The 57,671-nt window shown below is 59.4% G+C and carries 49 protein-coding genes, 5 tRNA genes and 3 rRNA genes (2 of these 57 only partly in view); 20 read left to right on the top strand and 37 right to left on the bottom strand.

Translation table 11 applies throughout. The features are described from left to right. Positions 1–664, bottom strand: the start of a protein-coding gene (pgm, locus tag I6J72_RS00830; RefSeq protein ID WP_204099582.1) for a phosphoglucomutase (alpha-D-glucose-1,6-bisphosphate-dependent). Its footprint begins 953 nt before the window's first position; the window shows 664 of its 1,617 coding nt (coding positions 1–664); its start codon is at positions 662–664; its stop codon lies beyond the left edge, outside the window. A 79-nt stretch (positions 665–743) separates the two neighbouring features. Here pgm and I6J72_RS00825 point away from each other — a divergent pair, with 79 nt between their 5' ends. Together I6J72_RS00825 and I6J72_RS00820 are read left to right on the top strand one after the other, a co-directional pair. Further along, entirely contained in the window at positions 744–1,055 is a 312-nt protein-coding gene (locus I6J72_RS00825) for a fluoride efflux transporter family protein (RefSeq protein WP_204099581.1), read from the top strand. Next, a complete protein-coding gene (locus I6J72_RS00820; protein WP_204099580.1) occupies positions 1,052–1,414 on the top strand; it encodes a CrcB family protein in 363 nt (120 codons plus the stop codon). Before I6J72_RS00825 ends, I6J72_RS00820 begins: the two co-directional genes overlap by 4 nt. Positions 1,415–1,434: 20 nt before the next feature. Here the strand turns inward: I6J72_RS00820 and I6J72_RS00815 are convergent, their stop codons facing one another. Both I6J72_RS00815 and I6J72_RS00810 read right to left on the bottom strand, forming a co-directional pair. Further along, positions 1,435–3,981, bottom strand: a complete 2,547-nt coding sequence (locus I6J72_RS00815) for an ABC transporter permease (protein ID WP_204099579.1) — start codon at positions 3,979–3,981, stop codon at positions 1,435–1,437. Between the two features lie 3 nt (positions 3,982–3,984). After that, positions 3,985–4,725 (bottom strand): ABC transporter ATP-binding protein, encoded by a 741-nt coding sequence (locus I6J72_RS00810; RefSeq protein WP_115023419.1) that lies wholly within the window; start codon positions 4,723–4,725, stop codon positions 3,985–3,987. A 93-nt stretch (positions 4,726–4,818) separates the two neighbouring features. Between I6J72_RS00810 and I6J72_RS00805 the strand changes: the two genes are divergently transcribed. The 3 genes from I6J72_RS00805 to mgtE all read left to right on the top strand — a co-directional run bounded on the left by I6J72_RS00805 (position 4,819) and on the right by mgtE (position 8,647). Beyond that, the gene (locus tag I6J72_RS00805; RefSeq protein WP_115023422.1) at positions 4,819–5,676 is read left to right on the top strand and encodes a phytoene/squalene synthase family protein; all 858 of its coding nucleotides are present in this window, start codon (positions 4,819–4,821) and stop codon (positions 5,674–5,676) included. A 4-nt stretch (positions 5,677–5,680) separates the two neighbouring features. Continuing rightward, positions 5,681–7,201: a phytoene desaturase family protein gene (crtI, locus tag I6J72_RS00800; RefSeq protein WP_204099578.1), complete on the top strand. Its 1,521-nt coding sequence runs from the start codon at positions 5,681–5,683 to the stop codon at positions 7,199–7,201. An 81-nt stretch (positions 7,202–7,282) separates the two neighbouring features. Beyond that, positions 7,283–8,647: a magnesium transporter gene (gene mgtE / locus I6J72_RS00795; RefSeq protein WP_070672979.1), complete on the top strand. Its 1,365-nt coding sequence runs from the start codon at positions 7,283–7,285 to the stop codon at positions 8,645–8,647. Between the two features lie 44 nt (positions 8,648–8,691). Here the strand turns inward: mgtE and I6J72_RS00790 are convergent, their stop codons facing one another. The 6 genes from I6J72_RS00790 to I6J72_RS00765 all read right to left on the bottom strand — a co-directional run bounded on the left by I6J72_RS00790 (position 8,692) and on the right by I6J72_RS00765 (position 12,630). After that, positions 8,692–9,519 carry a DUF6544 family protein gene (locus tag I6J72_RS00790; protein WP_370552161.1) on the bottom strand — a complete coding sequence of 276 codons (828 nt, stop codon included), beginning with the start codon at positions 9,517–9,519 and terminating at the stop codon, positions 8,692–8,694. 627 nt (positions 9,520–10,146) lie between these two features. Beyond that, positions 10,147–10,581 carry a multidrug efflux SMR transporter gene (locus tag I6J72_RS00785; protein ID WP_070672977.1) on the bottom strand — a complete coding sequence of 145 codons (435 nt, stop codon included), beginning with the start codon at positions 10,579–10,581 and terminating at the stop codon, positions 10,147–10,149. A 39-nt stretch (positions 10,582–10,620) separates the two neighbouring features. Continuing rightward, positions 10,621–10,941 (bottom strand): multidrug efflux SMR transporter, encoded by a 321-nt coding sequence (locus I6J72_RS00780; RefSeq protein WP_070672975.1) that lies wholly within the window; start codon positions 10,939–10,941, stop codon positions 10,621–10,623. A gap of 36 nt (positions 10,942–10,977) precedes the next feature. Next, positions 10,978–11,460, bottom strand: coding sequence for a nucleoside deaminase (locus tag I6J72_RS00775; RefSeq protein ID WP_070672973.1), 483 nt, complete (start codon positions 11,458–11,460; stop codon positions 10,978–10,980). Then, the gene (locus I6J72_RS00770) at positions 11,457–12,077 is read right to left on the bottom strand and encodes a DsbA family protein (protein ID WP_070672971.1); all 621 of its coding nucleotides are present in this window, start codon (positions 12,075–12,077) and stop codon (positions 11,457–11,459) included. Before I6J72_RS00770 ends, I6J72_RS00775 begins: the two co-directional genes overlap by 4 nt. 79 nt (positions 12,078–12,156) lie before the next feature. Further along, the gene (locus tag I6J72_RS00765) at positions 12,157–12,630 is read right to left on the bottom strand and encodes a MarR family winged helix-turn-helix transcriptional regulator (RefSeq protein WP_070672969.1); all 474 of its coding nucleotides are present in this window, start codon (positions 12,628–12,630) and stop codon (positions 12,157–12,159) included. 248 nt (positions 12,631–12,878) lie between these two features. Between I6J72_RS00765 and I6J72_RS00760 the strand changes: the two genes are divergently transcribed. Continuing rightward, positions 12,879–14,071, top strand: a protein-coding gene (locus tag I6J72_RS00760; protein ID WP_370552149.1) for an IS3 family transposase whose coding sequence is annotated in 2 segments (ribosomal slippage) — positions 12,879–13,161 and positions 13,161–14,071 — 1,194 coding nt in all. Because the reading frame shifts where the segments join, the coding sequence is not laid out codon by codon here. A 153-nt stretch (positions 14,072–14,224) separates the two neighbouring features. On the opposite strand, the gene rrf is transcribed toward I6J72_RS00760, so the two are convergent. The 5 genes from rrf to ramA form a co-directional block, all read right to left on the bottom strand. Then, positions 14,225–14,342, bottom strand: a 5S ribosomal RNA gene (gene rrf / locus I6J72_RS00755). A 133-nt stretch (positions 14,343–14,475) separates the two neighbouring features. Further along, a 23S ribosomal RNA gene (locus I6J72_RS00750) occupies positions 14,476–17,543 on the bottom strand. A gap of 444 nt (positions 17,544–17,987) precedes the next feature. Continuing rightward, a 16S ribosomal RNA gene (locus I6J72_RS00745) occupies positions 17,988–19,503 on the bottom strand. Together the 16S, 23S and 5S rRNA genes form the textbook arrangement of a ribosomal RNA operon. Positions 19,504–20,080: 577 nt before the next feature. After that, complete coding sequence (gene murA, locus I6J72_RS00740; protein WP_115024463.1) at positions 20,081–21,349, bottom strand: UDP-N-acetylglucosamine 1-carboxyvinyltransferase; 1,269 nt, start codon at positions 21,347–21,349, stop codon at positions 20,081–20,083. A 21-nt stretch (positions 21,350–21,370) separates the two neighbouring features. Then, positions 21,371–22,210 (bottom strand): acetate metabolism transcriptional regulator RamA, encoded by an 840-nt coding sequence (gene ramA, locus I6J72_RS00735; protein WP_204099576.1) that lies wholly within the window; start codon positions 22,208–22,210, stop codon positions 21,371–21,373. A gap of 252 nt (positions 22,211–22,462) precedes the next feature. Here ramA and cysK point away from each other — a divergent pair, with 252 nt between their 5' ends. Together cysK and epsC are read left to right on the top strand one after the other, a co-directional pair. Next, entirely contained in the window at positions 22,463–23,401 is a 939-nt protein-coding gene (gene cysK / locus I6J72_RS00730) for a cysteine synthase A (RefSeq protein ID WP_181815468.1), read from the top strand. 113 nt (positions 23,402–23,514) lie between these two features. Next, the gene (gene epsC, locus I6J72_RS00725; RefSeq protein ID WP_141754608.1) at positions 23,515–24,078 is read left to right on the top strand and encodes a serine O-acetyltransferase EpsC; all 564 of its coding nucleotides are present in this window, start codon (positions 23,515–23,517) and stop codon (positions 24,076–24,078) included. Here epsC and I6J72_RS00720 read toward each other — a convergent pair. The 5 genes from I6J72_RS00720 to I6J72_RS00700 all read right to left on the bottom strand — a co-directional run bounded on the left by I6J72_RS00720 (position 24,075) and on the right by I6J72_RS00700 (position 25,076). Continuing rightward, positions 24,075–24,377 carry a GNAT family N-acetyltransferase gene (locus I6J72_RS00720; protein ID WP_115023441.1) on the bottom strand — a complete coding sequence of 101 codons (303 nt, stop codon included), beginning with the start codon at positions 24,375–24,377 and terminating at the stop codon, positions 24,075–24,077. The two genes, epsC and I6J72_RS00720, sit on opposite strands and share 4 nt — an antisense overlap. Positions 24,378–24,448: 71 nt before the next feature. Next, positions 24,449–24,521, bottom strand: a tRNA-Phe gene (locus tag I6J72_RS00715). A 21-nt stretch (positions 24,522–24,542) separates the two neighbouring features. After that, a tRNA-Asp gene (locus I6J72_RS00710) sits at positions 24,543–24,616 on the bottom strand. Positions 24,617–24,889: 273 nt separating this feature from the next. After that, positions 24,890–24,966: transfer RNA gene (locus I6J72_RS00705), tRNA-Asp, on the bottom strand. A 34-nt stretch (positions 24,967–25,000) separates the two neighbouring features. Next, positions 25,001–25,076: transfer RNA gene (locus tag I6J72_RS00700), tRNA-Glu, on the bottom strand. Between the two features lie 84 nt (positions 25,077–25,160). On the opposite strand from I6J72_RS00700, the gene I6J72_RS00695 reads away from it, so the two are divergent. Further along, a complete protein-coding gene (locus I6J72_RS00695; protein WP_115023443.1) occupies positions 25,161–25,493 on the top strand; it encodes a metal-sensitive transcriptional regulator in 333 nt (110 codons plus the stop codon). A 92-nt stretch (positions 25,494–25,585) separates the two neighbouring features. On the opposite strand, the gene I6J72_RS00690 is transcribed toward I6J72_RS00695, so the two are convergent. Together I6J72_RS00690 and I6J72_RS00685 are read right to left on the bottom strand one after the other, a co-directional pair. Further along, positions 25,586–25,658: transfer RNA gene (locus tag I6J72_RS00690), tRNA-Lys, on the bottom strand. 116 nt (positions 25,659–25,774) lie between these two features. After that, on the bottom strand, positions 25,775–27,277 hold the full coding sequence (locus I6J72_RS00685) for an acetyl-CoA hydrolase/transferase family protein (RefSeq protein WP_204099575.1): 1,503 nt from the start codon (positions 27,275–27,277) through the stop codon (positions 25,775–25,777). A 214-nt stretch (positions 27,278–27,491) separates the two neighbouring features. Here I6J72_RS00685 and dusB point away from each other — a divergent pair, with 214 nt between their 5' ends. Next, positions 27,492–28,637: a tRNA dihydrouridine synthase DusB gene (dusB, locus tag I6J72_RS00680; protein WP_204099574.1), complete on the top strand. Its 1,146-nt coding sequence runs from the start codon at positions 27,492–27,494 to the stop codon at positions 28,635–28,637. A 93-nt stretch (positions 28,638–28,730) separates the two neighbouring features. Further along, positions 28,731–29,459: a phosphate signaling complex protein PhoU gene (gene phoU, locus I6J72_RS00675; RefSeq protein WP_070672346.1), complete on the top strand. Its 729-nt coding sequence runs from the start codon at positions 28,731–28,733 to the stop codon at positions 29,457–29,459. Positions 29,460–29,584: 125 nt separating this feature from the next. Here the strand turns inward: phoU and pstB are convergent, their stop codons facing one another. The 5 genes from pstB to mshD all read right to left on the bottom strand — a co-directional run bounded on the left by pstB (position 29,585) and on the right by mshD (position 34,725). Further along, positions 29,585–30,358, bottom strand: coding sequence for a phosphate ABC transporter ATP-binding protein PstB (gene pstB, locus I6J72_RS00670; protein WP_204099573.1), 774 nt, complete (start codon positions 30,356–30,358; stop codon positions 29,585–29,587). Positions 30,359–30,410: 52 nt separating this feature from the next. Beyond that, entirely contained in the window at positions 30,411–31,322 is a 912-nt protein-coding gene (pstA, locus tag I6J72_RS00665; protein ID WP_070672353.1) for a phosphate ABC transporter permease PstA, read from the bottom strand. A 13-nt stretch (positions 31,323–31,335) separates the two neighbouring features. After that, positions 31,336–32,382 carry a phosphate ABC transporter permease subunit PstC gene (gene pstC, locus I6J72_RS00660; RefSeq protein WP_070672356.1) on the bottom strand — a complete coding sequence of 349 codons (1,047 nt, stop codon included), beginning with the start codon at positions 32,380–32,382 and terminating at the stop codon, positions 31,336–31,338. Positions 32,383–32,505: 123 nt separating this feature from the next. Beyond that, complete coding sequence (gene pstS / locus I6J72_RS00655) at positions 32,506–33,615, bottom strand: phosphate ABC transporter substrate-binding protein PstS (protein WP_070672359.1); 1,110 nt, start codon at positions 33,613–33,615, stop codon at positions 32,506–32,508. A gap of 174 nt (positions 33,616–33,789) precedes the next feature. After that, complete coding sequence (mshD, locus tag I6J72_RS00650) at positions 33,790–34,725, bottom strand: mycothiol synthase (RefSeq protein ID WP_204099572.1); 936 nt, start codon at positions 34,723–34,725, stop codon at positions 33,790–33,792. Between the two features lie 33 nt (positions 34,726–34,758). Here mshD and I6J72_RS00645 point away from each other — a divergent pair, with 33 nt between their 5' ends. Next, the gene (locus I6J72_RS00645) at positions 34,759–35,595 is read left to right on the top strand and encodes a DUF2993 domain-containing protein (RefSeq protein ID WP_204099571.1); all 837 of its coding nucleotides are present in this window, start codon (positions 34,759–34,761) and stop codon (positions 35,593–35,595) included. Between the two features lie 39 nt (positions 35,596–35,634). Here the strand turns inward: I6J72_RS00645 and I6J72_RS00640 are convergent, their stop codons facing one another. After that, positions 35,635–36,675 carry a diacylglycerol kinase family protein gene (locus I6J72_RS00640; protein WP_115023462.1) on the bottom strand — a complete coding sequence of 347 codons (1,041 nt, stop codon included), beginning with the start codon at positions 36,673–36,675 and terminating at the stop codon, positions 35,635–35,637. Positions 36,676–36,738: 63 nt separating this feature from the next. On the opposite strand from I6J72_RS00640, the gene I6J72_RS00635 reads away from it, so the two are divergent. Beyond that, positions 36,739–37,422: an FABP family protein gene (locus I6J72_RS00635; RefSeq protein ID WP_204099570.1), complete on the top strand. Its 684-nt coding sequence runs from the start codon at positions 36,739–36,741 to the stop codon at positions 37,420–37,422. Positions 37,423–37,463: 41 nt separating this feature from the next. On the opposite strand, the gene I6J72_RS00630 is transcribed toward I6J72_RS00635, so the two are convergent. Next, positions 37,464–38,342 (bottom strand): aminodeoxychorismate lyase, encoded by an 879-nt coding sequence (locus I6J72_RS00630; protein ID WP_204099569.1) that lies wholly within the window; start codon positions 38,340–38,342, stop codon positions 37,464–37,466. Positions 38,343–38,372: 30 nt separating this feature from the next. Between I6J72_RS00630 and I6J72_RS00625 the strand changes: the two genes are divergently transcribed. After that, positions 38,373–39,434: a folate-binding protein YgfZ gene (locus I6J72_RS00625; protein WP_204099568.1), complete on the top strand. Its 1,062-nt coding sequence runs from the start codon at positions 38,373–38,375 to the stop codon at positions 39,432–39,434. 187 nt (positions 39,435–39,621) lie between these two features. Then, entirely contained in the window at positions 39,622–39,834 is a 213-nt protein-coding gene (locus tag I6J72_RS00620) for a DUF3073 domain-containing protein (protein ID WP_115024466.1), read from the top strand. A gap of 147 nt (positions 39,835–39,981) precedes the next feature. Here the strand turns inward: I6J72_RS00620 and purM are convergent, their stop codons facing one another. From purM to I6J72_RS00605, 3 genes are read right to left on the bottom strand one after another with little or no spacing between them, the layout of a single operon-like run. Then, complete coding sequence (gene purM / locus I6J72_RS00615) at positions 39,982–41,034, bottom strand: phosphoribosylformylglycinamidine cyclo-ligase (RefSeq protein WP_204099567.1); 1,053 nt, start codon at positions 41,032–41,034, stop codon at positions 39,982–39,984. A gap of 14 nt (positions 41,035–41,048) precedes the next feature. Further along, the gene (gene purF, locus I6J72_RS00610; RefSeq protein WP_204099566.1) at positions 41,049–42,566 is read right to left on the bottom strand and encodes an amidophosphoribosyltransferase; all 1,518 of its coding nucleotides are present in this window, start codon (positions 42,564–42,566) and stop codon (positions 41,049–41,051) included. A 10-nt stretch (positions 42,567–42,576) separates the two neighbouring features. Next, the gene (locus I6J72_RS00605; protein WP_204099565.1) at positions 42,577–42,981 is read right to left on the bottom strand and encodes a sterol carrier family protein; all 405 of its coding nucleotides are present in this window, start codon (positions 42,979–42,981) and stop codon (positions 42,577–42,579) included. A gap of 33 nt (positions 42,982–43,014) precedes the next feature. On the opposite strand from I6J72_RS00605, the gene I6J72_RS00600 reads away from it, so the two are divergent. Beyond that, positions 43,015–44,037 carry an acyl-CoA thioesterase gene (locus I6J72_RS00600; protein ID WP_039676516.1) on the top strand — a complete coding sequence of 341 codons (1,023 nt, stop codon included), beginning with the start codon at positions 43,015–43,017 and terminating at the stop codon, positions 44,035–44,037. A gap of 33 nt (positions 44,038–44,070) precedes the next feature. On the opposite strand, the gene I6J72_RS00595 is transcribed toward I6J72_RS00600, so the two are convergent. Beyond that, positions 44,071–45,003, bottom strand: a complete 933-nt coding sequence (locus I6J72_RS00595; RefSeq protein WP_204099564.1) for a MaoC/PaaZ C-terminal domain-containing protein — start codon at positions 45,001–45,003, stop codon at positions 44,071–44,073. Beyond that, on the bottom strand, positions 45,004–46,332 hold the full coding sequence (locus I6J72_RS00590; RefSeq protein ID WP_204099563.1) for a 3-oxoacyl-ACP reductase: 1,329 nt from the start codon (positions 46,330–46,332) through the stop codon (positions 45,004–45,006). Positions 46,333–46,516: 184 nt separating this feature from the next. Between I6J72_RS00590 and I6J72_RS00585 the strand changes: the two genes are divergently transcribed. The 3 genes from I6J72_RS00585 (at position 46,517) to I6J72_RS00575 (ending at position 50,644) form a co-directional block, all read left to right on the top strand. Beyond that, the gene (locus tag I6J72_RS00585; protein ID WP_070672400.1) at positions 46,517–47,815 is read left to right on the top strand and encodes an acetyl-CoA C-acetyltransferase; all 1,299 of its coding nucleotides are present in this window, start codon (positions 46,517–46,519) and stop codon (positions 47,813–47,815) included. A gap of 28 nt (positions 47,816–47,843) precedes the next feature. Then, positions 47,844–49,922 carry an acyl-CoA dehydrogenase family protein gene (locus tag I6J72_RS00580; RefSeq protein ID WP_204099562.1) on the top strand — a complete coding sequence of 693 codons (2,079 nt, stop codon included), beginning with the start codon at positions 47,844–47,846 and terminating at the stop codon, positions 49,920–49,922. 92 nt (positions 49,923–50,014) lie between these two features. Continuing rightward, positions 50,015–50,644, top strand: coding sequence for a hypothetical protein (locus tag I6J72_RS00575; protein WP_204099561.1), 630 nt, complete (start codon positions 50,015–50,017; stop codon positions 50,642–50,644). A gap of 30 nt (positions 50,645–50,674) precedes the next feature. On the opposite strand, the gene I6J72_RS00570 is transcribed toward I6J72_RS00575, so the two are convergent. The 4 genes from I6J72_RS00570 to purS all read right to left on the bottom strand — a co-directional run bounded on the left by I6J72_RS00570 (position 50,675) and on the right by purS (position 54,943). Next, positions 50,675–51,388 (bottom strand): hemolysin III family protein, encoded by a 714-nt coding sequence (locus tag I6J72_RS00570; RefSeq protein WP_204099560.1) that lies wholly within the window; start codon positions 51,386–51,388, stop codon positions 50,675–50,677. A 336-nt stretch (positions 51,389–51,724) separates the two neighbouring features. Next, complete coding sequence (purL, locus tag I6J72_RS00565) at positions 51,725–54,022, bottom strand: phosphoribosylformylglycinamidine synthase subunit PurL (RefSeq protein WP_204099559.1); 2,298 nt, start codon at positions 54,020–54,022, stop codon at positions 51,725–51,727. 28 nt (positions 54,023–54,050) lie between these two features. Then, a complete protein-coding gene (purQ, locus tag I6J72_RS00560) occupies positions 54,051–54,713 on the bottom strand; it encodes a phosphoribosylformylglycinamidine synthase subunit PurQ (RefSeq protein ID WP_115023531.1) in 663 nt (220 codons plus the stop codon). Next, positions 54,713–54,943, bottom strand: coding sequence for a phosphoribosylformylglycinamidine synthase subunit PurS (gene purS / locus I6J72_RS00555; RefSeq protein ID WP_039676532.1), 231 nt, complete (start codon positions 54,941–54,943; stop codon positions 54,713–54,715). The genes purQ and purS overlap by 1 nt, the downstream gene beginning before the upstream one ends. A gap of 219 nt (positions 54,944–55,162) precedes the next feature. Here purS and I6J72_RS00550 point away from each other — a divergent pair, with 219 nt between their 5' ends. After that, on the top strand, positions 55,163–57,671 hold the 5' portion of the coding sequence (locus I6J72_RS00550) for an ExeM/NucH family extracellular endonuclease (protein ID WP_239107402.1). It continues 788 nt past the right edge of the window; the window shows 2,509 of its 3,297 coding nt (coding positions 1–2,509); the start codon lies at positions 55,163–55,165; its stop codon lies beyond the right edge, outside the window.

Here is a 57,671-nt window from a genome sequence, read left to right as displayed (position 1 = left end):
CGCCGGCATCCTTAATCGCCTGCATATCCACCACGTTGGCCAGGTCCGCGACATAGGTGTCCACATAATTGTGTTTCACACAGCGCTCATCTAGAACACCGTCGACCGGCACGCGCTTCACGCCCTCAAGCCCGGCGCGCAGGTAGTCATTAGCCTTCGCCGCAATCCAATCGGTGGCCTCCGTATCCGCTGGGCCGCCGGTGGGCGGGTTGTACTTGAAACCACCATCGCGCGGCGGGTTGTGAGACGGGGTAATAACAATGCCATCGGTGCCTGGGTTGGTCAGGATGGCGTGGGAGACAGCTGGCGTTGGGGTGTAGCGACCCCGATCATCCACGCGAACCTCCAGCTCATTCGCAAGGAGGACCTCGAGGGCAGAGACCATGGCGGGCTCGGACAAAGCGTGAGTATCGCGGCCGATAAAGATGGCACCGCTCGTGCCCTGCGTGGCGCGGTAGTCCACGATGGCCTGGGTGATAGCCAGGATGTGGGCCTCGTTAAACGCGGTATCCAAAGCGGAACCGCGGTGACCGGACGTGCCAAAGGCAACCTGCTGGTCAGGATTGTCAGCATCGGGGGTTCGGGTGTAGTAGGCGGTGACCAGTTCCGCGATGTCGATGAGATCGGAAGGCTGGGCTGGGTGGCCAGCGCGCTCGTGTGCCATGAGGTCCTCCTTGAGACGTGGATGTACCTTTAGCTTGCCTGCTTCGCGGAGGTTTCGCATCCCAATTAGGATGGGTGCCATGCCACAGACCATTCTTGTGGGCTGCGGGGCGGCGCTCGGGGCGCTTACCCGTTTCGTCCTCTCCACTCTCCTTGGCGGCGGCGCGCTGCCGCTACTCCTCATCAACATCGTGGGCAGCGCTGTCATGGGGTATGCCAAGCCACCGGCCTTCTGGGGTACGGGCTTTCTCGGTGGCTTCACCAGTTTCGCCACGTTTGCTTATCTCACCTCCAGCTTCGGCCCAGCACAGGCAGGCGCCTACGTTCTGGCCACCGTGGTGGGGTGTACAGGGGCGTATGTGCTTGGCGACGTCTCCCGGAGGCCCGCATGATCATCATCTCCGCCCTCGCCGTGCTTGTTGGCGGGTTTGTGGGAGGCTGCGCACGTTTCACATTTACCCGCATTTTGCCTTCCCCCACCTGCACATTCGCGGCAAATATCACCGGAGCGGCGCTCGCCGGCGTGGCCTATGGTTATGCCGCTCATACGCACGCCCCGGAGTACTTTCTCCCACTTCTTGCTGCAGGTTTAGCGGGTGGCTTATCAACGTGGTCCACGATGGCTAAGGAACTCGGAGAAATGATAAAGGCCAAGCGCTGGTGGCGCTTGGCGCGTTATCTCTTCTGGACTATAGGCATCGGCATCGTGGTGGCCTGGCGCGGAGCTTGGGTAGGCTCCCTGCTTGCCTAAGTCTCTCCTAGGCCAACAGGTTAGTCGGCGATGGCGTCCAGCGGAGGCGTCTTCGCTGCGCGCTGTGCCGGCCAGATGGCGGCGAGTACGCCCACAATGCCGGAGCCAACCAGCATGATGATGAGCATCAGCCACGGCACGGTGAGGGAGTCGAGGCCGTCGTCGGCAAGCACGGAGATGAACGCCCAGCCCAAGCCGAGGCCGAGGATCATGCCCATGATGGCGCCGAACAAGGCAATCTGGACCGATTCCACCGTGATCATCGTGCGAATCTGGCGGCGCTGAGTACCCACGGCGCGCAACATGCCGATCTCCTGGCGGCGCTCAATGACGCCCAACGTCAATGTGTTCACGATACCCAGGATGGCGATAATGACCGCCAGCGCCAACAGCGCGTAGAGGATGGTGAGCATCTGGTCGATCATGCCGGCTGCCTCGCCGGCGAATTCGGCGCCGGTGCGCACCTGCACCACGACGAGGTCCTTGACGGATTCCTCCAGGTTGGTTCGCAGCTCCTCCGTGTCGACGCCTTCTGCCGCGTTGACGGCGACCATCATGATGTCAAGGCTCGAGGGGTCTACGACTTCGGTCGCCGCAGACTCAGAGAGTGCCAGCCGCGGCAGCATCTGGAAAGGCTCATAGGTACCAATGAGGGTGACCTCGGAGGTATGGGTTGGATCTGGGCCGGCGAGCTCGTAGGACTGGCCGACCTGCCAGCCTTGTTCCTCCGCCAGCGACGTATCCGCGATGAAGCCCTTCTCATCGCCCAGCTTGAGGGAACCTTCCGCGACGGTGAGGTTGAGGATGTCGTCGGCGTTGCCACCGATAACCTGGCTGATGGCCATCTGCGGGCCATAGTTCATCGAGGCCTGGCCATCCACCATGATAGGTGCGGAACTCAATGCCACGACCTGGCCCGCGCCTTCAGCATTCCGGGCGAGATCAGCGGTCTCATTCGGCGTGGGGAAATTGCCCGTCGTTGGCCCGGCAAGCAAGAAATCAGCGCGAACATCCTCGTCGATGGCATCAGATACCGAAGCCTTCATCGTCGCGCCCAGCATGCCGATGGCGGTCACCAAAGCAACGCCGAGCATCAAGGCAAAGGCAGTGGCGGCGGTGCGACGCGGGTTGCGCGCGGAGTTCGTGGCGGCCAGCTTGCCCACCGCGCCGAAGGGCGCGCCCACCACGCGACCAATCGAGGGCACGATCGGCAGCGAGATCGCAGGTCCAGCGAGGAAGAAACCAACGATGAGGTTCAGAGCACCGAGGCCGACGAGAGAGGCGCGGATGCCTGTGGAGACGTCGAGAAGCACGCCCAAGACCGCAAAGATAATGCCAGCGATGAGTAGCAACGCGCCCAGAACCGTACGCACGAGGAGGGAGGAACCAGCGGCGGACTCGGTCGTGCGCATAGCTTCAACGGGTTTAACGGCACCCGCACGGCGCGCCGGCGCCCACGCCGAAATAACGGTGACGACCGTTCCCAGGATGATCGGCACGACAACGGCGCTCACGCTCAGACCCAGACCGCCACCCATTGGCATGTCCTGCGCGGAGAAGACCGCCTTGATGGCCGCGACGAGGCCCACGCCGGCCACCACGCCCACTGCGGAGCCCACGAGGCCCACGATGATGGCTTCAGTCACGACAGAACGCGTGATCTGGCCGCGGGAAGCACCCAGAGCGCGAAGCAGCGCAAACTCTTTGGTCCGCTGAGCGACGATCATGGAGAACGTATTCGCGATGATGAACGTACCCACGAGCAGCGCAATGAGGCCGAAGGCGATGAGGAAGTAGTTGACAAACTTCAGCGCAGAGGAAATCTGGTCGGAAATTTCCTTGGCCAGTTCTTCGCCGGCCTCAGCATCGACGTCGAAAGTCTCGTTGAGGTGATCCACGAGCTCCTCAGCGCTGACCCCGTCAGCTGCGGCGACCTTGAGCTGGGATGAGTCGCCGTAGCGTTCGGTGAATCCCGCGTGGTCCATCAGCAGGGTCAGGCTCGCGCCTTGGTCCACGGCAGGCTTGACGACGCCCACCACTTTCACCTCATCACGCTGGTCCGGGTGGACCACGACGAGAGTATCGCCCACGTGAATGCCGAACTTCTCGGCGGCGGAGTCATTGATGAGAACTTCAGCGGTGCCGTGGGGTTCGGAGCCGTCGACAAGCTCAGCGGGCTCGCCGACCGACTGATCAGCCGGATAGTAGGGCTCAACGCTGGCGGTGCCGCCGCCGGTCTGGAAGGCCTCGGACTTCTCGTTAGCCGCTACGACGGTCTGGCTGCTTTGAATGTTGACCGCGCGCACGTCGGGATCATTGGCGATGTCCTCCCGCATCTTCTGATCGAGTGCGGGGCCGTCTTCCTTCTGGCTTACCGCTGCGTCCACGCCAGTGAAGGCAGTGTCAACGGCAGAGTCGAAGGTATTCGACAGCGCGTTGGTGAACATGAAGGAGCCGGAAATAAACGCGGTACCCAGCACCACGGCTAGGAGCGTGAGGGCAAGGCGCAGTTTGTGCGCGAGAATATTGCGCACGGATACCCTGCGCATGGTGTTCTTCGTGGCCATGCTTTAGCCCTCGATTTCTGCCATCACAGCGTGGATGGACTCCATAGTCGGGTTGTGCAGCTCGTTGACGAGGCGGCCATCGGCAAGAAAGACCACTCGGTCGGCGTAGGACGCCGCCTTAGCGTCGTGGGTGACGATGACAACGGTCTGCTCATCCTGGTCCACAGCGGTGCGCAAAATATCGAGCACCTCGGCAGAGGAATTGGAGTCCAGGTTGCCGGTGGGCTCATCACCGAAGATGATTTCCGGGCGCGAGACAAGCGCGCGGGCGCAGGCCACGCGCTGCTGCTGGCCGCCGGAGAGCTCTGCTGGGCGGTGGCTCAAGCGCTGGGCAAGGCCCAGGCGTGTGGTGATTTCATCGAACCATGCCTGATCCACCTTCTTGCCCGCGATATCAGTGGGCAGGGTGATGTTCTCCGCCGCGGTGAGCGTCGGCACGAGGTTGAAGGACTGGAAGATGAAACCCAGACGGTCACGGCGCAAGGCGGTGACGTCCTTATCGCTGAGTTGGGACATGTCAGTATCACCGATAAAGGCAGAGCCGGAAGTAGCGGAGTCTAGGCCCGCCATGGTGTGCATGAGCGTGGACTTGCCAGAACCAGAAGGGCCCATGATGGCGGTGAAGGCGTTGCGCGCAAACTCAACGTTGACGTGGTCCAACGCGGTGACTGCGGTATCTCCCTGGCCGTATTGCTTGAACAGGTCGACGGCGCGGGCCGCAGCAGTCATCGTTGGGGTGGTCATGGACGTGTTCTCCTTATAGATGGGGAAAGTAACGTCACTACCCTATCTTACCGTGGGTTAAATGTGTGACGCGTGTGGTCTAAAATATGGGATATGTGCGGATCTCTTTTGGCTTTGGAACGCTATGACCGCAGCGCCGAAGCTGCCGCGGCGCAGGTGATGAGGCACTATTCCACCAGCTTCTCCCTCGCTACTAGGTTGCTTAATCCGCAGGTGAGAGTAGACATCCGCAATCTTTATGCCATGGTGCGCACTGCAGATGAAATCGTCGATGCGGGGCTCGACCCCCAGGTTGCCGCCCCGCTTCTCGACGCCTACGAGGCCACCGTCCGCGCCGCACCTTCCCAGCGTTTTCACACCGACCCGGTAGTACACGCTTATGCGCTCTCGGCACGCCGCTGCGGCTTTAGGGATGAACACGTGGCACAGTTCTTTTCCTCGATGCGCTCCGACCTGACACGCACTGTCCACACCGCAGAGTCTTTTAAGACTTACGTTCGAGGCTCTGCCGAAGTCATTGGGCTGCTGTGTCTGGATGCTTTTTATGCAGGTGCGCCCCGGCCCGACGGCGTCGAGGAAGGCGCTGTGCGCCTGGGTGCGGCATTTCAGAAGATTAATTTTTTGCGGGATTTGCACGAGGATTCCAGCGAGCTGGGCCGTGCTTACTTTCCCACGCTGCGGGAACCGGACAAGCTCGATGAGGAGACGAAGGCCGCAATCGTTGCGGACATCCGCGAGGACCTAGCTCATGCGCGCACCGCCACGGGACTGCTTCCCCTGAGCTCGCGAGTAGGGGTAGCCGCAGCGACGGCCCTCTTTACGGAGCTCACGGATCTCCTCGAGTCCACTCCTGCGCACGACATCATGTCTACTCGCGTCAGCGTTCCAGCAGCGCGGAAAGCTGTCCTTGTTAGCCGCGCCGCAGCACTCGCGGTAAGGAATAAAGGTTAAAAACATGACCAAACATGTCGTTGTGATCGGCGCTGGTATTGCAGGTCTAGCCACCGCGGCCTTGCTATTGAAGGAAGGTATGCGTGTCACGGTCGTCGACAAGCAGCGCGGCGTCGGTGGACGTGCGGGAAGCCTGAACGTGGATGGTTTCCGCTTCGATACCGGCCCTTCGTGGTACCTCATGCCGGAGGCCTTCGATGAGTTTTTCCGCGCCTGCGGCACCAGTACTGAGCGCGAACTGGACCTAGTTGACCTCTCCCCGGCGTACCGCGTCTACAACGAGGACGGCGAGTTTCTTGACGTGGAAACAGGCGTAGACGAGGTAGCCCGTCTCTTTGACTCCCTTGAGCCGGGCGCTGGCGCCAAGGTGCGCGCGTATCTCGCGCGAGCTTCCGAAGTGTATACCGTTGCCTTGCGCAACTTTCTCTACACCACGTTCTCCCGCCCCACGCAGCTTCTCAGCAAAGATGTGATCACGCGGCTGGGCACGCTCGCGCTGCTGCTGACGCGCTCGCTCGATGCCCTGGTGGCCGCCCAGTTTAAGGACTACCGGCTGCGACAGATTCTGACCTACCCGGCGGTGTTCCTGTCCACGGAGCCGAAGGCGGCACCGGCGCTGTACTCTTTGATGAGCCATACGGATTTAGTGGAAGGTGTGCGCTATCCGCAGGGTGGGTTCGCTGCCGTTGTCGACGCCATCGCGCGGCAGGCAGCCGACGCCACCTTCGAGCTAGGCACAGCGGTGGTAGCGATCAACCATGCGCACGGGCGCGCGACAGGCGTCACGCTGGACGACGGCCGCACAATCCCCGCCGACGCCGTTGTCTCCGCCGCGGACCTACGCCACACGGAAACTGCTCTGCTTCCGAAGGAACTGCAGACCTATCCGGAACGCTACTTTGCCCGCCGCGACCCTGGTCTGGGCACGGTCTTAGTCTTTCTTGGCGTGAAAGGTTCTCTCCCGCAGCTAGCGCACCATACGCTTCTGTTCAGCAGCGACTGGACGCCCGACTTCAAAGCCGTCTACCACGGCCCCGCGACAACGCGACCGCTGGGAGCCTCGGAGTCGATCTATGTGTCGAAGACCTCCGCCACCGATTCCTCGGTGGCTCCGGACGGCTATGAGAACCTCTTTATCCTCGTTCCCGTCCCGGCGGACGAATCCTATGGCCATGGCGATGCCTATGGTGCTGAAGAATCTTCCCGCGTAAATGCCATTGCTAACGCTGCCGTGGCGCAACTGGGGTCCTGGTTGGGGATTAAGGATCTTGAGGGGAGAGTCGTCGTCAAGCGCACGCTCGGCCCCGGCGACTTTGCCGAGCAGTACAATTCCTGGTCCGGTGGCGCCGTGGGACCTGCCCATACGCTGCGCCAGTCCGCGTTTTTCCGCGGCCAGAACCAGTCGCGCACGCTGAGCAATCTCTATTACGTCGGCGGCACCACTGTCCCAGGCGTGGGCGTGCCGATGTGCCTCATTTCGGCACACAATGTTCTCACTCGCATGAAGGAACAAGCTTTTTATTAGCCACCGCCCTAGAGGTGAGCTCTCGCGTAGTCTTAAATGGCTGGAGACCATTGATAAAGCAAGAAGGGCAGGGATGGAGCCATGGCGGAGACTACTGAGCAGGCTAGCGATATCGTCGAGGCATGGCTTAAGCAAGAGGATGCCATCGATCCTCAGAAGGCCCCACAACTGCAGGAACTCCTAGCCAAGGTTCCGCGCAAGGAGCTCATTTCCATAGTGGAGCGCCAGAATGCGCTGCGCGCGGCACTGGCTCTTCGCTTACTTCCGCGCGAAAAATCCATCGCTGTCTTCGATGCACTGGATGCCAAACACCAGGCGGACATTATTGATGAGCTGGGCAACGCCGATGTCTACGAGTTCTTCGATGAACTTGAACCGGAAGACCGCGTGGCACTCTTGGATGAGCTCCCGGCAGAGATTGCCGACCGTCTCCTGCGTTCGCTGACCCAAACCCAACGCGATGTCACTGGGGTGATTCTGGGCTATCCCAAGCGCTCTGTGGGCCGCCGCATGTCCCCTGAGGTTCCCGATATTCACCCCGATATGAGCGTCGACGAGGCGTTGGACACGCTGCGAGCGCAGTCGGATGAACTAGAGACCATTTACACGGTGCCGGTAACACGCCCCGACCGCCGGTTGGTGGGAGTAGTGAGCCTGCGGGAAATTTTCACGGCGGAATCCGGGGTGCAGATCGCTTCCATCATGCAGGAACCTCTCTTTGCTTATGCCAGCGCCGATGCCGAGGAAACCGTCCGATGGTTCCTACCGTTGGATATGCTGGCGCTTCCCATTGTGGATGATTCGCACCGTCTGGTGGGTCTGCTGACCTTCGATGACGCCACTGACATCGTCGAGGAAGCCGACAGCGAGGACTCAGCACGTGCTGGTGGTACGGAAGCGCTGCAGCAGCCCTACTTGTCCACTCCCCTTCTCAAGCTCGTGCGTTCCCGCATTGTCTGGCTGCTTGTTTTGGCAGTGTCCGCACTGCTCACGGTCCAAGTACTCGATTCCTTTGAGGACACGCTCTCTAAGGCAGTTGTCCTGTCCTTGTTTATCCCGCTGCTGACCGGAACCGGTGGAAACACTGGCAATCAAGCAGCGACCACGGTCACCCGTGCCTTAGCCCTCGGTGATGTCCGCACGCGGGACATTCTTTCTGTGCTGTGGAGTGAGCTACGCGTCGGAATGCTCTTGGGTGCGGTGCTTGGGCTGGCGGGGCTCGGTCTTGCCACGGTGGTGTACGGCGCTGATATCGGCATTGTTATCGGATCAACGCTGTTTTTAATTTGCTCCATCTCTGCGACTGTTGGTGGACTCATGCCCATCGTGGCCAAGACTATTGGGGCCGATCCGGCGGTATTTTCCAATCCGTTTATTTCGACCTTCTGCGACGCCACGGGCCTGATTATCTATTTCCTCATCGCTAAGACCGTATTGGGAATCTAAGCCTGCCTTATGCTTGGTCGTGATGTCTACTGCGCCATGCCGACTTAGCCGAATGTCGCCCTGCTAATAGAACCATCAAAGTAGACGAGATCCTGCTCAGGGTAGTTCCACACTGCTTGGAACGTGCGCGGCAAACGAATGCCGTGGGCATCGGGTAGGTAGTCGGCACACCTCGCTGTCCAATCCACTTGGGTCATCGTGCCGTCTTCACCAGCGACTGCCCTATCGTGCGTCCTAAACTCCACCATTTCATAGGCTTCATTGAAGGTGAACACGCCACTTACCGTGATGCCCTCGTAAGTAAAGGTCGCTTCGACTTCCCGTTCAGAAAGCTCGGTGAACTCGATGTCGTTTCGCAACAGGCTCTGCGGAATAAACAGCGACTCCGCGAGATACGTCACGAGTGCTGCTTTATCCATCTCAGGACCGCGTTCATCAAACAGCGTAACTGCCTTGCCGATGACGCCTTTCATCCCGCCCTTACCGTCAGCGAAATAGTCATATCCCTGAAAAGGTACCCCCGCCACTGCACTTTCTACCAAGGCCAGCCTGCGCGGCTCGGCAGCGAAGTTGTACTGGTCATAATCGATTATCAGCTTCCGCCCATCCTTGCCTTGGCGGAAGTCAACGTCCGCAAACTCTAGATGAACCCACGAATACTTTGGCGTACCGATATAACCATTGCGCTGAATGTAGTTTTGGATCGCGGCTGGGAAAGCGGCGAAATCTTCCTCAACAAACACATCAGCAGAATCTGTATAAGCTGCTGCTTGGGCCCGTTCCACGTCCCGCGAAAACTCAGACCTCAGCGGTGAATACGGGACAGCGAACCACACTGCTACTGCCCCGACAAATACGGCGATTATAACCACTACAGTCAAGGCAACAGTTTGAGAACGACGTATCCGCATCGCACGCTCCTGGTTAGACGAAAGGGCCTTCCATAACTAAGACTAAAGCGGCGGGAAAGGAAACAACGTGGGATCGACGAAAGTGAGATGGGCATAACCTGATTCCTGCCTCATGGGGGTGGCATTCTTTCTATGTGTCCAGACGTGGAAGTCCAGACCTGCTGGTGGTGGTGTGCTGGGGCTGTTGGGTGGGTGTAACACGCCCTGGGTGTGACGCCTTTTAGGTCTGGGCTTATACGGGTTAAGGGACATTTCGTGTGGATAAATCGATACGGATTCCCGGAGCAGCCTGGGATAATGCCGTGATCTTGATTTTGAATCGGTTCCAACAGCCCGATCGATGAAATCAACACCGGATAGTCCTAGGTCTGTGGTAGGAGGACTGTTGTTGGTGCGGTAAGGCCAATTCGGGCCTGACCCCCGGAAAGTAGACACGTCGGGGGTTAGGTCTTCGTTCACACCGTCATAGACGTCCATTTCCCATGTCGTCACCGTCGACCGCAGACCAGGTGTAGAAAGCGGCGACCCTGCTGCCATCTGCCGGGGCGGTTTGAACCACGGAGCGGGCGAGGGTAGGCCGACGGGTTGTTATTGGTGCTGTTCCGAGGCCACGGCGGTCCGGGTATCACTCTTTTTCGCCTCGAGTTTCGGGCTGTCGGCGAGTTTGAGCCAGATGACACCACCGATGATGACAGTCAGCCAGAATCCCTTCACGAGGGTGAGGGTCTCATCAAAGAATACGGGGCCCAGCAGGGCGGCGCCGACGGCGCCGATTCCGGCCCAAACGGCGTAGCCGATACCCACGTCGATCTTCTTCAGAGCCACGCTGAGGAAGAACAGAGTACAGAGGAAGAAAACGATCGCTATGAGGGACCACGTGAGGTTGGTGAAGCCTTCGCTGCCGTTGACGCTTAGAGCGTATCCAACTTCAAATCCTCCGGCGAGTAGTAGAGCCAGCCAGGGGTTGGCGTTTTTCTCGGTGGTTTCTGGGGCGGCAGTGCCGCGGGTCGCATTGGTGGACATGACTGCAGTCCTTTCTGAAGATGGGGCGAGGGGGAGTTGTTAGACAGTGCCGGCGAGGTTGAGCCCGACGACGCCAGTGATGACGATGCCGATACCCAGCAGCTTCTTCCACGTCAGCTTCTGAGAGAGGAATAGCGCGCCGAGGATGACAATTCCGACGCCGGACAGAGAGGTCCACAGCGCATAGCCGACACCGACGTCGAAGGTCAGCAGGGCCAGGCTGAGGAAGAAGGTGCCGATTCCGCCGCTGACGAGGGTGGCAACGCTCCACCAAAAGTTGGTGAAGCCTTGTGCTTTTCCGGCGGAGATGCCTACTGCGACTTCGAAGATGACAGCGATTCCGAGGTAGAGCCAACTCATGGTAAGTGTCCTTTCAAGGGTGTGCAGGAGCGCTGATCAGCGTCCACGTTTGTTTTGTGTCTGGAGGTATCGGGAGAACGGCTCATTGCCGCGCTCGACGGGCAGATCATGGAAGACGGCAGACCGGAGTTCATCGGTGATGCCCAGCGAGGGATAACTGGTGCGATAGTCGAATCCCCATTTGGCGACGGCATCACGGTCGACGGCCACGTAGACGGCTTCGATGCCGTGGTCGAGAGCAAAGCGATAACACAGCCCGCAAGGTTCGCCGGTGGCGAGCAATATGGTTCCGGATAGATCCTCCCGGTCGTTGAGGACTTCACGCATGGCGACGATCTCCGCGTGAGCACTTGGATCGCGAGTCTCCCGGACTCGGTTGACTCCGAAATTCGAGATGATGCCCGAGTCGTCGACGACTACACCGACGAAGGGCAACCCCCCGGCCTCAACGTGCTCCACACACCTTTCCACGGCCTGGTCCATGACCTCGACGAGGGCCTCCGGGGCAGTCGTGTTCATGGGCGAGCCTCGCGGGGGGCAGTGTTGATGGTCAGGTCGTCGACGGTCTTCTTTAGCCGTGTAGCGCTGGGGACTCCGGACAGAAGATAACCGTCGACCATGAAGCCCGGCACAGAGGTGATGCCGACGGTGTTGACTGCATAGTCCTGGCCGGCTTGCTGCCTGGCTCGTCGGTCCTCGCTATGCAGAGCGGCTTCAACCTCGCCCGCGTCAAGACCTACGGAAGTGGCGACGTTAACGATCACGTCGTCATCGCCGATGTTCCTGTCATCCTGGAAGAACGCTTTGAACATTGCCTCGGAGTACGCGTCGGCTTTACCGCGCTCTTGGGCCAGCTGGAGTACCATGAACGCCTTCTCGGTGCGTGGCTGCGGAGAGATCGTCGGGAGGCTGATTGACACGTTCAGGCGCTCGGCCATCGGGTAAACCGCGTCCTTCCAGATCCGCGGTAGATAGTCATCTTCTGGCCGCAGAGTAGGAACAGGGTGAGGGCGTAGCTCGAAGGGGCGAATGGTTACCTCGACGTCACGGTCTCGCTTAAGCTCGTCGATTGCTCCCTCCACGAGGAAGCAGAACGGGCAGACGTAGTCGATAAAAACATCAATTTTCGTGGTCATGGATCAGGCCTTTCGATTCAGAGCGTGTATGTACATACATATATAGGTGTGTGGGTCGACCCCGGAAACGCTGGGCCCCTTAGGAGATGAGCTTGCTGATTGTCCGGAATGACTGGTCGAGATCAACCAGGTTCAGCTGCGGGTAATTTTTGGCCGCATCACTGAGAAGCTCGCAGATCTTCGTTTCGTATGGCTCGTGGATTTCTGTCACGACCTTGAGACCGGCGTCGGTAATAACTGCAAAGACCCCTCGCCCATCATCTGGGCAGGTGTCCCGGAATGCCAGCCCCTTGGCCTCCATTCGTTCGACCAGTCGGGTTACCGAGCTCTGAGTAAGGCCGACCCGGTTCGCAAGCTCGGTGATCCGCAGCTCCCGATCGGATGTCCGGCTCAGATGGAGCACGGCTCGGTACTCAGTAAGGCCGATATTGTAGTTGTCAAGCAGCCACTTACCTAGTGTGGTGTCGACCGCAGCGACAATCGCTGCGACCTGCGCCCACGACGCACTGAGAGTGCGGGCGGGAATGGCCTCAGTCGTTGCTGCCTGGGACATGATTGCTCCTTCGTGTTCGACTTAGAAGGGGACTCTCTTGGGTGTCAGGTGTCGGCTTGGATATTACGTTTTGCCTCGCCCGTGCTACGGACACACCTTCGCGTTACACATGGTGATTGATCTGTACTCGCGTGCCATCGTCGGGTTCGTCGTCGCAGAACGAGAAAACAGCCAACGGACCTGACCCCTGTTTGGTAGACACCTGATATCCAGCCCTGTTGGGTTGGGAAGAAAGGTAATCTACCACCATGCCTAGGTACTCCGAACAGTTCAAACGTGATGCTGTGGCCCTCTACGAAAACAATGAGGACCTCTCACTTCACGCGGCTTCAGCAGAGCTTGGAGTCAATCGTTCCTCACTTTATTCCTGGCTTAAGCAGTACGGCACCGGCAAGCGTGCCCGCACGAAGACCGTGCGCGACAAGGCGAAGGCGACGACTGATTCTGAGCGAATCCGCCAGCTAGAAAAAGAAAACGCAAAGCTGCGCGAAGAACGCGACATCCTGCGCAAGGCCGCGAAGTATTTTGCCGAAGAGACACGCTGGTAATCCGCTTCCAGTTTGTCTATGACCACCGAACCGAGTACTCGGTCAAGCGGATGTGCCACGTGTTAAAGCTCAATCGCTCCTCGTTCTACAAATGGGTGCAAACCCGCGAAAAACGCAGGTTAAAGATATGTTCCGATGCTCTTATTGGTGCACGAATCAAGACCATCTTCGATGATGAGCACGGGCTTTATGGTGCTAAACGCATCGCTGCAAGCCTCAACGACGATACGGACTTTCCTCCGATCAATCACAAGAAGGTCGCACGCATCATGAAATCCATGGGCCTGAAAGGCTTTACTAAACGGCGTCGGTGCATCACCACCAGGCGCAAGCCTGGCCACCGCGTCATGCCAGATTTAGTAGGCCGTAAATTCACCGCTGATAAGCCGAACCAGGTCTATGTAGGCGATATCACCTACCTGCCGTGTAAGGGCGGCAAGAACATGTACCTAGCCACGGTCATTGACGCCTACTCGCGCAAGCTCGTTGGTCATGCGATAGCTGATCACATGCGGGTATCGCTGGTTATCGAAGCTTTGTCCCATGCCAGCAAGGTTCGCGGAAGCCTTAAAGGGGCAATTTTCCATTCTGATCATGGCAGTGTGTACACCTCACAAGCCTTTAGGGACCACTGCGCCCAGCTTGGTGTACGCCAATCCATGGGCGCGGTGGGTACAAGTGCTGATAATGCCCTGGCAGAATCCTTTAATGCCGCCTTAAAGCGTGAAGTTCTGCGTGATCGAAAAGTCTTTGACAATCCAATCATCTGCCGCCAAGAAGTCTTTCGATGGTGCATGCGCTACAACACGCGCAGACGGCACTCCTGGTGCAACCTTCTAGCCCCCGATGACTTCGAAGCACTCACATCAGCTACACTGACCCAAGCAGCATAGCTAACCCCCGACGTGTCTACCTTCCGGGGGTCAGGCCCCCCACCTGGTGGTCGGTACTTACAGGCTAGGTGCGAAAACGAGAAAGAGACCGTTGGAACTGGTGGTGTTTCAACGGTCTCTTCTGTGTTTATTGAGTTGTTTGTTGTTGTTTGGTGTCGGCGGTTTCTTACTCTCCCACAACCTCCCGGTTGCAGTACCATCAGCGTTAGCAGGCTTAGCTTCCGGGTTCGGAATGGGTCCGGGCGTTTCCCTGCTGCTATAGGCCACCGACAAACACTTAGAGCATACTCTGGTTGCTGGTGTTGTGTCAGATACTGTGTAGTGGACGCGAGCAACAGTGACGTGATTGTTTGTCTTTGTTGTGTTTGTGTTGATTCTCCAAACCCTGTTTGTTTTTGGGTTTGGTGTGTTTGTTTTGGTCTATTAGTACCAGTAGCCTTCACACCTTGCGGTGCTTCCAGGTCTGGCCTATCAACCCCATCGTCTGTAGGGGACCTCAAATGAAACCTCATCTTAAAACAGGCTTCCCGCTTAGATGCTTTCAGCGGTTATCCCTTCCGTACGTAGCCAACCAGCGATGCTCCTGGCGGAACAACTGGCACACTAGAGGTACGTCCGTCCCGGTCCTCTCGTACTAGGGACAGCCTTCTTCAAGTTTCAACGCGCGCGGCGGATAGAGACCGAACTGTCTCACGACGTTCTGAACCCAGCTCGCGTGCCGCTTTAATGGGCGAACAGCCCAACCCTTGGGACCTACTCCAGCCCCAGGATGCGACGAGCCGACATCGAGGTGCCAAACCATCCCGTCGATATGGACTCTTGGGGAAGATCAGCCTGTTATCCCCGGGGTACCTTTTATCCGTTGAGCGACACCACATCCACAAGTAGGTGCCGGATCACTAGTCCCGACTTTCGTCCCTGTTCGACATGTCTGTCTCACAGTCAAGCTCCCTTGTGCACTTACACTCGATACCTGATTGCCAACCAGGCTGAGGGAACCTTTGGGCGCCTCCGTTACATTTTGGGAGGCAACCGCCCCAGTTAAACTACCCACCAGGCACTGTCCCCAACCCAGATCATGGGCCAAGGTTAGATATCCAATCCGATCAGAGTGGTATTTCAACAACGACTCCACACGTGCTGGCGCACGCATTTCAAAGTCTCCCACCTATCCTACACAAACCGAACCGAACACCAATACCAAGCTATAGTGAAGGTCCCGGGGTCTTTTCGTCCTGCCGCGCGTAACGAGCATCTTTACTCGTAGTGCAATTTCACCGGGCCTGTGGTTGAGACAGCAGAGAAGTCGTTACGCCATTCGTGCAGGTCGGAACTTACCCGACAAGGAATTTCGCTACCTTAGGATGGTTATAGTTACCACCGCCGTTTACTGGGGCTTAAATTCTCAGCTTCGCAGCCAAAAGACTACTAACCGGTCCTCTTAACCTTCCAGCACCGGGCAGGCGTCAGTCCATATACATCAACTTCACGTCTTCGCATGGACCTGTGTTTTTGATAAACAGTCGCTTCCCTCTATTCTCTGCGACCCCACAACCCACCACCAACGCAAGGTTGGCTTAAGTCGTGTGGTCCCCCTTCTTCCGAAGTTACGGGGGCATTTTGCCGAGTTCCTTAACCACAGTTCACCCGAACGCCTTAGTATTTTCAACCTGACCACCTGTGTCGGTTTAGGGTACGGGCCATACATCCACATCGCTAGAGGCTTTTCTCGACAGTACTAGATCACCAACTTCACCCCAATTGGGCTACGCATCACGCCTCAGGTTCTACGGTGTGCGGATTTGCCTACACACCACCTCACACGCTTACACCAACAATCCACTAAGCGGCATGGCTACTACACTGTGTCACCCCATTGCTTGAACCACACTTCAGGCCCCACGACATCAACAACCAACGCACTCAAAGAGTGCATCAATTATTTCCGCGGTGGTTAGTATCAGTGCTTTATCATGGGCGCGGATATACGGGTACCAGAATATCAACTGGTTGTCCATCGACTACGCCTGTCGGCCTCGCCTTAGGTCCCGACTCACCCTGGGAAGACGAACTTGACCCAGGAACCCTTAGTCATCCGGCGGGAAGGATTCTCACCTTCCAATTCGTTACTCATGCCTGCATTCTCACTCGCACACACTCCACGCCTCCTTACGGTAACGCTTCCACACGTGCACGACGCTCCCCTACCCAATACAAAGTATTGCCGCGGCTTCGGCGGTGTGCTTGAGCCCCACTACATTGTCGGCGCAGGACCACTCGACCAGTGAGCTATTACGCACTCTTTCAAGGATGGCTGCTTCTAAGCCAACCTCCTGGCTGTCTTCGCGATCCCACATCCTTTTCCACTTAGCACACCCTTAGGGGCCTTAACCGGCGATCTGGGCTGTTTCCCTCTCGACTATGAAGCTTATCCCCCACAGTCTCACTGCCGCACAACACAATTGATGGCATTCGGAGTTTGGCTGACATTGCTAAGATTGTAGTCCCGCTCAACCAACCAGTAGCTCTACCTCCACCAAGCTCATGCGACGCTGCACCTAAATGCATTTCGGGGAGAACCAGCTATCACGGAGTTTGATTGGCCTTTCACCCCTACCCACAGCTCATCCCCGCAGTTTTCAACCTACGTGGGTTCGCGCCTCCACAACCTCTTACAATTGCTTCACACTGGCCATGGGTAGATCACCCCGCTTCGGGTCCAGGACATGCCACTAAACACCACATTAGGATTCGGTTTCCCTACGGCTACCCCACACGGGTTAACCTCGCGACATGCCGCTGACTCGCAGGCTCATTCTTCAAAAGGCACGCCATCACACACACGGTGCTCTGACGGATTGTAAGCACATGGTTTCAGGAACTATTTCACTCCCCTCCCGGGGTACTTTTCACCATTCCCTCACGGTACTAAATACACTATCGGTCACACTAAGTATTTAGGCTTACCGGGTGGTCCCGGCAGATTCACAGCAGATTCCACGAGCCCGCTGCTACTCGGGCAACCCAACAACCCATGCATTGAAGCCTTCAACTACGGGACTATCACCCTCTACGGTCGGCGTTTCCACACCACTTCACCTAACAACAACACACAAGCAAACCAGTGGTAGCTGGCTAACATCAGGGCCCACAACACCGCACACACAACCCCTACCAAGTATCACATGCACACGGTTTAGCCTCATCCACGTTCGTTCGCCACTACTAGCAGAATCATATTTTATTTTCTCCTCCTACGGGTACTGAGATGTTTCACTTCCCCGCGTAAACCCCCACAACAGCTATGAATTCACTGAAGGGTAACACCCCATAACAGGTGCCAGGTTTCCCCATTCGGACATCCTCGGATCAACGCTTTATTGACAACTCCCCGAGGCTTAACGCAGCCTTACACGTCCTTCATCGGCTCAGCATGCCAAGGCATCCACCATGCGCCCTAAATAACGAACACACAACCAACACACAACACAACAAACGCTGCCCGCATGCTGGCGTGAACTACACAAAACACAAAAGAACAGAAATCACACAAACCACACACCCACACCACCACCCGAAAGCAGCAGCATAAAAAGCATGCGGTTTAATGCTCGCGTCCACTATACAGTTCTCACACAACACCCCACACCAACAACACAACCACCAAGCAAAAGCCATCGACAGTGTGCTACCAGCATGGGTTGACATCCAGGGGATAATGCCCCAGACACCCAACAATGCACCAAAGTACTTCAACAAAAATTACGTGTTGGAAGATTAAAAAGCTTGGTTAAGGTGTATCTCCACCCGATTCAAACACGGTGGCAGCAAAACTTTTGTTTACTCAACCACCACACACATGAAACAAACCCATGTGCTATCAACACCAACTGGTGTCTTAATTAATGCTCCTTAGAAAGGAGGTGATCCACCCGCACCTTCCGGTACGGGTACCTTGTTACGACTTCGTCCCAATCGCCGATCCCACCTTAGACAGCTCCCTAACAAGTTTGAGCCACTGGCTTCGGGTGTTACCAACTTTCATGACGTGACGGGCGGTGTGTACAAGGCCCGGGAACGTATTCACCGCAGCATTGCTGATCTACGATTACTAGCGACTCCGACTTCATGGGGTCGAGTTGCAGACCCCAATCCGAACTAAGACCGGCTTTCAGCGATTCGCTCCACCTCACAGTGTCGCTGCGCGTTGTACCGACCATTGTAGCATGTGTGAAGCCCTGGACATAAGGGGCATGATGATTTGACGTCATCCCCACCTTCCTCCGAGTTAACCCCGGCAGTCTCTCATGAGTCCCCAACCAAATGCTGGCAACATAAGACAAGGGTTGCGCTCGTTGCGGGACTTAACCCAACATCTCACGACACGAGCTGACGACAACCATGCACCACCTGTACACCAACCACAAGGGAAACTACATCTCTGCAGCGATCTGGTGTATGTCAAGCCCAGGTAAGGTTCTTCGCGTTGCATCGAATTAATCCACATGCTCCGCCGCTTGTGCGGGCCCCCGTCAATTCCTTTGAGTTTTAGCCTTGCGGCCGTACTCCCCAGGCGGGGCGCTTAATGCGTTAGCTACGGCACAGAAGACGTGGAAGCCCCCTACACCTAGCGCCCACCGTTTACGGCATGGACTACCAGGGTATCTAATCCTGTTCGCTACCCATGCTTTCGCTCCTCAGCGTCAGTAACTGCCCAGAGACCTGCCTTCGCCATCGGTGTTCCTCCTGATATCTGCGCATTTCACCGCTACACCAGGAATTCCAGTCTCCCCTACAGCACTCAAGTTATGCCCGTATCGCCTGCACGCCCGGAGTTAAGCCCCGGAATTTCACAGACGACGCGACAAACCACCTACGAGCTCTTTACGCCCAGTAATTCCGGACAACGCTCGCACCCTACGTATTACCGCGGCTGCTGGCACGTAGTTAGCCGGTGCTTCTTATACAGGTACCGTCACTTGCGCTTCGTCCCTGTCGAAAGGAGTTTACAACCCGAAGGCCGTCATCCCCCACGCGGCGTCGCTGCATCAGGCTTCCGCCCATTGTGCAATATTCCCCACTGCTGCCTCCCGTAGGAGTCTGGGCCGTATCTCAGTCCCAATGTGGCCGTACACCCTCTCAGGCCGGCTACCCGTCGACGCCTTGGTAGGCCATTACCCCACCAACAAGCTGATAGGCCGCGAGCTCATCTTGCACCGAAAAACTTTCCAACCACCACACTAAAGACGGTTCCTATCCGGTATTAGACCCAGTTTCCCAAGCTTATCCCAGAGTGCAAGGCAGATCACCCACGTGTTACTCACCCGTTCGCCACTCGAGCACCAGTGCAAGCACTGGCCTTTCCGTTCGACTTGCATGTGTTAAGCACGCCGCCAGCGTTCGTCCTGAGCCAGGATCAAACTCTCCACAAAAAGGCCGTGAAAAGCCCAAACCTAGACAAAAAAGACAAACCAACACAAACAACACCACAACGATGCTGCCTGAACTGGCAAATCCAAAAATTACATAAAGAAAAAAACTTCAACCAACCCCCAACCCGACGGGGCACAAAAAGAAGGGCTGGCCTAGTCAGAAGATTTCATCAATACGCCCAAACAACTTACTGTTATTTACAATGACGCCGCTTGAAAAAGCGCCATCCGGCATACACCAACCGCAACACACATACAATGCATCACGGCCAACAATGATTACAATCAACCAACACAAAAAAGTACATTGGCACACTATTGAGTTCTCACACATCATCCGCACACCACAAGAAAATTAACCAAACGTTAACCTCTCGCAAGCGGCCCGAACAACATTACCCAACAAGCCCAACCAAAGTCAAACCCGCCGAACAAACATTGTCCCAACATCTACCACCAGTTAACCAAACGGCTACCTCGCGGCGACTCGAATTAATATACGCACACCCCCAACAAACAACAAATCCCCAGGACAACCGTGAGGTTGGACCGGGGAAACGTCGCCAAGCACTGCTCCTTAGTAGAGCTCTTCCTCTTGCGTGCGCTCGATGGTGGCCCCCAGGGCCTGAAGGTTCTCCACGAAGTTTGGGTAGCCGCGATCAATGTGGAAGACGTCGTGGACCGTCGTTGTCTCATCTGCGCATAGTGCAGAAAGGACCAAACCGGCACCGGCTCGAATGTCGGAACTCCAGACATGAGTGGAGGACAATTGTTCCTGACCACGAATGACAACGTGGTGACCGTCCACCTGCGCGTCGGCACCGAGGCGCAGCATCTCATCAACAAAGCGGAAGCGAGACTCGAAGACATTCTCCGTGATGATGGAGGTTCCCTGCGCTACAGAAGAAAGGCCAATGGCGATCGGCTGCAGATCCGTGGGAAAGCCGGGATACGGCAAGGTCTGGTAGTCCACAGCAGTGGGGCGGCGATCCATGCGTACCCGGAATCCGTTGACATAAGCCTCAATCTCCGCGCCGGCGGACTTGAGCTTTTCCAGCGGAAGGTGCAGATGCTTGGGCGCAATACCGCCAACAGTGATGTCACCTCTCGTCATCACCGCTGCATAAGCCCAGGTGCCGGCAACGATGCGATCACCAATGACCTCGTGCTCGGTCGGGTGCAGTTTGTCCACTCCCTTGATGGTGATGGTGGAGGTTCCTTCACCCTCGATGTTGGCGCCCATCTCCTTGAGCATGAGGCACAAGTCGACGATCTCCGGCTCGCGCGCAGCATTGTGGAGCTGCGTTTCGCCCTCCGCAAGGACGGCGGCAGTCAGGATGTTTTCGGTCGCGCCCACAGAGGGAAAGTCAAGCTTGATGCTGGCGCCGCGCAAGTGTTCCGCTTCGGCTACGACCGCGCCGTGTTCAATACGGGTACTCGCACCAAGTTTTTCCAAACCGGATTGGTGCATATCGAGCGGGCGGGAGCCGATGGCATCTCCGCCGGGGAGCGCCACCTTGGCATGCCCACACCGCGAGGTCAATGGGCCAAGCACGCACACCGAAGCGCGGAACTGACGCACCGCGTCGAAGTCAGCGTTGGAGTGGAGCTCGGCGGGCGTCGTAATGCGCACCGTGTGCCCCTCAATCTCCACGGAGCAGCCCAGGCCCTCGAGGACCTTGCGCATCAGGGGGACATCGAGAATCTCAGGACAATTGGTCAGCGTGGTGGTGCCCTCCGCCAACAAGGCCGCAGCCATCAGCTTCAGCACACTATTTTTGGCACCGTCCACCTTGACGGTGCCCTGCAGGCGCGCCCCACCGGAGACAATAAACTGGTCTTTCACGCCCACCCAACTTACCTACAATCAGGGCAACGCGCCGATGCGACGTGCTGCATTCACCGCTTCATAACGGGTATGAGCACCGAGTTTGCGCATCACAGAGCGCAAATAAGACTTCACAGTCTCGGCGCCGATCCCCATTTCCTCGGCCGCTTCCACGTTAGTATGGCCGAGAGCCACACACGACAGAACATCGAGCTCGCGGGCAGATAGCTTGGTGGACTGCTTGACGCGTACTGGGGACACCATCTGATCACAGAGAGCCTCGAGCTCCTTGCGCAGGTCCTCATCCGATACGCGGTTTGCCAGCATACGCAGCTTGGAGTGAGTAGAACGTACCTGCTCCCACTCCGCGCCATTCATTACGTGGCCACGCGCGGCTCCACCCTTTCCGCTGTCAGCACGGCGGAGGGCTGAATTCACCGCAAGGTCCTGCTCCAGGCAACGAGCGGTCATGGTGACTTCTTCAATAACCTTGTCGCCCAAACGCACCGGCGAGTGGACACCGACATAGAGGACACCGCGAATCTCTCGCTGGACAGTGACCGGCACCGCAACGATGGAGTGAAGACCTTCATCCTGGATATAACGGTCATTCTCATGACTAATCGTCGTGGCGCGGGTGTAGTCAGAAACACCGACGGCGCGACGCGTGCTCACCACGCGTCCACCGACACCCACGTTGGCGTCAATCACGAGGTTCTGTAGCGCCGGCGTGCGCAGACCTACCCACTGGGTAATCTGCAAACGATTATCCGGCAATAGGGTTCCGTACATAGTGACGGGAATACCCGTAGCAGTCTTCAACGACGACAGTGCTGCGCGTACGGCCTCGTCGTCATCCTTGAGTCGATGCGGCTCCATGAGACTCTCTCTTACTCGGGGGTAACCAGCAGGTGCACCCATATTCCCCGCTGAGAACGGGGGTAGGTGAACACTGTTTGTGAAGTATAACCGGCCGACGGGGGTAATTCTAAATCGCGCCACACAGCTCACAGTCAGGGAATCCCACATTCCATGCCCGAATGATCTGTTCAGAATTTATATACCACTTTGTCTACTAGCGGAGTGTAAGGTGTCTGCTGTACGTCAGAACTTATTTCCAAAGGAGTCCACATCGTGGCTGTCTACAACAACATTCTGGAAACCATCGGCGGCACCCCGCTCGTCCGCCTCAACCGTCTTACCGAAGGCCTCGGCGCCGAGGTGCTGGTGAAGGTCGAGTCCTTTAACCCGGCAAACTCCGTGAAGGACCGCATCGCCAAGGCGATTGTCGACGCCGCCGTAGAATCCGGTCAGCTCAAGCCTGGCGGCACCATCGTTGAGGCCACCTCCGGCAACACCGGTATTGGCTTGGCACTCGTCGGTGCTGCACAGGGCTACAAGGTCATCCTGACCATGCCGGAAACCATGTCCAACGAACGTAAGGTTCTGCTCCGCGCTTACGGTGCTGAGATCGTTCTTACCCCGGGCGCTGCCGGCATGAAGGGCGCCGTCGAGAAGGCGAACGAGATTATCGCCGAGACCCCGAACGCTATCCTGGCTTCCCAGTTCGCAAACGAGGCCAACCCGAAGATCCACGAGCAGACCACTGGCCCGGAAATCTGGAAGGACGCCGAGGGCAAAGTTGATGCCTTCGTCGCCGGCGTGGGTACCGGCGGCACCGTAACCGGCGTTGGCCGTTACCTGCGCTCCCAGAACGCCGACACCTATCTCGTTGCCGTCGAGCCGTCCGACTCCCCTGTTCTCTCCGAAGGCAAGGCTGGCCCGCACAAGATTCAGGGCATTGGCGCCAACTTCGTGCCGGAGGTTCTAGACCGCGAAATCCTTAACGAGGTTCTTACCGCTACCACCGAGGAGTCAGTGTCTACTGCACGCAAGCTCGCTACCGAGGAAGGACTGCTGGTCGGTATCTCCTCCGGTGCCAACGTCTCCGCTGCTCTGAAGCTGGCTGCTCGTGAGGAATTCAAGGGCAAGACCATCGTGGTCGTTGCTCCAGATTTCGGCGAGCGTTACGTCTCCACCATCCTCTTCGAGGACATCCGCGAGGCCTAAAGCAGCCCCTCTTCCCCACTGCGCCCATACGCACAGCGAGGAAACCACCACCCAGCGAATAAAAGCGCCCTATTTCCCCAGGGCGCTTTTTCTTTATAGATAGGATGGTTCGCATGCACATCTTCAAGATGATCCGCGAGGACCTTAACAATGCCCGCGATCACGACCCAGCCGCCCGCGGTGACGTGGAAAATGCTGTGGTCTACTCCGGTCTCCACGCTATTTGGTCACACCGCCTTTCCCACCGCATGTGGAAGCGCGGTTGGCGCGGCCCGGCCCGCATTTTGGCGCAGCTGAACCGCTTCTTTACCGGCGTGGAAATTCACCCCGGGGCCACCATTGGACGCCGCTTCTTCATCGACCACGGCATGGGAATCGTCATCGGTGAGACCGCCGAAATCGGCGACGGTGTCATGCTTTATCACGGCGTCACCCTCGGCGGCCAGGTGCTCACGCAAACCAAGCGCCACCCCACTATTGAAGACAACGTGACCATTGGCGCCGGCGCCAAGGTCCTGGGCCCCATCACCATCGGCGAAGGCTCCGCAGTGGGCGCTAACGCCGTGGTAACTAAAGATGTGCCTCCGAACCACATCGCTACCGGTATCCCAGCTAAAAACCGTCCCCGCAAGAAGGACGAGCGCATCAAGCTGGTGGACCCGGATTACTACATCTAGAGGTTGCCCTCACGCGTGGTGAGTGGCTGGTAGTCAGGGTTCTTCTCAATGAACCCTGCCACTGCACTGCAGGTAGGGATGACTTGACGGGCTGCCGTCGATTCATCATCTAATGCTGCCTGGATGAGAGTCTTTGACAGGCCCTGCCCCTGGTAGGCATCGTGGATGACGGTGTGGTTGAACTCGCGCGTTGTTGCGGTATCGGCGTACTCGGCGAAGCCTGCTTCTTCCCCATCAACGGTGATAACAAAACGGGATTGATCGGTTTGGTGCGCAGTTGAAGTAGTCATAGTGCCCATTAAACCAAAAGCCGCCTGGGACGAACAGAGACAAAAGAACCCCCTCCATGTTTGGAGGGGGTGTGCTCTTGTGGCCAGAGCCAGGATCGAACTGGCGACCCCACACTTTTCAGGCGTGTGCTCTACCGACTGAGCTATCTGGCCAGAAGCCACAAGTGACTTCGGCGACCCTGACGGGACTTGAACCCGCGACCTCCGCCGTGACAGGGCGGCGCGCTAACCAACTGCGCCACAGGGCCATTTTTAATTATCTCTTGTGCGCTGGGCACGAATAAGTACTCTACACAACGCTTCAGAAAGTCGCCAAATCCCCACGTCAATGTAAGTTTTCAGCCAGCTTTAAACAACGTCATTTCAACCTTGTGATTCGCACTAGACCTATCAATCCTAGCCCTCAAGAACCCCTTCATCTGAAGGACCCGGAGCGGGACGATGGCGCGACAACAAGAAGCGCCCCGAAGCTTGCTTCTTCAACAATGCTTCGAGGCGTGACAATGGTCTTGATTGACGCATGGCGACCCTGACGGGACTTGAACCCGCGACCTCCGCCGTGACAGGGCGGCGCGCTAACCAACTGCGCCACAGGGCCTTACGTATTCTCTTATGCACCAACACGAAGGTGTTGGTACCCCCAACGGGATTCGAACCCGTGCCGCCGCCGTGAAAGGGCGGTGTCCTAGGCCGCTAGACGATGGGGGCCCGTTGCCGTTCAGGCAACTTCGTAAAAATATACTGGAGACATCCACTCTTAACCAAATCGCTTTGGCAGAAAGACATAAAACCATGGCTAACCAGCACGATACCTGCTCCTGTCACGAGCCTGGAGTGCACGGCTATAACTCCGATAGCGAACAGAAAGCGAAGTATCTGGCTCGCCTCAAGCGCATTGAAGGGCAGACCCGCGGCATTCATCGCATGATCGATGAGGACCAGTACTGCATTGACATCATTACGCAGATATCGGCAGTAACCTCAGCGCTGGAAAACGTCTCTCTCGCACTCCTTGAGGACCACATTGAGCACTGCGTGGCCGGCGCTGCCACCAAAGACGAGCAAGAGGCTACAGAGAAGCTGGAGGAGGCCATGAGGGCCATTAGGAAACTCGTCAAAAGCTAGCAGAGCTAGCGCTCAGCACTGGGGAGCAGTAGAGCAACATAAAGAAGCAAGAAAAGAAAAGAAAAAGAGCCGCCCAAAGGCGGCTCTTTTTGTGGGCCCTGCGGGGATCGAACCCGCGACCTGCGGATTAAAAGTCCGTAGCTCTACCAGCTGAGCTAAAGGCCCAACGCTCCTACATTGTAGTAGGTGGCCTTCTAGAAAAGAAAATAGCCCTCACCTAGAAGTGAATGAAGCGGTGAGGGCCACTATTCGGCAAGGACTGCCGTGGGGAGACGAGCGAACTAGCCGCGCATGTCACCCTTCTCCATGAAGTTCACCTGGAACTCGAAGGCGGTCTTCAGATCGTGCGGGGTGTGCTGGAACTTGTTGGCCTTGGCACGCTCGAAGTACTCCTCCAGCAGCGGACGGTAGTCCGGGTGAGCCACTGCGATGACCTTCTCAACGCGCTCCTTCGGAGCCAAGCCACGAAGGTCAGCAACGCCATACTCGGTGATGATCACCATGGTGTCGTGCTCAGTGTGGTCGGTGTGGGACACGAACGGCACAATGGCGGAGATGGCGCCGTCCTTGGCCACCGACGGGGACACGAAGGTGGAGATGTAAGCGTTACGGGTGAAGTCACCAGAGCCACCGGTACCGTTCATGATGCGGGAGCCGGAAACGTTGGTGGAGTTAATGTTGCCGTAGATATCGCCCTCAATCATGCCGTTGGAGGAAATCAGGCCCACGCGGCGGATAACCTCCGGGTGGTTAGATACCTGCTGCGGGCGCAGGATGATGTGCTTGGCGTAGCGCTCTGCCTCAGCATTCATCTTGTCCGCGTACTCCGGGGACAGCGCGAAGGAGGTAGCGGAGGCGACGGTCATCTTGCCGGCGTCGATAAGATCAAGCATGCCGTCCTGGATAACCTCGGTGTAGGCCTGAATGTTCTCGAACTTGGAATCCAGCAGGCCAGCCATCACGGCATTCGGAACGTTACCCACGCCGGACTGCATGATGAACTTGTCATACTCGAGACGGCCAGCGGCAACCTCACCTTCGAGGAATTCGATGAAGTTCGCGGCAATCTTCTCAGAGACCTCATCCGGTGCCTTGAACGGAGCGTTACGGTCCGGAGCGTTGGTCTTGACCACGGCCACGACCTTCTCTTCCGGAATCTCAATGTAGGTGGTACCCACGCGGTCAGCCGGCTTGGTGATCGGAATCGGCTGACGGTTCGGCAGCTTCTCAATCTTGTAGATATCGTGCATGCCCTCGAGGTTCTCGGACTGCCACTCGTTGACCTCAATGATGATCTTGTCCGCTGCCTCGATGTACTCGAGGTTGTTGCCCACAGCGGAAGACGGAACAATGTTGCCGTTCTCATCAATACGGACAGCCTCAATAATGGCTACCTGGAAATCACCGTAGAAGCCCTCTTCAACCTGCTGGCCAGAGTGAGAAAGGTGGATGTCTTGGTAGAGAGCGGAGCCGTCGTTAAAGCGGTTACGCAGCGCCGGGTCCGAGTTGTACGGAGAGCGGAAGCGAATGGCGTTGGCCTCTGCCAGCACGCCATCACAGTCCGGAGCGGTGGAGGCGCCGGAGAATACGTCGATCTTAAACTCCTCGCCCGCCTCGTGAGCGGCCTTGGCCTTCTCAGCGATAGCAGTAGGCAGGGCCTTGGGGTAGCCAGCACCGGTAAAGCCGGAGATACCTACGCGGTCACCATGATTGACAAACTTTGCAGCTTCGTCGGCGCTCATAACAAGCTTCTCAAACGGTGCGTACGCGATTCTCTCAGACATTAAATCCTCCTTTATGTACGAAAAAGGGCCTAGGTTACGGCCCCTTTCACTTAGTTACATACACCACATTAGCGAATGCGTGGAGAGTTTACCGCACTCTTTGCAAAACTGTGCACCCCCTCTCTATCCCCGTTCCCCACATACAGTCAGCGCTACCCGTGGCAGCACACGCTCAATTTGCTACCCCACCCCCTCACCGCGCACAATGAGCGACGTGACTCTTGCAATCGGAAAAATTCAGCTCAACTCCCCCGTTGTTCTCGCCCCCATGGCTGGCGTGACCAACGTGGCTTTTCGTGTGCTGTGCCGCGAGCAAGAAATCGAAAAGACCGGCACGGTGTCCGGTCTCTACGTCTGTGAGATGGTCACGGCGCGTGCCCTTGTCGAGCGCAACCCAAAGACCATCCACATGACCACCTTCGATCCGCAGGAGAACCCACGCTCCCTGCAGCTGTACACGGTGGACCCGGAGTACACGTATAAAGCAGCAAAAATGATCGTGGATGAGAACCTGGCAGATCACATCGATATGAACTTTGGTTGCCCGGTCCCCAAAGTCACGCGCCGAGGTGGTGGTTCTGCCCTGCCGTATAAGCGCCGCCTCTTTGGCAATATCGTGGCGGCCGCAGTCAAAGCCACCGAAGGTACCGACATTCCGGTCACCGTCAAGATGCGTGTGGGCATCGATGATGAGCACCACACACACCTCGATGCGGGACGCATTGCGGTGGAAGAGGGGGCGTCGGCAGTCGCGCTCCACGGCCGCACCGCTGCGCAGCGCTATTCCGGTCATGCGGATTGGAATGAGATTGCGCGTCTTAAGGAGCATCTTGCTGACACCGGTATCCCGGTGCTGGGCAATGGCGACATTTTCAAGGCCACTGATGCCCACGCCATGATGGAGCAGACCGGCTGCGATGGCGTCGTGGTTGGCCGCGGCTGTTTGGGCCGCCCTTGGCTCTTTGCCGAGCTATCCGCGCACCTGCGCGGCGAGCCAGTCCCTTCCGAACCCACGCTGGGTGAGGTCACGCGCATTATGACGCGCCATGCGGAGCTCTTGGCTCAGCATGAAGGTGAGCGCCAGGCCAGCCGCGATATTCGCAAGCATATCGGCTGGTATCTGCGCGGCTTCCCCGTCGGTGGAGAAGTCCGTGCAGGTCTCTCCCGCGTCAATTCTCTCGACGATCTGCGTGAATTGCTCGCGCCGTGGGCGGATTCGCCTGCGCTTGCCGACGACGCCGATGGCGCCCGTGGCCGCCAGGGTTCCCCCGCCAAGGTGGTCCTCCCCGAAGGCTGGCTGGATGATCCAGAAGATGCCACGGTGCCCGAGGGCGCGGAGCTGATGCACTCCGGCGGCTAAGTTCTTTCGAGGCAGAGGAACCAGTCCAAGATTTTTATCGTTTGACTGATTCTCAACGCGCGCTAGACCAAAAGATAAAGTAGTCTAGCAGACATGCGCGCAGCCTACCGTGAACAACTGGATAATTTCGCCCATGACCTCATCATTATGAGCGATACCGTCCATAAGCTTATGACCCTCGCCTCTCAGGCGTTGCTGGAGGGTGCCCTCCAGCCGGCCGAGGAGGCCGTCTCGTTGCGTGAAGAACTCGATGAGGTCCGTGAGCGCTGCAAAGACCGCGCTGTGTCCCTTCTGGCCCTTGAGAACCCCATGGCGAAAGACTTGCGCCAAGTGATCTCCTCGATCTATATCGTGGAGGACTACTACCGCATGGGCCGCCTAGCACAGCACATTGCCACGAGTGCGCGCCGCCGCCACCCAGAGATTGTCGTTCCGGCGGATATCCTTGGCTTCTTCGAAGAGTACGCGCGCCTCGTGCTGGATATGTCCATGGGACTGAAAGATCTCCTTATTACACGTGACCCGGATCTGGCTCTGCGTCTCAAGGAAGATGATGACGCGGTTGATGATATCAACCAGCATCTGTTGCGGATGCTTACCCAGCGCGAGTGGAAGGGCACTGTGCGCCAGGCAGTGGAAACCGCACAGCTTTCCCGCTACTACGAGCGCTTCGCAGACCATTGTTCTTCCGCCGCCGGCCGCATCATTTACCTAGCCACTGGCTTGGACCCGCAGCGCTATATGCACAAACGCGATGAAGAACAGCGCGAGGCCGAGATGGAAGCCCGCATGGCTGAGTTGGAGCGTCAGTTCCACCGCTAAGGCGTACCGCCTCATGGCGTGCCCCGTTTGCATGCTGAGTTCGGCTTCCCCTTTAACCAAGTCTGCCCCCTCCCAGACCGAAAGGTCTGGGAGGGGGCAGACTTGGTAGAGCGACTCTCTACGGTTTAGCCGAAGCGGCCGGAGATGTAGTCCTCGGTCTCCTTCTTGGAAGGATTCTCGAAGATCTTGGTGGTCTCGTCGAACTCCACGAGGTGGCCCGGCTTACCGGTGGCCTCGAGGGAGAAGAAACCAGTCTTATCGGACACACGAGCTGCCTGCTGCATATTGTGGGTCACGATAACGATGGTGAAGTTCTCCTTCAGCTCGTGGATGAGGTCCTCCACAGCCAGGGTGGAAATCGGGTCGAGCGCGGAGCACGGCTCGTCCATGAGGAGAACCTCCGGCTCCACGGCAATCGCACGAGCGATGCACAGACGCTGCTGCTGACCACCGGAGAGGCCGCCGCCCGGCTTGTCCAGGCGGTCCTTCACCTCGTCCCAGAGGTTAGCGCCGCGCAGGGACTTCTCAGCAACTTCCTTGAGCTTCTTCTTGTTCTTTTCACCAGACAGCTTCAGGCCAGCGACCACGTTGTCCTCAATGGACATGGTTGGGAACGGGTTTGCCTTCTGGAAGACCATGCCGATGGTGTTACGCACGGACACCGGGTCAACCTTGGGGCCGTAGATGTTCTGGCCGTCCAACAGGATTTCACCCTTGACGGAGGCACCGGGGATGACCTCGTGCATACGGTTCAGGGTGCGCAGAACTGTGGACTTACCGCAGCCGGACGGGCCAATGAACGCGGTAACGGCCTTGGCAGGGATCTGCATGTTGACGTTCTGCACGGCGTGGAAGTCGCCGTAGTAGATGTTCACGTCATTGAGCGCGAGCTTAGACATTAGGGAGTTTCTCCTCTTAAGAATGTATGGCGGAATCGAATGTTACGGCGATCTATTTCTTGACCGAGAACTTCGCGGAGATGATTCGGGCCGCGATGTTGAGGATGGCAATGAGGATAACCAGCGTCAGCGCTGCACCCCAGAGCTTATCCAGGACGGCCGGTTGTGCGCCGGCCTTGTACATATCCAACATCATCAGCGGCAGCGAGGACTGCGAGCCCTTGAACGCATCCCAGTTGATGATGGAGGAGGAACCAACAAGGACCAGCACCGGAGAAGACTCACCCATCACACGCGCAATTGCGAGCATGATACCGGTAACGATGCCGGACAGAGCGGTCGGCAGGACGATGCGAGCAATGGTCTTCCACTTCGGAACACCCAACGCATAGGAGGCTTCACGCAGGTCCATAGGAACCACGCGGAGCATCTCCTCGGTGTTACGCACCACGATAGGAATCATCAGCAGCACCAAGGAAAGCGCCACGGCGAAGCCGGAGCGGCCAAAGCCGAAGAGCGTAATCCACATAGCGAAGATGAACAGCGCAGCAACGATGGACGGCACACCGGACAGGATGTCCACCATGAAGGTGGTGGTACGGCCGAGCCATCCACCCTTGGAGTACTCCACCAAGTAGATAGCGGTGAAGATACCAATCGGGATGGAGATGACGGAGGCCAGGATGGTCTGGATGAAGGTACCGATGATGGCGTGAGCAGCACCGCCGCCTTCAGCACTGTTCATGATGCCGCGCTGGGACGCGGTCCACCAATCAGCGTTGAAGATGATGCCGCTGCCACGGGCGAAGAGCTCCCACAGAACCCAGACCAGAGGGACCATGGCAAGAATCATGGCCCCCCACACCACGACGGTGGCAATGGTGTTGGTGGCTTTTCGGGAAGCCGAAATATCAAGGAAGGTAGCGCCTGCGGAGGCAGGCTTGGCGTTAGCAGTAGTAGTCATTGTGTCCTCCTCCCTACTTCTTCTTCACGATGGCGCGGGCAATGGCGTTGACCACGAAGGTCAGCAAGAACAGCATGAGGCCGGCGGCGATGTAAGCACCTGCGCGCATCTGGTTACCGAACTCTGCGGATGCCAGGGCGATGGCCATGGCGAAGGTCGTACCGCCGTCGAAGAGCGAGAAGCGGAAGTCCACCAGCGGGGAGACAACCATGTACAGAGCCATGGTCTCACCCAATGCACGACCGAGACCGAGCATGGAACCAGCGATGTAGCCGGACATACCGAAAGGCAGCACCGTCATGCGGATAACTTCCCAGCGGGTGGCGCCTAGCGCCAAAGCGGACTCAATCTGACCAGGAGGGGTCTGGACGAAGACCTCACGCGCCGTAGCGGCGATAATCGGAAGAATCATCACGGCCAGCACGATGCCACCGGTGAAGAGGTTACGGCCGGTAGCAAACGACGGCGAGTTGTCGAAGACGGTGAAGAGAAAGAACCCACCGGCCCAGGACTCCAGCCACGAGTAGAAACCGGAGAGCGCTGGGCCGAGGACCTGCCAGCCCCACAGACCATAAACAATGGACGGGACCGCGGCGAGCATATCCACGAGGAAGCCCAGTGGCTTAACCATACGTGCAGGTGCGTAATTGGACAGGAAGATGGCAATCGCCAACGCGACCGGCATAGCCAGCAGCAGGGCGAAGACGGAGATGAGCACCGTGGTGCCGAACATGGTCGGGATACCGAACTTCATCGCGGAAGTATCGTTGGTCTCCCAGCGGCCACCGTAGGTAAAGAAGCCCATGATGCCACCGTCGTTAACGCCCAAAGCAGGCACGGCACGCCACAGCAGGAAGCCTGCAATGGCAGCAATCATGACGGTGATCAAAGTAGCCGAAGCAGAAGACAGGAATTCGAAGACTCGGTCGCCTGGCCGCTTAACTCCACTTCCGGAGTCAGCCGTGGCAAGTTCTTCGGATCCGCCGGTATTAAGCCGCTCAGCAGCGGAGACGGAAAGCTCCGTCTGCTCTGGCGCCGTGGTGAGATTATTGTCTGCCATGAGACGTTCTAATCCTTTTCAGCGTTAAGAATGGAAATTGTCATTACATACCTGCGCCCCCAAAGCGCGAATCGAGTGCGGCAGTGGGGGCGAGAGATATTTAGCTTTGTGAAGCTCTAGCGCTTACTGCAGAGCGTCAACAGCAGCCTTCAGCTTGTCCAGGTGTGCACCCTCAACCGGGATGAAGCCCTGAGCAGCGAGCTGGTCATCCTGGTGATCCAGGACGGTGGTGAAGAAGGCCTTGACCAGAGCGGAGGTCTCCTCATCGTAACCAGCGGAGCAAACGATGTTGTAGGTGGTCAGGATGAGCGGGTATGCGCCCTCGTCATCGGAAGAGAACAGAGCGTCGGAGTCAACAACCATGTTGTGCTCGGACTCGGTCTTCTTGAACTCCAGGTTCTCCAGAGCAACGTTGACGGACTCGGTGTTCAGCTCAACCGGGCCGTGGCCGAAGTCGATCTTAGCCTTCTGAACGCCGGCTGCTTCTTTCTGGTCGGCGAAGCCGGCCTCAACGTAAGTGATAGCGCCCTTGATGTTCGCAACCTGGTCAGCAACACCAGCGGAGCCGTTTGCACCCTCACCAACTGCATCCGGGAACTGCTTGCCCTCGCTGTCCCAGTCGCCGGTAGCGGCCTTCAGGAACTTCTGGAAGTTAGCGGAGGTACCGGACTCATCGGAGCGGAAGATGACGGTGATGTCCTCGTCCGGCAGGTCGGTGCCCTCGTTGTCAGCAGCGATTGCCTTATCGTTCCACTTGGTGATGTCACCCTTGAAGATCTTGGCCAGGGTCTTGGTGGAGAGGTTAATCTCGGTGCCCTCGAGGTTGTACGCGATAGCAACCGGACCGATGGTGGTCGGCAGGTGCCATGCCTCGTTGCCGCCACAGCGCTCAGCAGCAGCCTCAACCTCGCCCTCGTCTTCCTTCAGAGCGGAGTCGGAACCAGCGAAGTCAGCCTGGCCGTTGGTGAAAGCCTCAACGCCAGCGCCGGAGCCGGAAGCGTTGTAGGACAGGGAAGCGTTCGGGTGATCCTCAGAGAATGCAGTCTGGAAGTAAGACATTGCATTCTGCTGGGAGGAAGCGCCGTCACCGACGAGCTCGCCGGAGACGTCAGAACCCTCAGAGCCGCCCTCGGAAGAGCCAGAGTCGTTGGATTCAGAGCAGGCGACGAGAGCAGTGGAGGTAGCGGCAACGATGCCGAAGATTGCAGCGGTGCGCTTGAAGTTGCGAATCACGGGAAACCTTTCCGGTGTGGATACAAGAGAATGATTGTCCGAGGAAATCGCCCTCCACCCCATCTACAAGGCGAGCACGATTAACTCACGAAACGTAAAGGTATCCCGAGTGGGTTAACCACACAAGGATCTAGAGGTGAACAATCGGTTAACTTGTACCAAAAGCCCGTGAGACTAGTCACTTTTAGCCCAGACGCAGTGCTCCTCAGCGATGAAAAAGCCAAGCCTCTCGTAGGCCTTAACAGCTGGCTCGTTGTCTGCCTCGACATAAAGAATTACCTTCTCAGCGCCTTTGTCCACCATACGCTGCAGCCCAGCGCTCAGAAGCGGACCACCCAGCCGGCGTCCGCGGAAAGCTTCCGCCAATCCCACCACATAGACCTCACCGAATGCAGAATCCTCTTCGGTATGCCATTTAAGCCAGTGGAATCCCGCCATTGTCGCTCCAGCGTGATCAGGTGCGGCACTCTCATCGCTACCACCGATGCCAGCCCACAGGAAAAGGACATCAGCCGGGTCAAACCACTCGGCCTCCATGCCGCGATGTAGGCGCTCGATGTCCCAGCCGCCCTGCTCCGGATGCCAGGAAAAAGCCTCATTGTTTACGCGTACCCACTCTTCTTCCACGCGTGCACGGTCGAAGCGCTCGACTGACTCGGCATAGGACAGGATGTCCAGCCCTTCCTCCAGCGAGGGGTGCCCGGCAGCGTCACGCAGCGCATCACCGTCAATAGCCATGACGAGCAGGCGCCTGACAACGTCCATCCCATTCTTCTTCGCCAGTGCTTGTGCGGCGGGGAAATTGCCGTGTGCCCACAGGTGTGGGTGGGCCGGGAGGGCGTCGTAAAGCGCCTGTCCCACCCCTGCTCGCCGATGGTCGGGAGAAACGACGAGCTCTACCTGGTCGCCATCACGTGCGGCCACGCCTACAATGTCCTCACCAACCCTGGCGAGCAGGTGCTCATGGCCCAGGCGGGCATCGCGCAGCCCAAGGAGGAACTGCTCCGAAAGCGGGTCGATACCATCGTGGGCAGCGGCGTTCTGTGCAAGCCGCGCCACCTGCTCCGCGAGGTCGGGACGCTGCGGCAAGGTACGGGTTTCAATATTCATGGTTCCCAGCCTACGTGCGGTAGAAATAGAGGGGTGACCGTCATCCATCTCAGCCGCACCGTCGTGCGCCTCGCCGTCGTGGCAGGCGTGGTGTTGACTACGTGGCTGGCGGATTCTGCAGTGGCCATGCATGCGGAACACACCGTGGCCCAAAAAGCTAAGGCTAGCTCGCAGTTGGAGAATACCCCGGACGTCTTTATTGGTGGTGTGCCTTTTACCGCCGCGGCGCTCACCAAAGAGATCCCCTACATCGAGGTCAACTCCTCCGACGTCGAGGTACCCAAGCTGGGCATGGTCAATGCCTCGACGACCCTGCGTGATATCACCATTCGCCCCGAGCAGCTCTTTAACGGCGATCTTGAGGGCTCACCCGTCTCGACGTACACACGTAGCATCAGTCTCGATGGCGTCGCGCTCGGCCGCTTGCTGGGAATTACGGACTTGTCCATTGCCAATCCGGATGACATGTCCCCTACCGGTGGTCTGTCCGCCGAAGCGGAGCTGACCGGCACGCTTCCAGGGGATACCAGCAAATCGACCGCTACCGTCACGCTGCGGCTCGTGGGCCCAGAGTTCCGTATGAGCGTCTACGGCACGAACGATGAACGCCTCCAGAAGGCCTTCAGCTTGGTGCTGGACACTCGCGAACTGCCGCTGCCTTCGCAAGCCACCTCGGTAAAACTGCACGGCGGTTCCATTTCCTTCGAGGTACAGCGCCGCAACATCACGCTCAAAACCACGCAGCTCTCACCTCTCGAAATCGACGGTTCGGAAGAGAAGGCCGTAGAAGACGCCGCACAGAAGGCCCAGGACACTGCCAACGAGGTGGGTAGCGCGCCGACGACGCCTCCCAGCTGGCGCCGGAACTAGCGTATGGACGCTCTACTCACCGCGGGCGTCACCAGCCGCTTACTTAATGCGGATAAAGTCTCGCAGCACCTCCCGAATAGTGCGCTGAGACGCCGGGCGCGGATCAATCGGTGCGAAAACCTCGAGTGCATTCGGCACTGACTCGATGTGGATTGTCGTGAAGGTACCTTCCGATTCGCCATCGGCCTGGAAGCGGTGCGGCTCAGGACATTCCAGGTCCACTTCAGCGGCATCTTCAAAGTGCAAGGTACGTGCATCCGTTATCTTGTTGAGCCAATGACGGCGATCCACACCAAAGAGGTGGAGGACGCCCACCAATCCATCAAAGCCGTGTAGGTCAGAGACACCGAATAACCCGAGGCCCTGGTCGAAAGAGTTACGCGGATTCGTCACCACCGGAAGCGGGCCCAGGAAGGTCCACGGGTTGGTGTTGGAGGTGAACATGAGCGGCACGTTATCCGCCTTGAACGTGTTTCCAGAGCGCGACACCGCACGCACATTGATGCGCGGCGGGCGGATACGGGCGCGCTGGTAGGCCTGAAACGACACTGCCAGATAGCGCAGCGGGGTGGCAGAAAAGCCCTTCTCACGAGCACGATCCACACGTGCCAGCACGTCCGCATCCAAGCCGAAGCCAGCGTTGACCGCAAACCAACGATCATTCCATGTGCCGAGGAAGACTTCACGGCGAATATCACGATCAAGCATGCGCGCCAGCACGTGTGCGGCTTCAACGGGGGTGTTGGGGAAACCGAGAGCGCGGACGAATACGTTAGCGGAACCAGTCGGGATGACTGCTAAGGCTGGAATGTCCTGTGGGGATGGTCGCGACTGTGCATCTACAGGTCCGAGCAGACCATTGACAATCTCATTGACCGTGCCATCGCCTCCGAAGGCCAAGATAACGTCATAGTCCTCCCTGGTCATACCACGAACCATTTCCTCAGCATGGCCCGGGTAGTGAGTAAACTGCGTCAACAAACGCAGGCCCTCCACACCGCGAATGATGGGCAGCACCTCCCGGAAGAGCGCCGCATTCTGGCTGGTGGAATTCGGATTAGAGATGAGCAACACGCGCATGTCACTCCAGGGTACTGGAGCCTAGTGGTTGCCGTGTCCCCGGCACGACTACGCTGGGGCAGCATGAGCGAACAGAACAATAATGAGAACCAGCCCCAGGACCGCCGGGACGCACATCCGGAAAACACCAAGATTGACGGCAACGACGCCGTCAACCAGGCCGCCGAAGCCTGGAAAGATGCTGCCTCCCGTAACATCCCCACCGTGGACGTAGCTGAAAACCCGCTACCGGATGAAACGGCTAACCTTCGCCAGGGCCCGTCGCTGCACGATGGCCTGCTGGGCCTGCTTCCCCTTGTCGGCGTGTGGCAGGGCGAGGGCCAGGCTCACAGCACCGACGGCGAGCAGTACTCATTTGGTCAGCAGCTCATAATCGCGCACGATGGTGAGAACTACCTGACTTACACCTCCCGTACGTGGAAGATCGATACCGAGGGCCACCCCACCGGCCCTGATGTCCGCGAGTCGGGTTTCTGGCGCATCTCCCTCAAGGATGAGATCGAGATGACCTACACCTCCTCCAATGGCATCAACGAGATCTTCTACGGCTCGCTGTTCAACGAGCGCGCTTGGCAGCTTGAATCCGCCTCGACCATGGTGACCGAAACCGGACCGACCAACCTCGGCCCTGGCAAGCGCATGTACGGCCTCATGCCGAATAACAACCTTGGCTGGGTAGACGAGCGCCTCGTCGACGGTGAGATGCGCCCCTACATGTCCGCCGAGCTCACCCGCGTCGCGGGTTAACAGCCCAACCCACGCGTCAAAGAACTCCGAGGGGACAGTAATTAGCGGGCCAGTGAGGCGTCGATAAGCCCGCGTATCTCCTCCGCATTCCCCGGCGCCTTGAGTTTCGCATCATCGAGGCGGGTCACACGCACCGCCGTGCGCACGGAGGAGACCAGCCATACCGAATCTGCGCCCTGCAGGTACTCCACAGTAAGTTCCTTGGCCTTGCACCGAAAACCCTGTTCTGTGGCGTGCTCAAAGAGTGCGGCCTGCGTAGTACCTGGCAGGATTCCCCTGCCCGCCGGTGTGCGAATTTTCGAGCCTTTGACGGCCACGACTGTCGACGTCGCCCCTTCCAACACCAAACCCGTCTCCGGGTCCGTAAAAATGACGTCATCGAAGCCGCGCTCGCGCGCGAGCCGCAGCGTGGCCATGGTCGCCGCGTAGTTCAGCGTTTTCGCCGGCAGCTCCTCCGCCACCTGCCATAGACGCGGCGTACTCATCACCTTTACACCCGTCTCGCGTTGCTTGAGCACATCCTCCGGGATGTCCTGAACCACGACCCAGGCTGAGGGCACGCCCGTCGACGCCCTGCCGCGTGTATAAGTCCACGTGCACTTGGCTTCCGGCAGAGCTTGTCCACTCGTTGCTGCCCCGTAGAAATCCGCGATTGCCAACTGAGTAGCTTCTTCCCACTTGTGCATCGGCGGTTCTGGTAGGTCAAGCGCGCGGGCAGACTGGGCAAAACGTTCAGCGTGGCGCTGGAAATTCGCAGCCTTGCCGTCACGCACGAGGAGGGATTCAAAGATGCCATCGCCGCGGGTGACCGCAGCATCATCCCAGTGCACCAGGGGCAGGCTCGGCATGTGCCGTCTTACGGACCCTCCAAAAGGTTCGACAACGTAGATGACCGGCTCTTTTCTGGGCTGAAGGCTCATAGACTCGATTATGCCCTACCATCGGAAGACGTGAGTTACTCTTCGCCGCTTCTTTCCCGGCCCGGAGCCGCTGAGCTTCAGGGCGCCACGCTTGTCGACGTCTCCGGGGTCCCCTGGCACTACGGCAACCCCTTGGTGGAGCAGCGCGCCGTGGAGACCGGATCCGCGATTATTGATCGCTCCCACCGCCGTGTCATCGCAGTCTCCGGACCGGATGCCCGGGCTTTTCTCCATAATTTGTTGAGTCAAAAGCTCGATGACGTTGAGGCGGGTTTCGCCGCCGGTGCCGCGGACCTCGACATGCAAGGTCACGTGCTGCACCACATGGATCTGGTCTTTACGGGAGAAACCTTCTTCCTCGATGTCCCTGCTGCGCAATTCGACTCGCTCAAGGATTTCCTCTCGAAGATGGTGTTTTGGTCCGAGGTCACCGTGGACGAGGCTGACCTCGCCGTCATCTCCGTATTAGGTACTCCCCTGCCGGCGCCAGCTGCCGCCGTGGCTGAACGCTCCATTTTCTGGCCCGGGTGCCCGCGACAGGATATCCTCGTGCCGCGTGCTGACCTCGTTGCCGCCGTGTCCGAGCTCGAGTCCCACGGCGGCAGCGTGGCAGGCCTTATGACCTTTACCGCTGAACGAGTCAAAGCCCGCGAACCCGAACTCGCTGCTGACCTCGACGGCAAAACCATCCCCCACGAGGTTCCGCACTGGATCCGCCGCAGCGATGACCGGCCGGCTTTCGTCCACTTGGACAAGGGCTGTTACCGCGGCCAAGAGACGGTGGCCCGAGTGGAGAACCTCGGCCGTTCGCCGCGCCTGCTCGTCCTGCTCTACCTCGACGGCTCCGCCCCTGAAGCCCCCGAACCAGGCGCCGACATCACTCTTGGCGGACGCCGGGTAGGACGCCTAGGCACCGTAGTGGACGATTGCGACTTTGGCCCTATCGGGCTGGGCTTGGTCAAGCGCAGTGCTCTAAACCAGGGTGACCTTTCTATTGGTCCAGTTGCCGCGTCCGTCGAACCAGATTCCATCCCCCAGGATGAAGGCCCGAAGGCAGGACGCGCTGCCGTGAACCGCTTACGCGGCCGGTAGTGGTATATCGCACACGACCCCATCGCCACGGCGTATAGCACTTTTTTAGCCCGCCGCTGGGGGTAGTTCGGAATTTTTTCGTCACACACGCTATGGTGTCTTACAGGAACATACACATATCTGACTAAGACGATGGGGCGGCCAAGAATCCCTGGTCCGCCCTACACACCTCAAGGGGGTCATGCACATGGGACGCGGACGCGCAAAGGCAAAGCAGACCAAAGTTGCACGCCAGCTGAAGTACAATTCGCCCGAAATGGATCTGGACTCTCTCCAGCGCGAGCTCGCTTCGCAGCATTCCCGCAACAACGAGGATGACCAGTACTCGGAGTACGCCGATTATGGCGAGGATGACTGGGACTCGGACGAGTGGGATGAGGACGATTCCGACGAGCGCTAAGCTCAACTCTCAGCACGTACGCGAAAGGCCGGCGGCCCCCATTCCCCCTCTGGGATGAGGCCTCCGGCCTTCTTCGCGTCTGCTATCCCCAAGAGGATTTCCACCCTTGGTGGGCCCATTAATGTTGGCCCCACCAAGGTTTAGGTTTTAGAAACCTGGGTGCTCGCCCGTCACTACCACGCGCGGCTCACCATCCTGGGCGGCGCGTACGGCGCCCAATTCCCAGGCCTCGACGTGGCGGGCGGTCATCATGGCCAGAGCGCGCTCGCGGTCTTCTGGGGCGACGACAGCAATCATGCCTACACCCATGTTGAAGGTCTTTTCCATCTCTTCGCGGGAGACCTTGCCCACGGAGGAAATGGTCTTGAAAATCTGACCCGGAGTCCACGTCGAACGGCTCACTTCAGCGGTCAGGCCCTCCGGGATAACGCGCTCTAGGTTTCCGGCGAGGCCACCTCCGGTGACGTGGCAGAAGGTAGACACTGCGCACTCGGAGGTCAGCGCCAGGCAATCCTTGGCGTAAATACGGGTCGGCTCTAGCAGCTCCTCACCGAGGGTGCGACCGAGGTCCTCCATGTAGCCGTCGAGCGGCAGGCCCGCCTGCTCCAGCAGGACGTAGCGAGCCAGCGAGTAGCCGTTGGAGTGCAGGCCGGAGGATTTCATGGCAATGAGCACGTCGCCATCACTGACCTTGTCCGGGCCCAGCAGCTCATCGGCTTCCACCACTCCCACGGCAGTGGCGGACACGTCGTACTCCTCCTTGCCCATAACACCTGGGTGCTCAGCGGTCTCGCCGCCGAGGAGTGCCGCGCCTGCCTGAACGCAGCCTTCGGCAATACCTTTGACGATGTCTGCGACCTTCTCCGGCACAACTTCACCGACGGCGATGTAGTCCTGCAAGAAAAGCGGCTCGGCGCCGCACACCACAAGGTCGTCAACGCACATGGCCACCAAGTCGATGCCAATGGTGTCGTGCTTGTCCATCGCCTGGGCCACGGCAAGCTTGGTGCCCACGCCATCGGAGCCGGCAGCGAGCACCGGTTCTTTATACTCCCCCAGCTTGAACAGCCCGGCAAAGCCCCCGAGCCCACCCATGACTTCCGGGCGGGTGGCGCGCTGAGCGTGCGGGGTAATCAGCTTTACCGCGCGGTCGCCTTCCTCGATGTTGACGCCGGCGGCTGCATACGTGTTGTCGCTCATGAGTGAACTAGTCCTTACTCGTTAGTCGTGGTCGAGCCCTGCAAGGTGCGCACGGCCTCAGCGTTGGGGTTACCGGCGGGAAGGCCGAGCGGGTAGTTGCCATCGAAGCAGGCACAGCACAGTTCATTGCGCGGCTGCTCAGTAGCGGCCACCATCTCATCGATGGAGACAAAGCCCAGGGAGTCTGCACCAATGGCGGTGCAAATGGTCTGGGCAACTTCCTCTGGGTCATCGGAAGGGTTGGCGTTGGCGATGAGCTCGCCTGGGGAGGCGAAGTCGATGCCGTAGAAACACGGCCATTTCACTGGCGGCGAGGCAATACGAACGTGCACCTCGGCCGCGCCGGCCTCACGCAGCATGCGGATAAGCGCGCGCTGAGTGTTGCCACGCACGATGGAATCGTCCACCACCACGATGGACTTTCCGTCAATCACTTCACGCAGCGGGTTGAGTTTGAGACGAATACCCATCTGGCGCTGGGACTGCGTGGGCTGAATAAAGGTGCGGCCCACGTAGGAGTTCTTCACTAGGCCATGCGCGAAGGCCAGACCGGATTCGCGGGCATATCCCACGGCTGCGGGGTTTCCGGATTCAGGCACGGGGATAACCATGTCCGCATCAGGTGCGGGGTACTGCCGCGCTAGACGACGTCCAATCTCCACCCGCGTCGCATTGACCGAACGGCCCTTGATGTTCGTGTCTGGGCGCGCCAAGTACACGTACTCGAAGACGCAGCCGTGACGCTTAGGTTCTGCGAAGCGCTCAGAGCGGATACCAGTCTCATCGATGGCGATGAGCTCACCGGGTTCAATCTCACGAATGAACTGCGCGCCCACAATGTCAAGAGCACAGGTCTCACTGGCCACGACCCAGCCCGTGTTCAGTCGGCCCAGGGCGAGCGGGCGCACTCCATGCGGGTCACGCGCAGCGTAGAGCGTGTGGCCATCAGTGAAGGTGAGGCAGAAGGCTCCTTTGACCTCAGGAAGCAGCTGCAGGGCCGAGTCAAAGACGGAGGTGTCATCCGAGACACCGTCGGCAAGCAGCAGAGACAAGCACATAGAGTCCGAGACGGACTCTTCCTGCGGTTTGGCAAGCCCACGCTCCACGGCTTCCGCACGCAACTCCAGATAGTTCACCAGGTTGCCGTTGTGACCCAACGCGATGTCGACGCCACTGGGCGAGGTCCCGAACATCGGCTGCACATTGGACCATTCCTTGCCGCCGGCCGTGGAGTAGCGCGTGTGGCCCACCGCCACGTTGCCGTGCAGGGACGTCAGAATGGATTCATCGAAGACGTTGGACACGAGGCCCATGTCTTTGAAGACCACGATGCGGTCATCATCGCCCACCGCAATGCCCGCGGCTTCCTGGCCGCGATGCTGGAGGGCAAAGAGTCCGAAATACGTCAGCTTGGACACCTCTTCCCCCGGTGCCCAAACACCGAAAACGCCACATTCTTCACGGGGTTCTGGATCGTGGGCAGGATCCTCCGATAATGGCTTAGTCTTGCTCTGGACGTGTTCAGCTACCACGGCGCCAATCCTAGTCGTTTCGGTCTGTGAAAACTAACGGAATGATGGGCAGCCACTCCGCGATCTCGTGCGCGCGGGACCCAGAGGCCTCTAGACGCGGGCTGGCGAGCGCCTGTTCCCAGGACAACAGGCCGGTGGCCAGCTGCAACCAGGTGAGTGGATCCGTCTCCACCACATTCGGAGGGGTACCACGGGTATGGCGCGGGCCTTCGATGCACTGAACTGCCACGAATGGGGGGACTCGCAGCTCGACTGAATGACCCGGCGCGTCCGTTTCGAGTGTGCGCGCGGTGGTGCGGGTGGCCTGCGCAAGTGCGGCGCGACCTGGTTTTTCTACCTCTTCAGGGTTGCGAATCCAATCCGCGATGGCCTCCACGGCGGCGCGGGTGGTAGCGGCATCAACGGCCTTCTTCATCGGTGAAGCACTCTCCCTGCTACTTTCTTATCCATGTCACCAACTCTGTCGGAAGAAAAGAACCCGGTACAAACCGGGAAGTCCCCTGCCATCACGCTGCGTTTTATGGCTGCGCCCACCGATCTCACGATTGCTGGCGCCCAGGGCATCGGCGGCGGCCGTGTCTTGGAGTGGATCGACAAGGCGGCCTACGCCTGCGCAGTGCAGTGGTCGGGAACCTACTGTGTGACAGCCTACGTGGGTCACATCCATTTCACACGCCCCATCCCCTCCGGCCACCTCGTGGAGGTTCGCTCCCGCATCGCCATGACTGGCCGCTCCTCCATGCACATCGTCAACGAAGTGCTCTCTGCTGACCCACGCGATGGCATTTTTACCCGCGCGTGTGACTGCCTCGTCATTTTCGTGGCCAAGGACACCGAGACAGGAAAGTCCGTTCCGGTACCGCCGCTGCAGCCGGAGTCCACGGAGCATCAGCGTGTGTGGGAAGCCGCTGAGTCACGTATTGAGCTGCGTCAGGCCATCGAGGAAGAGATGGAAAAGCAGACGTATGACGGTCCCTCGGACGCACCGCGCATGATCAACCGTTTCTTGGCCAAGCCTACCGACGTCAACTGGGGCGGAAACGTCCACGGCGGCACCGCGATGGAGTGGATCGATGAGGCTGGCTCTGCGTGCACGATGGAGTGGTCAGGCGAGCACACCGTGGCGGTCTATGCCGGCGGTATTCGCTTCTATCGCCCGATTCACATTGGTGACCTTATTGAAGTCGATGCCCGCATGATGCGTACCGACGCCCGCTCCATGCAGATGTCGGTTCATGTGCGCTCCGGCAACCCCCGCGGCGGCCGCGAGCAGCTACAGACTGCCATTCACGCGACGGTGTCGTACATGGCCATGGATGCTGACTGGCAGCCGCTGGCTGCCCGCCAGTTCACTCCTCGTACCGAAGAGGATAAGCGCCTCTGGGAGCACGCCGGCATCCTGCGCGGCCTACGCGGCAAATACTCCCCGAAACCATTGGTGGTGGCGCCGAAGCACCAGCACGTGGACTAATGCGTGTGCTGGTGCCCATCGGCCCGCGCTGCGTTAAGAAAGGGGCTCCACGCGGGCTGCGACATGCAGCTTGCCTGGGTCCTTGGCCTTGCGCAGCGTGAGGTCGCACGCGCCGGCTCCGCTTGCGTCATCGGCACCAGCAGGTGCCACGTATACCCCAGTCGTCGCTGGGAGGATAACCGGCTTGTAGAAGTCAGCAGTGATGCGGGTACTGCCAGTTAGCACGCCTTCCAACACGGACAGCATCCGCGCGTGGGTATACATGCCGTGCGCAATCGTGGCGGGGAAACCAAAGAGCTTCGCGCCCACCTTGGAGACGTGAATGGGGTTCTTGTCACCAGAGGCTTCAGCGTAGACGCGGGTGCTCTCGGGGGTAAAGCGCAGCGTCGCTGTGGAGGTGCCCACCTCATCACCGGGGAAGTCGAGGAAGCGCTCCGCCTCGGGGCGGGTAGCGACCTCCTGCGGGGTGTCCTTGGTGAACTTCGCGCCTTGGCCCAGGAAGGCGGAGGTCTGGCGCCAGATTTCTTCGCCGGCCACGCTGTAGGTGGTCACCATATCGATGACGAGGCCCTTGCGATGCGGGCGAAGATTCTCAGCATGGACCGTGATGTCGAAAGCCTCATCCACGCGCAGTGGACGCGTCTGCTCAATGCGGTTGGACAGGTGAACCACGCCGAGTGCCAGGAAGGGGAAGTCTTTGGCAGCCATGACCTTGATGGCCAGCGGGAAAGCCAGCGCGTATGGGTAGGTAGCGGGCACTTCGTTGCTCAGGCGCAGGCCGGTGGCCTGGCAGTAGCGCGCTAAGTGTTCCGTGTCCACGCGAACGCTGTCAACGCGGAAGGCCGTGCGGGGATCGGCGACCGTGCGCTTGCCTGCACCGATGCCGGGTACCGGCACTGCGCCGACCATGAGTGTGCGGTAGAGGGCGGACAGGTCAGGAATCTCAGTCAGGGTGGTGTAGTTCATTTAGGCTCCCATGAGGTTTTGGCCGCAGACACGGACGGTGTTGCCGGTCACTGCCGCAGACGCAGGGGCAGCGAAGAAAGCGACAGTTTCAGCGACGTCAATGGGCTGACCGCCCTGCTGCAGAGAATTGAGGCGGCGGCCAATCTCGCGCGGGCCGGTCGGCATCGCTGCGGTCATGGCGGTCTCAATAAAGCCCGGTGCCACAGCGTTGATGGTGGAGCCGTTCCCCGCGAGGACGGGACGCAGGGCGTCGACCAGCCCGATGATTCCGGCCTTGGTGGTGGCGTAATTCGTCTGACCGCGGTTACCGGAAATACCGGCCATGGAGGACACACCAACCACGGCTGCGCCCGGCGCGAGGGCACCAGACTCAAGGAGATTTTCGGTGATACGCACTGGGGCGAGGAGGTTAACAGCAAGAACAGCATCCCACTGGCCTTCGTTCATGTTCGCCATGAGCTTGTCGCGAGTAATACCAGCGTTGTGCACGATGACGTCGATGACGCGGCCGTGACGCTCCTGGGCGTGCTGCGTAATCTTGTCGGCTGCTTGCGGATCGGTGACGTCGAGCGGCAGCGCGGTGCCCTTGACCTGATTGGCGGTCTTGGCCAGGTGTTCGCTCGCTTGTGGGACGTCGATGCAGATGACATCAGCGCCATCGCGCGCCAGTACCTCAGCAATGGTGGCGCCAATGCCGCGGGCGGCGCCGGTAACGACGGCGAGACGGCCATCGAGCGGCTTTACCCAGTTCTGTTCGCCCTGTAGCTCGCCGCCCTGCGCGCTGACGCGGACGACCTGACCGTCGACGAACGCTGACTTGCCCGACAGGAAGAAGCGGAGGGTGGACTCCACCTCTGCGGTGGCGGCTGGGTCAGCCCACACCAGGTTCACAGTGCCGCCTTTGCGCATTTCCTTCGCAAGAGAGCGCGTAAAACCTTCGAGGGCACGGGCGGCAATGCGGGCGTCGATAGTATCGGCTGCCTCGGGGGTGGTGCCGACCACGACGATGCGCGCGCACGGCAAGAGGTTGCGCATCTGCGGATTGAAGAAATCATAGAGCTCACGGAGCTGTTCTGGGGTCTCAATACCCGTCGCATCGAAAACCAGTGCAGCGCGCTTGGCTTCCGCAGTTGAGTCGATGACCTGGTAGTCCACGGCCAGCTGGGAGCGGAGGAACTCGGCAATACGGCCTTGCCCACCCAAGACGATCGGGCCTTCGAGGGCAGGTTCACCGGCCTTGTGGCGGCGAAGGGGGTAGCCCTGCGGCACACCCGCTTTGGCGGCCAATGGGGAGTTGATGAGCTTCTCAGCAATAGTGACGTGCGACATAGGGTGGCGCGATCCTTTCTTAAATCTTCACAACCTTGCGAGCTTTGTTGACTTGGTTGCAAGGTTAGTTAATTGAGTGATAGAACTAACACTATCACTTAAGTTGTGATGCGCACTTCCTTGAGGGGTCTCCACCCCTCTCACCGCGATGACTCGCACAAACCACCCCGCGAAGGAGCATTAGATGACCACCCCTCAGCACCGCGTCGCCATCCTGGGCGGCAACCGCATCCCGTTTGCCCGCTCAAATAAGCAGTACGCCCACGCATCCAACCAGGACATGCTCACCAGCGCCCTCGACGGCCTGGTGGCACGCTACGGGCTTCACGACGAACGCCTGGGCCTCGTCGCTGCCGGCGCCGTGCTCAAGCACTCCCGTGATTTCAACCTCACCCGCGAGGTTGTCCTCGGTTCCGCACTGGATTCCACCACACCGGCTATCGACGTCCAGCAGGCCTGCTGCACCTCCCTGGCTGCCGCCATCCACGTCGGTGATGCCATCGCCCAGGGGCGTATTTCCGCTGGTATCGCCGGCGGTACGGATACCACGTCAGATGCCCCGCTGGCGGTCAATGACAACCTGCGCCGCACCTTGCTCAACCTCACCCGCGCCAAGTCCACCGCACAGCGCGCCCAGCTCATCGGCTCCATCCGCCCCTCCCAGCTGGCCCCAGAGCAGCCGCAGAACGGCGAGCCACGAACCGGCCTGTCCATGGGTGACCACGCCGCCATCACCGCCCGTGAAATGCACGTGACCCGCGAAGCACAGGACGAGCTCGCACTGGCCTCTCACCAGAACCTCCACAAGGCCTGGGAAGAAGGCTTCTTTACTGACCTGACCACCGGCTTCCTCGGCGTCAATCGCGATACCAACCTGCGTCCGGATTCTTCGCTGGAATCGCTGGCCAAGCTGAAGCCGGTCTTCGGCAAGCGCGACGCTGAGCAGCACGGCGCCCAGGCCACCATGACGGCTGGTAATTCCACACCGCTGACCGACGGCGCCTCGGTCGCCCTCTTGGGCTCCGAGGAGTGGGCAGCCGCGCACAACATTGAACCGCGTGCCTTCCTCGTGGATTCCGAAACCGCTGCCGTCGACTTCGTCCACGGTCCGGATGGCCTGCTCATGGCCCCTACTTATGCCGTCCCGCGCCTACTGGAGCGCAACAACCTCTCCCTGCAGGATTTCGACTTCTACGAGATCCACGAAGCCTTCGCCTCCCAGGTTCTGGCCACTCTGTCTGCATGGGAGGACGAGACCTACTGCCGCGAGCGCCTCGGCCTGCAGTCCGCCTTGGGCCCGATTGACCGCGCCAAGCTCAACGTCAAGGGCTCCTCACTCGCCGCCGGCCACCCGTTCGCCGCAACCGGAACCCGCATTCTTGCAACGACTGCAAAGATTCTCGAAGAGAACGGCGGCGGCCGCGCCCTCATCTCCATTTGCGCCGCCGGCGGCCAAGGCGTCGCAGCCATCGTCGAGCGCTAAAGAATTTATTCAGAAAGGAAATCCCATCATGCCTTTGACCAAGTCCTCCGATAAGAAGTCCACCGTCGACCTCAACAAGAACGCCTCGAACGACGCCCCCAAGGCCGAGGCCCGCAGCCCCCACCGCCTGCCCACCACGCCAAAACCATCCGTAGCTACGGAGCTGGGCGCGCTTCTCGACGGCCCCCACGCCTCCTTCCGCGACGAGCTGCGCACCTTCCTCAATGACCCAGAGCTCTTCCCGAAGTCCCACCTGCCCATGGCAGAGCAGCGCGAGCACACCTTTAACAATCTGGCCAAGGTGCGCGACTTCGGCGGCTTCACTCATGGCCTGCGCCGCGCCAACGGTGGTGCTGGCAAACCAAACCTCTCTACCTTTACCCTCGAGGGCCTGGCCTGGGTCGATGGCTCCCTGGCTATTAAGTCCGGGGTGCAGTGGGGTCTGTGGGGCGGTGCCCTCGACCAACTGGGCACCGAGCGTCACATCGAGTGGGTCAAGAAGGCTGCCAGCCTCGAGCTGCCAGGCTGTTTTGCCATGACCGAGCGCGGCCACGGTTCCGACGTCCAATCTTTGGAGACCACCGCCACTTACGATCCTGAGACCCAAGAATTCGTGGTGAACACCCCATCCGATACCGCGGTGAAGAACTACATCGGTAATGCCGCCAAGGACGGCCGCGCCGCCGTCGTCTTCACTCAGCTCATTACGCCAGAAAGCGATGGTCGTTCCCACGGCGTTCACGCCATTATCGTCCCCATCCGCGACGAAGAGGGCAACGAGCTGCCGGGCGTGACCTTGGGCGATCATGGACACAAGGGTGGCCTGGTGGGCGTCGATAATGGCACCCTGCGCTTCGACAACGTCCGCGTGCCGCGCGAGAACCTGCTCAACCGCTTCGCTGACGTCGATGAGAACGGCAAGTACTCCTCCCCCATCGAGTCGAAGAACTCCCGCTTCTTCACCATGTTGGGCACCCTCATCCGCGGCCGCATTGGCGTCTCCGGCGCTGCGGGTGCCGCTACCGAGGCCTCCCTCGACATCGCGATTCGCTACGCCAACCGCCGCCGTCAGTTCGAGGGCGCAACCGGCGCCGAAAAGCGCCTTATCGAGCACCGCCAGCACCGCCGCCGCCTGCTCATCCCGCTGGCCCGCACCTACGCGCTGCACCTGCTCTACAACCAGATTCTGGAGCGCTACCAGGAGCAAAACGACCAGCACGAGGCCGGCACGTGGTCCGTCACGGAGCCGACCGAAGAGCAGAAGTTCGCCTCCCGTGAGATGGAGTCCCTAGCTGCGGCTATTAAGGCTGCTCAAACCCAGCACGCTACCCGCACCATTCAAGAGTGCCGTGAGGCCTGCGGTGGTGCCGGCTACATGTCGGAGAACCGCCTGACCACGTACCGCGCGGATTCGGATGTCTTCTCCACCTTTGAGGGTGACAACACCGTGCTCATCCAGATGGTGGGCAAGAACCTGCTGACCGCCTACGGCCGTGAGATGAATGACATGAGCCCGTGGGACACCGTGAAGTACGCCGCCACCACCGCTACTGACGTGGTCAAACGTCGTTACGGTTTCACTACCCGCCTGCAGGGCCTGGTGGACCGCGTGAACCCGTCTGAGGCCTCTCTGTTCGACGCCACCTACCAGGCAAAGCTTATCGACGACCGCGCCCAGTCCGTCCTTTTCTCCCTCGTGCGCCGCATCCAGCCGGCACGTAAGGCAGACAAGGTTCAGGCTGCGGCCATCGTGGACCAGTGCCAGGACCACCTCATCGCCGCCGGCTGGGCTCGCGTGGACACCTTGCTCGTACAAGCCATGATTGAGGCAGAAGAGCGCCTGGAGGAAGGCTCGCTGGCGCGCCAGGTCTTCGAGCAGCTGCGCCACCTCTTCGTCTTCGACACCTTGGTGCAGCACGCCGGGTGGTACCAGGAGCACAACCTCATCCCGGCTGGCCGCATCAAGGCTGCCCGCGCGGCCATCAACGACCTCGTTGATTCGCTTGCTCCGTGGTCCGTCGTGCTCGTGGATGCCTTCGGCGTTCCGGCTGAGGCTCACAACATCCCGATGCTTAACGAGGCCGGCGTGGATCCGCTCCACAAGTAAGCCACTACCGCATTTCTAGGAAGACACCCAGCCTGCGGGGTGTTTTCCCTGTTTTCAGACAGTGCCGATTAGAACTGTTTACTCTCTGAGCTATGACCACACAGCATCCAATGTTCTCCAGTTCCTTTCCGCCCTCCGATGATCTCCTTGAGCCAAGCCCGCTTCGCAACGACATCGCTCTGAGGCTCTGCCACGGCGAATCCCGCCAAGACATCCACAATGACTACATTGAAGTCCTCGATGACCCCACCGAATGGGAGGCTAGCCATGAGGAACCTTATCCAGAGGATTTCGACGCCATCATCGACGAAGTCGCCGCAGAATACGGCCGGCTGGTCACGGAAAAGTCGGAGGATGTTAAGCGCCTCGATGCCCTGCGCGACGAGCTAGCTCAATGCGATATCTCCTTCACGTTCAACGAGGCGTGGGATCTATCAGACGGCGTCTGGGTAGGCTCCGAACTCGCTGAAGAAGAAGGCCGCAGCGGTTATGTCTACTGCCACCGCCAAGACATCAGCCGGGTTATCTACGACGGCGAGCTGTACTTTGGATTCTCCGCCATGGAGAAAAGCGAGGAGGCAACGCTCAAAGTCGGGGAACAGCTCGTCGAGGCTCTGCGCGCCGTGGGCTTTGACCCCGAGTGGAACGGCTCGACGACAGGTCGCGTTCTGTGCCACGACGTCGCCCTCGAATTCCCCCTCGCCGACGACCTCACCGACTAGGTCCCTCCACATGGTCTGCCCTGATAGAGGCTAGCCCGCGACCACCATCCAAATGGCTACCATGTGCACCACCGCCGCGGCAATCGTCGCGGTGTGGAAGTGCTCATGGTAGCCATACCAGCGCGCATTGCGCCCCGGCCATTTGAAGCCGTATATCAATGCGCCTAGCGAATAGACCAGTCCACCTGCGAACAACAGCCACACCACGGCTGGGCCCGCGGACTGCCACAGGTTCGGCAGCAGCGGCAAGATGAGCCAGCCCAGCACGAGATACACCACCACATCCAGCCAGCGTGGGTGGTTAATCCACACCAGATTCAGGACAACGCCCATGATGGCTCCCACCCACGCCGCACTCAGCATCCACAGCGCCTGCGTGGGTTCTAGCACGATGGCGCACAAAGGAGTGTAAGTCGCCGCGATGAATACCGAAATCGTCGCGTGATCTGCCCGCCGCCACCATTGCACCGCGCGCATGGATACCCAGGGCCAGCGGTGATACAGCGCCGAAACGGTAAAGAGACCAACCACGCCCACGCCGTACACCGTTACCGCGAGCCCCTGCCACCACGGCAGCGTCATCCACGCAAACGTGATGAGAACCGTGGAGGCGATGACCGATAGAATCGCCGCACAGAAATGCCCCCAGCCGCGCGTGAGTGGCCGCGGGCCACGGTCTGCCATCCAGTAGGTGCGTTGGATGCGGGCCTCTTGGTCATTCGGAACTGTGGTTGGTGGAGTCATGGCTACGTTCCCCTCAGGTGTCCTAACCTACGTGGCCGTAAGCATACACGTTTTGCTGTGCACAACGGTGCCTTTAGTGCCGTCGTCCATCACCACTTCGTTGGCCTCTGTGTTTCTAAATGACACCCTTGCTTCCCCGCGCGACGAAGGTCTAAAATTGAGGTCAAAGGTTCCGCCCCACCGAAAGAGCCCCTGAAGGCTTTCCGGCTTACCCCGGTAGGTGGGGCGGTCGCTATTTTGGCTTGAGTCTACAACGTAAATTGGAGCGCTTAGACGTCACAGGCAGGGCCTCGCCAAAGCGAGAACCCTGCCCAGTCGCAGTGCGGTGCGTTCGCTTTACTCCACGACGGAGTTGGCGCCCACCGCGTGGCCGAAGAGGTCCGGCAGGGTGGCTGCCCAGGCCTCGCGCAGTTCGGATACGGCGATGGACTCGCCGCCGAGCTCCAACTCACCGTTGTCGGTAGTCTGGCCAACGACGACGGTCGGCACGCCGCACTCCTCAGCGCGGTGCAGCAGGGTGTCAACGCGGTCGGCGGTCGTGGCCACCAGTACGCGGGAGGCGGACTCGGAGAAGGCCGCCACAAAAGCGTCCTCGTGAACCTTGGATAGATCCAGGCTCAGGCCCACACCACTACGCTTGGTCATCTCGAATGCGGTGACGGCAAGGCCGCCCTCGGAGATGTCGTGCGCCGCGGTCAGGCCCTCGTTGCCCACAAAGAAGTCCGCGAGGCGCTTCTCGTTGGCCAGGTCCACCTGCGGCGGCAGGCCGTTGAGTCCGTCCTTCGACTGGTGGCCTTGCTCGTGCGCGTTCACCTGCTGCCAGATGGAGCCACCGAACTCATCCTTGGTCTCACCCAGCAGCACGAGAACCTCCGGCTCATCCACATGGCCGAGCTCGTTGCCGATGGATTTATGGACGTCATCGATGACGCCGAGGACGCCCACGACGGGCGTCGGCAAGATCGGCTCCTCGCCAGTCTGGTTGTAGAAGGAAACGTTGCCGCCGGAGACGGGGATGCCGAGCTCGACGGCGCCATCGGCAAGCCCATGTACGGACTCGCGGAACTGCCACATAACGTCCGGGTTCTCCGGGGAACCGTAGTTGAGGCAGTTGGTGATGGCCACGGGACGGGCACCGGTGACGGCAACGTTGCGGTAGGCCTCTGCCAGCGCCAAACGTGCGCCCATGTTCGGGTCCAGCTTGGTGTAGCGACCAGAAGCGTCAGCAGAGACGGCCACGCCGCGGCCGGTCTCCTCGTCGATGCGCAGCACACCAGCATTGGCGTGGTGAGACTGCACGGTGTTGCCGCGCACGTAGCGGTCGTACTGCTCGGTGATGAAGTCACGCGAGCACAGCGCCGGGGAAGCCACAAGCTTCTTCAGCGCTACGGTGAGGTCCTGCTTCTCGACGCCTTGGAACTCCTGCAGCGCATCCTGCCACTCCGGGCGGGCATACGGTCGGTCATAGACTGGGCCCTCATTAGCGATGGTGTGGGCAGGGGCATCCACAACTACCTCGCCCTGGTGGCGAATGATGAGATGGTCACCGGTGGTGACCTCACCGATTTCCGCGCAGGTGACATCCCAGTGCGCGCAGATTTCCTTGAACTTCTCCACGTTCTCCGGGGTCACCACGGCGCACATGCGCTCCTGGGACTCGGAAGCCAGGATTTCTGCAGCGGACATGTTCTCCGCACGCAGCGGAACGTTGTCCAGGTTGATCTCCATGCCGCCGTCACCGGAGGCAGCCAACTCGGAGGTCGCGCAGGCCAGGCCCGCACCGCCCAAATCCTGGATACCGACAACGATGCCGGACTTGTACAGGTCCAGGCAGCATTCGATGAGGACCTTCTCTGCAAACGGGTCGCCCACCTGAACCGCCGGCAGCTTGCGCTCCGCGCCGTCCTCGAAGGTGTCAGAAGCCAACACGGACACGCCACCGATGCCATCGAGGCCGGTGCGCGAGCCGAAGAGCATGACCTTGTTGCCAGTACCGGAAGCAAAGGCCAGCTTGAGGTCTTCGACCTTCAGCGTGCCCACGCACAGGGCGTTAACCAGCGGGTTTCCGGAATAGGACTCATCAAAGACGGTTTCTCCACCAATGTTGGGCAAGCCCAAGCAGTTGCCGTAGTGCGAAATACCATCGACTACACCCGGCAGGACGCGCTTGGTATCCGCGGCATCAGCGAGACCAAAGCGCAGCTGATCCATAACGGCAATCGGGCGCGCGCCCATCGCCATGATGTCGCGGACGATACCACCCACGCCGGTGGCCGCTCCCTGGTGCGGCTCCACATAAGACGGGTGGTTGTGGCTTTCCACGCGGAAGGTCACCGCGTTGCCGTCCCCGATGTCTACCACGCCGGCGTTCTCACCAATACCAGCGAGAATCTTCGAGCCCATCTCCTCGGTCATGGTCTCGCCGAAGTAGCGCAGGTGCACCTTGGAAGATTTGTAGGAGCAGTGCTCCGACCACATCACGGAATACATGGTCAGCTCGGCGTCGGTAGGGCGACGGCCCAAGATCTCGCGAATCCGGGCGTACTCATCATCCTTAAGACCAAGTTCGCGGTAAGGCTGCTCCAGGTCCGACTGCTGCGTGGCCTGCTCGACGGTGTCGTTGTGTACGGTCATTGTTTCTCCTTATAACCGTCGGCGCGTGCTAAGCGACGACCTTGAGGGCGGACACAAACAAACCCAGACCGTCGGTGGACGGGCCGGTGAGAAGATCGATGGCATGCTCCGGGTGCGGCATGAGGCCCACCACGTTGCCGGCCTCATTGGTGATACCAGCAATATCATTGATGGAGCCGTTGAAGTTATCGGTATAGCGGAAGACCACGCGGCCCTCGCCCTCCAAGCGCTCCACGGTTTCCGCATCTGCCTGGAAGCGGCCTTCACCGTGTTTGGCGGGAATGAGGATGCGCTGGCCCTGCTCGAACTCGCGAGTCCACGCCGTCTCAGCGTTGGCGACCTCAAGGTAGGTATCCACACAGTGGAAGTGCAGGCCCTGGTTGCGGGTCAAAGCGCCGGGCAATAGGCCCGCTTCAGTCAAGATCTGAAAGCCGTTGCAAATGCCCAGCACCGGCATGCCCTTATTCGCAGCCTCGACGACCGCGCGCATGACGGGAGCCAGCGCCGAAATCGCCCCGGAGCGCAGGTAGTCGCCGTAGGAAAAGCCGCCGGGAACCACGACAGCATCGACGCCGCGCAGGTCCTCGTCCGCATGCCACAGGGACACGACTTCGGCACCGGCGGTGCGGGCGGCGCGGGCCGCGTCGACGTCGTCAAGCGTGCCCGGGAAGGTAATAACGCCGATCTTCATTACTGGATGACCTCGTAGTCCTCGATAACCGTGTTGGCCAGCAGGGTGGAAGCAACCTTCTCCAGCTCCTCCGCGCTCACGGAATCATCGACCTCGATTTCGAAACGCTTGCCCTGGCGCACGTCGCTGACACCAGCAACCCCGAGGCGCCCCAGCGCGCGGACGACGGCCTGACCTTGCGGGTCCAAAATCTCGGCCTTGGGCATGACATTGACAACTACACGAGCCATGAAAATTTTGCCTTACTGTGCGTGAGTATGGGTGCCCCGTCAGTCTATCGCGCAACCGGGGAGGTTTGGCGAATCCTCAGGGGGTGAACAATCCCTAAACGAGTGAAGAATTCTTGGACAACCTCTCTTAAACGCCCAACTCTCCGGTATCGCACTATACAACCAGCTAGTAGAACAAGATCCACCGTCACTCATCTCCCCGATTCAAGGACTCTTCTCATGCATCTCAAGCGTATTGGCTCGCTCGCCATCGCCGCACTGGTTTCCACCTGCGTGGTTGTTCCTCAGGCCACTGCTGCGGTGGACGGTTCCACCGCCGTCATTTCTGAGGTGTATGGCGGCGGCGGCAACAAGGGCGCCCCCTTCACCCACGACTTCATTGAGCTCTACAATCCGACGGATACCGCCATTGACGTCACCGGCTGGTCCGTGGAGTACTTCTCTTCCTCCGGCAATTCGGGCGGAAAGCACGACCTGTCCGGTTCCATCCCAGCCGGTGGCCACTACCTCATCCAGGAAAATGGCGGTGGCACTGGTGAACCTCTGCCCACCCCGGATGCTGAGGGCAAGCTGTCCATGTCCGGCTCCAAGGGCTCGGTGAAGCTTTACGACGCCTCCGGGTCCGAGGTTGACATCGTGGGGTACGGTTCGGCGTCGATAAGCGAGGGCTCCCCCACACCTGCCTTGAGCAACACTACCTCCGCGCAGCGCAACGAGGCCGGCACCGACACCGACGACAACGCTACCGACTTCAGCACCGCCGCCCCAACACCGAAATCCGGCGGTGGCGCAACCGCGCCGGATCCGGATCCCACCCCGGCCGAGCCGGGCTCCACCGTCACCATCCCGGACATCCAGGGCACCGGCGCAGAGTCCCCGCTTAAGGGCCAGACCGTCACCACCCAGGGCGTTGTCACCGCCGTGTGGAAGGGCGAGAAATCCCTTAATGGCTTCACCATCCAGACCCCGGGCACGGGTGCAACCGCCCCGACCGAGGCCTCTGAGGCAGTCTTTGTCTACACCGGCGGCACCGGCTTCTACCCGTCCATCGGCGAGTCCGTCGAGGTCACCGGCAGCGTTGACGAGTACTACGGCCAGACCCAAATCGCCCTGACCCAGGGCTCTGTGCTTTCCGACGCCCTCCCCGCCGTCACCCCACTCTCCCTCGACGCCCTTCCGGAGGGTGACGAGGCCCGTGAGAAGCTCGAATCCATGCTGCTCAAGCCCGGCGTGCACACAGTGACTGACAACTACGGCCTTAACCGCTACGGCGAGCTGGGTCTAGCCCCGGGCACGGAAGCGCTGCGCCAACCGACAGACAAGTTCGCCCCAGGCAGCACGGAAATGCATGCTCTGGAAGAGTCCAACGCGGCGAAGTACGTCATCCTCGATGACGGCTCTACCCGTGACTTCACCCGTGATGGTGCCTCGACGAAGCTGCCGTACATCATGCAGAACGGCTCGGATGTGAAGACCATCCGCACCACCAACCAGGTGGAGTTTGCTGACTCTGGTGTCATCCTGGGCTATGGCCACAACCAGTGGCGCTTCCAGCCCACCTCGATGATTACCGGTGACTCTGCCACCGCAGACCTGCCGATCACGTGGGACCCGGCTCGTCCGGAGGCCCCGCAGGTGGAAGGCGATTACACCGTGGCGGCGTTCAACGTGCTGAACTTCTTCATCAACTTGGGTGAGGACAACGGCGCGAAGGCGTATAAAGACCGCTTTGGCAATGGCGTCGGCTCTGACAGTGGCACCTTCCGCGGCGCGTGGTCGAAGTCTGCGTTCAATGACCAGAAGGGCAAGATCCTCACCGCGCTGGAGGGACTTGATGCCGATGTCATTGGCTTGTCGGAGATTGAGAACGCCGCGAACACCGTGGGTGGCTCCTACGATGATGCCGTGAAGTACCTCGTGGGTGAGCTCAATACCCGCGCGGGTTCTGAGAAGTGGGATTACGTCAAGGCCCCGGCCAACTCCGCGGCCGACACCGACGTCATCCGCACCGCGATCATCTACAAGAAGGATCGCGTCGAGCCGGCTGGTGAGGCCACCTTGCTTGAGGACGAGCGTTTCAAGGGTACCGCCCGCACTCCGCTCGCTGCGGAATTCAAACCGGTTGCTGACAAGTGTGCTCCTGAGGGCCCCGATTCCTTCGTGGTGGTCACCAACCATTTCAAGTCCAAGGGCTCCGTGGCTAACGGTGATAAGGACACCGGCGATGGCCAGGGCAATAACCCGAACGTGCGCAATGCTCACGCTCAGGCAGTACTCGATGGCCTGTCCAAGCTGCCGAAGTGGCAAGAGAAGGCCACCTTCGTCATGGGCGACCTGAACACCTACTCCAAGGAAGACGCCATCTCCATCTTCCGCAACGCTGGCTACACAATTCCGGTTGAGGAGCTCAACCCGGAGTCTGAGTGGCAGGCCGTCGCGTCCTACCAGTTCTCCGGCCGCATTGGCTCCCTGGACCACATCCTGGCCAACGAGCACGTCGAGGCCCAGGCCGCACAGACCTGGAACATCAACTCCGACGAGCCGATTGCCATGGAATACTCCCGCCGCAACTACACCGGCGGTGATGTCTTTGAGGCCGACAACCCCTACCGCTCCTCCGACCACGACCCGGTCAAGGTAGGTTTCAACCTTGCGACGGTGAAGCGCTCTGCTGACGAGCTCAAGGATTGCGACCCGTCCGAGGACCCAACGCCGTCTGACGACGCCC

It is taken from the genome of Corynebacterium sp. FDAARGOS 1242 (assembly GCF_016889985.1).
Taxonomy (GTDB): domain Bacteria; phylum Actinomycetota; class Actinomycetes; order Mycobacteriales; family Mycobacteriaceae; genus Corynebacterium; species Corynebacterium minutissimum_B.
The sequence above is the reverse complement of the archived record's forward strand: the minus strand, read 5'-3'. Positions and strand labels throughout refer to the sequence as shown.

Bases quoted from the DNA above. Each gene is read 5' to 3' on its own strand.
- I6J72_RS00580 (WP_204099562.1), top strand. From the start codon at position 47,844: ATGCCTTTGACCAAGTCCTCCGATAAGAAGTCCACCGTCGACCTCAAC.
- I6J72_RS00810 (WP_115023419.1), bottom strand. From the start codon at position 4,725: ATGACCACCCCAACGATGACTGCTGCGGCCCGCGCCGTCGACCTGTTC.
- purS (WP_039676532.1), bottom strand. From the start codon at position 54,943: ATGGCTCGTGTAGTTGTCAATGTCATGCCCAAGGCCGAGATTTTGGAC.
- I6J72_RS00600 (WP_039676516.1), top strand. From the start codon at position 43,015: ATGTCACCAACTCTGTCGGAAGAAAAGAACCCGGTACAAACCGGGAAG.
- I6J72_RS00780 (WP_070672975.1), bottom strand. From the start codon at position 10,941: ATGAGTTGGCTCTACCTCGGAATCGCTGTCATCTTCGAAGTCGCAGTA.
- I6J72_RS00590 (WP_204099563.1), bottom strand. From the start codon at position 46,332: ATGTCGCACGTCACTATTGCTGAGAAGCTCATCAACTCCCCATTGGCC.
- I6J72_RS00695 (WP_115023443.1), top strand. From the start codon at position 25,161: ATGGCTAACCAGCACGATACCTGCTCCTGTCACGAGCCTGGAGTGCAC.
- I6J72_RS00720 (WP_115023441.1), bottom strand. From the start codon at position 24,377: ATGGGCACTATGACTACTTCAACTGCGCACCAAACCGATCAATCCCGT.
- I6J72_RS00585 (WP_070672400.1), top strand. From the start codon at position 46,517: ATGACCACCCCTCAGCACCGCGTCGCCATCCTGGGCGGCAACCGCATC.
- I6J72_RS00765 (WP_070672969.1), bottom strand. From the start codon at position 12,630: ATGTCCCAGGCAGCAACGACTGAGGCCATTCCCGCCCGCACTCTCAGT.
- I6J72_RS00820 (WP_204099580.1), top strand. From the start codon at position 1,052: ATGATCATCATCTCCGCCCTCGCCGTGCTTGTTGGCGGGTTTGTGGGA.
- I6J72_RS00785 (WP_070672977.1), bottom strand. From the start codon at position 10,581: ATGTCCACCAATGCGACCCGCGGCACTGCCGCCCCAGAAACCACCGAG.
- I6J72_RS00640 (WP_115023462.1), bottom strand. From the start codon at position 36,675: ATGCGCGTGTTGCTCATCTCTAATCCGAATTCCACCAGCCAGAATGCG.
- I6J72_RS00775 (WP_070672973.1), bottom strand. From the start codon at position 11,460: ATGAACACGACTGCCCCGGAGGCCCTCGTCGAGGTCATGGACCAGGCC.
- I6J72_RS00825 (WP_204099581.1), top strand. From the start codon at position 744: ATGCCACAGACCATTCTTGTGGGCTGCGGGGCGGCGCTCGGGGCGCTT.
- I6J72_RS00605 (WP_204099565.1), bottom strand. From the start codon at position 42,981: ATGAAGAAGGCCGTTGATGCCGCTACCACCCGCGCCGCCGTGGAGGCC.
- I6J72_RS00685 (WP_204099575.1), bottom strand. From the start codon at position 27,277: ATGTCTGAGAGAATCGCGTACGCACCGTTTGAGAAGCTTGTTATGAGC.
- purM (WP_204099567.1), bottom strand. From the start codon at position 41,034: ATGAGCGACAACACGTATGCAGCCGCCGGCGTCAACATCGAGGAAGGC.
- epsC (WP_141754608.1), top strand. From the start codon at position 23,515: ATGCACATCTTCAAGATGATCCGCGAGGACCTTAACAATGCCCGCGAT.
- pstB (WP_204099573.1), bottom strand. From the start codon at position 30,358: ATGTCTAAGCTCGCGCTCAATGACGTGAACATCTACTACGGCGACTTC.
- crtI (WP_204099578.1), top strand. From the start codon at position 5,681: ATGACCAAACATGTCGTTGTGATCGGCGCTGGTATTGCAGGTCTAGCC.
- phoU (WP_070672346.1), top strand. From the start codon at position 28,731: ATGCGCGCAGCCTACCGTGAACAACTGGATAATTTCGCCCATGACCTC.
- I6J72_RS00595 (WP_204099564.1), bottom strand. From the start codon at position 45,003: ATGAACTACACCACCCTGACTGAGATTCCTGACCTGTCCGCCCTCTAC.
- ramA (WP_204099576.1), bottom strand. From the start codon at position 22,210: ATGGAGCCGCATCGACTCAAGGATGACGACGAGGCCGTACGCGCAGCA.
- I6J72_RS00770 (WP_070672971.1), bottom strand. From the start codon at position 12,077: ATGACCACGAAAATTGATGTTTTTATCGACTACGTCTGCCCGTTCTGC.
- pstC (WP_070672356.1), bottom strand. From the start codon at position 32,382: ATGGCAGACAATAATCTCACCACGGCGCCAGAGCAGACGGAGCTTTCC.
- mgtE (WP_070672979.1), top strand. From the start codon at position 7,283: ATGGCGGAGACTACTGAGCAGGCTAGCGATATCGTCGAGGCATGGCTT.
- I6J72_RS00575 (WP_204099561.1), top strand. From the start codon at position 50,015: ATGACCACACAGCATCCAATGTTCTCCAGTTCCTTTCCGCCCTCCGAT.
- I6J72_RS00570 (WP_204099560.1), bottom strand. From the start codon at position 51,388: ATGACTCCACCAACCACAGTTCCGAATGACCAAGAGGCCCGCATCCAA.
- pstA (WP_070672353.1), bottom strand. From the start codon at position 31,322: ATGACTACTACTGCTAACGCCAAGCCTGCCTCCGCAGGCGCTACCTTC.
- purL (WP_204099559.1), bottom strand. From the start codon at position 54,022: ATGACCGTACACAACGACACCGTCGAGCAGGCCACGCAGCAGTCGGAC.
- I6J72_RS00805 (WP_115023422.1), top strand. From the start codon at position 4,819: ATGTGCGGATCTCTTTTGGCTTTGGAACGCTATGACCGCAGCGCCGAA.
- I6J72_RS00635 (WP_204099570.1), top strand. From the start codon at position 36,739: ATGAGCGAACAGAACAATAATGAGAACCAGCCCCAGGACCGCCGGGAC.
- purQ (WP_115023531.1), bottom strand. From the start codon at position 54,713: ATGAAGATCGGCGTTATTACCTTCCCGGGCACGCTTGACGACGTCGAC.
- I6J72_RS00620 (WP_115024466.1), top strand. From the start codon at position 39,622: ATGGGACGCGGACGCGCAAAGGCAAAGCAGACCAAAGTTGCACGCCAG.
- I6J72_RS00815 (WP_204099579.1), bottom strand. From the start codon at position 3,981: ATGGCCACGAAGAACACCATGCGCAGGGTATCCGTGCGCAATATTCTC.
- mshD (WP_204099572.1), bottom strand. From the start codon at position 34,725: ATGAATATTGAAACCCGTACCTTGCCGCAGCGTCCCGACCTCGCGGAG.
- I6J72_RS00630 (WP_204099569.1), bottom strand. From the start codon at position 38,342: ATGAGCCTTCAGCCCAGAAAAGAGCCGGTCATCTACGTTGTCGAACCT.